Source organism: Luteimonas sp. RC10 (assembly GCF_014192745.1).
GTDB lineage: Bacteria > Pseudomonadota > Gammaproteobacteria > Xanthomonadales > Xanthomonadaceae > Luteimonas.
In genome coordinates, this window is record NZ_JACHYJ010000004.1 from 111294 (window position 1) to 168964 (window position 57671).

Annotated in this window: 37 protein-coding genes (2 of these 37 cut by a window edge); 19 read left to right on the top strand and 18 right to left on the bottom strand. The window is 69.5% G+C overall.

Annotated features, from left to right (window positions below):
• Positions 1-449, top strand: the 3' portion of a protein-coding gene (locus tag FHW73_RS09035; protein WP_183426377.1) for a hypothetical protein. It extends 226 nt beyond the left edge of the window; 449 of the gene's 675 nt are visible here — the last part of the coding sequence; its start codon lies beyond the left edge, outside the window; the stop codon is at positions 447-449.
• 220 nt (positions 450-669) lie between these two features.
• Here FHW73_RS09035 and FHW73_RS09040 read toward each other — a convergent pair whose 3' ends face one another.
• The gene (locus FHW73_RS09040; protein ID WP_183426378.1) at positions 670-2085 is read right to left on the bottom strand and encodes a class II fumarate hydratase; all 1416 of its coding nucleotides are present in this window, start codon (positions 2083-2085) and stop codon (positions 670-672) included.
• Positions 2086-2211: 126 nt separating this feature from the next.
• Here FHW73_RS09040 and purB point away from each other — a divergent pair, with 126 nt between their 5' ends.
• From purB to FHW73_RS09080, 8 genes are all read left to right on the top strand, one after another.
• Positions 2212-3594 carry an adenylosuccinate lyase gene (gene purB / locus FHW73_RS09045; RefSeq protein WP_183426379.1) on the top strand — a complete coding sequence of 461 codons (1383 nt, stop codon included), beginning with the start codon at positions 2212-2214 and terminating at the stop codon, positions 3592-3594.
• 91 nt (positions 3595-3685) lie between these two features.
• Positions 3686-4210, top strand: a complete 525-nt coding sequence (locus tag FHW73_RS09050; protein ID WP_255492882.1) for a DUF3060 domain-containing protein — start codon at positions 3686-3688, stop codon at positions 4208-4210.
• A 115-nt stretch (positions 4211-4325) separates the two neighbouring features.
• Positions 4326-5531, top strand: a complete 1206-nt coding sequence (locus FHW73_RS09055; RefSeq protein ID WP_255492884.1) for a cupin domain-containing protein — start codon at positions 4326-4328, stop codon at positions 5529-5531.
• A 2-nt stretch (positions 5532-5533) separates the two neighbouring features.
• The gene (locus FHW73_RS09060; protein ID WP_345776167.1) at positions 5534-6439 is read left to right on the top strand and encodes a GNAT family N-acetyltransferase; all 906 of its coding nucleotides are present in this window, start codon (positions 5534-5536) and stop codon (positions 6437-6439) included.
• Between the two features lie 207 nt (positions 6440-6646).
• Positions 6647-9487, top strand: coding sequence for a 2-oxoglutarate dehydrogenase E1 component (locus FHW73_RS09065; protein ID WP_345776168.1), 2841 nt, complete (start codon positions 6647-6649; stop codon positions 9485-9487).
• A gap of 45 nt (positions 9488-9532) precedes the next feature.
• Positions 9533-10777, top strand: a complete 1245-nt coding sequence (sucB, locus tag FHW73_RS09070; RefSeq protein WP_183426382.1) for a dihydrolipoyllysine-residue succinyltransferase — start codon at positions 9533-9535, stop codon at positions 10775-10777.
• 139 nt (positions 10778-10916) lie between these two features.
• Positions 10917-12359: a dihydrolipoyl dehydrogenase gene (lpdA, locus tag FHW73_RS09075; protein WP_183426383.1), complete on the top strand. Its 1443-nt coding sequence runs from the start codon at positions 10917-10919 to the stop codon at positions 12357-12359.
• Positions 12360-12471: 112 nt separating this feature from the next.
• A complete protein-coding gene (locus FHW73_RS09080) occupies positions 12472-13065 on the top strand; it encodes a TIGR00730 family Rossman fold protein (protein WP_183426384.1) in 594 nt (197 codons plus the stop codon).
• A gap of 323 nt (positions 13066-13388) precedes the next feature.
• On the opposite strand, the gene FHW73_RS09085 is transcribed toward FHW73_RS09080, so the two are convergent.
• Positions 13389-14291: a DnaJ C-terminal domain-containing protein gene (locus FHW73_RS09085; RefSeq protein ID WP_183426385.1), complete on the bottom strand. Its 903-nt coding sequence runs from the start codon at positions 14289-14291 to the stop codon at positions 13389-13391.
• Between the two features lie 153 nt (positions 14292-14444).
• Positions 14445-14909: an Hsp20/alpha crystallin family protein gene (locus FHW73_RS09090; protein WP_255492900.1), complete on the bottom strand. Its 465-nt coding sequence runs from the start codon at positions 14907-14909 to the stop codon at positions 14445-14447.
• Positions 14910-15123: 214 nt separating this feature from the next.
• On the opposite strand from FHW73_RS09090, the gene FHW73_RS09095 reads away from it, so the two are divergent.
• Complete coding sequence (locus tag FHW73_RS09095; RefSeq protein WP_183426387.1) at positions 15124-15603, top strand: peroxiredoxin; 480 nt, start codon at positions 15124-15126, stop codon at positions 15601-15603.
• Positions 15604-15641: 38 nt separating this feature from the next.
• On the opposite strand, the gene pbpC is transcribed toward FHW73_RS09095, so the two are convergent.
• Positions 15642-18026, bottom strand: a complete 2385-nt coding sequence (gene pbpC / locus FHW73_RS09100; RefSeq protein WP_183426388.1) for a penicillin-binding protein 1C — start codon at positions 18024-18026, stop codon at positions 15642-15644.
• Between the two features lie 170 nt (positions 18027-18196).
• A complete protein-coding gene (locus FHW73_RS09105; RefSeq protein ID WP_183426389.1) occupies positions 18197-19144 on the bottom strand; it encodes a LysR family transcriptional regulator in 948 nt (315 codons plus the stop codon).
• Between the two features lie 101 nt (positions 19145-19245).
• Between FHW73_RS09105 and FHW73_RS09110 the strand changes: the two genes are divergently transcribed.
• The 3 genes from FHW73_RS09110 to FHW73_RS09120 are packed head-to-tail and all read left to right on the top strand — an operon-like array spanning position 19246 to position 20414.
• Entirely contained in the window at positions 19246-19800 is a 555-nt protein-coding gene (locus FHW73_RS09110) for a flavodoxin family protein (RefSeq protein WP_183426390.1), read from the top strand.
• A 12-nt stretch (positions 19801-19812) separates the two neighbouring features.
• Positions 19813-20019, top strand: coding sequence for a 4-oxalocrotonate tautomerase family protein (locus FHW73_RS09115; RefSeq protein WP_183426391.1), 207 nt, complete (start codon positions 19813-19815; stop codon positions 20017-20019).
• Positions 20016-20414, top strand: coding sequence for a nuclear transport factor 2 family protein (locus FHW73_RS09120; protein WP_183426392.1), 399 nt, complete (start codon positions 20016-20018; stop codon positions 20412-20414). The genes FHW73_RS09115 and FHW73_RS09120 overlap by 4 nt, the downstream gene beginning before the upstream one ends.
• Before the next feature lie 42 nt (positions 20415-20456).
• Here the strand turns inward: FHW73_RS09120 and FHW73_RS09125 are convergent, their stop codons facing one another.
• From FHW73_RS09125 to ugpC, 8 genes are all read right to left on the bottom strand, one after another.
• Positions 20457-25316: an alpha-2-macroglobulin gene (locus FHW73_RS09125; RefSeq protein ID WP_255492901.1), complete on the bottom strand. Its 4860-nt coding sequence runs from the start codon at positions 25314-25316 to the stop codon at positions 20457-20459.
• 314 nt (positions 25317-25630) lie between these two features.
• On the bottom strand, positions 25631-28357 hold the full coding sequence (gene gyrA / locus FHW73_RS09130) for a DNA gyrase subunit A (protein ID WP_183426393.1): 2727 nt from the start codon (positions 28355-28357) through the stop codon (positions 25631-25633).
• Positions 28358-28619: 262 nt separating this feature from the next.
• The gene (gene mtnA, locus FHW73_RS09135; protein ID WP_183426394.1) at positions 28620-29678 is read right to left on the bottom strand and encodes an S-methyl-5-thioribose-1-phosphate isomerase; all 1059 of its coding nucleotides are present in this window, start codon (positions 29676-29678) and stop codon (positions 28620-28622) included.
• Between the two features lie 765 nt (positions 29679-30443).
• Positions 30444-31421, bottom strand: coding sequence for an EF-P lysine aminoacylase EpmA (epmA, locus tag FHW73_RS09140; protein ID WP_345776169.1), 978 nt, complete (start codon positions 31419-31421; stop codon positions 30444-30446).
• Positions 31418-33922, bottom strand: coding sequence for an NAD-dependent DNA ligase LigA (ligA, locus tag FHW73_RS09145; RefSeq protein WP_183426395.1), 2505 nt, complete (start codon positions 33920-33922; stop codon positions 31418-31420). Before ligA ends, epmA begins: the two co-directional genes overlap by 4 nt.
• 257 nt (positions 33923-34179) lie before the next feature.
• On the bottom strand, positions 34180-34926 hold the full coding sequence (gene zipA, locus FHW73_RS09150; RefSeq protein ID WP_183426396.1) for a cell division protein ZipA: 747 nt from the start codon (positions 34924-34926) through the stop codon (positions 34180-34182).
• 13 nt (positions 34927-34939) lie between these two features.
• Positions 34940-38452 (bottom strand): chromosome segregation protein SMC, encoded by a 3513-nt coding sequence (gene smc / locus FHW73_RS09155; protein WP_183426548.1) that lies wholly within the window; start codon positions 38450-38452, stop codon positions 34940-34942.
• A 206-nt stretch (positions 38453-38658) separates the two neighbouring features.
• A complete protein-coding gene (ugpC, locus tag FHW73_RS09160) occupies positions 38659-39747 on the bottom strand; it encodes a sn-glycerol-3-phosphate ABC transporter ATP-binding protein UgpC (protein WP_183426397.1) in 1089 nt (362 codons plus the stop codon).
• A 267-nt stretch (positions 39748-40014) separates the two neighbouring features.
• Here ugpC and zwf point away from each other — a divergent pair, with 267 nt between their 5' ends.
• The 6 genes from zwf (at position 40015) to FHW73_RS09190 (ending at position 47239) form a co-directional block, all read left to right on the top strand.
• The gene (gene zwf, locus FHW73_RS09165) at positions 40015-41430 is read left to right on the top strand and encodes a glucose-6-phosphate dehydrogenase (protein ID WP_183426398.1); all 1416 of its coding nucleotides are present in this window, start codon (positions 40015-40017) and stop codon (positions 41428-41430) included.
• Entirely contained in the window at positions 41427-42428 is a 1002-nt protein-coding gene (gene glk / locus FHW73_RS09170) for a glucokinase (RefSeq protein WP_183426399.1), read from the top strand. Before zwf ends, glk begins: the two co-directional genes overlap by 4 nt.
• Positions 42425-43177 (top strand): 6-phosphogluconolactonase, encoded by a 753-nt coding sequence (pgl, locus tag FHW73_RS09175; protein ID WP_183426400.1) that lies wholly within the window; start codon positions 42425-42427, stop codon positions 43175-43177. The genes glk and pgl overlap by 4 nt, the downstream gene beginning before the upstream one ends.
• 73 nt (positions 43178-43250) lie before the next feature.
• The gene (gene edd, locus FHW73_RS09180; RefSeq protein WP_183426401.1) at positions 43251-45167 is read left to right on the top strand and encodes a phosphogluconate dehydratase; all 1917 of its coding nucleotides are present in this window, start codon (positions 43251-43253) and stop codon (positions 45165-45167) included.
• A 22-nt stretch (positions 45168-45189) separates the two neighbouring features.
• The gene (gene eda / locus FHW73_RS09185; protein WP_183426549.1) at positions 45190-45843 is read left to right on the top strand and encodes a bifunctional 4-hydroxy-2-oxoglutarate aldolase/2-dehydro-3-deoxy-phosphogluconate aldolase; all 654 of its coding nucleotides are present in this window, start codon (positions 45190-45192) and stop codon (positions 45841-45843) included.
• A 163-nt stretch (positions 45844-46006) separates the two neighbouring features.
• The gene (locus FHW73_RS09190) at positions 46007-47239 is read left to right on the top strand and encodes an alginate export family protein (RefSeq protein ID WP_183426402.1); all 1233 of its coding nucleotides are present in this window, start codon (positions 46007-46009) and stop codon (positions 47237-47239) included.
• Positions 47240-47287: 48 nt separating this feature from the next.
• On the opposite strand, the gene FHW73_RS09195 is transcribed toward FHW73_RS09190, so the two are convergent.
• The 5 genes from FHW73_RS09195 to FHW73_RS09215 all read right to left on the bottom strand — a co-directional run.
• On the bottom strand, positions 47288-49891 hold the full coding sequence (locus tag FHW73_RS09195; protein WP_183426403.1) for a hypothetical protein: 2604 nt from the start codon (positions 49889-49891) through the stop codon (positions 47288-47290).
• A 245-nt stretch (positions 49892-50136) separates the two neighbouring features.
• Positions 50137-52266 (bottom strand): glycoside hydrolase family 3 C-terminal domain-containing protein, encoded by a 2130-nt coding sequence (locus tag FHW73_RS09200; protein ID WP_255492903.1) that lies wholly within the window; start codon positions 52264-52266, stop codon positions 50137-50139.
• A gap of 177 nt (positions 52267-52443) precedes the next feature.
• Complete coding sequence (locus FHW73_RS09205) at positions 52444-55599, bottom strand: discoidin domain-containing protein (protein ID WP_183426550.1); 3156 nt, start codon at positions 55597-55599, stop codon at positions 52444-52446.
• Positions 55600-56008: 409 nt separating this feature from the next.
• Positions 56009-56845, bottom strand: a complete 837-nt coding sequence (locus FHW73_RS09210) for a carbohydrate ABC transporter permease (RefSeq protein ID WP_183426551.1) — start codon at positions 56843-56845, stop codon at positions 56009-56011.
• 5 nt (positions 56846-56850) lie between these two features.
• Positions 56851-57671: the 3' portion of a sugar ABC transporter permease gene (locus FHW73_RS09215; RefSeq protein ID WP_183426405.1), read on the bottom strand. The gene runs 58 nt beyond the window's last position; the window shows 821 of its 879 coding nt (coding positions 59-879); its start codon lies off the right edge, out of view; its stop codon occupies positions 56851-56853.

Below are 57671 nucleotides of genomic sequence, written 5' to 3' on the forward strand. Positions count from 1 at the left end.
TGATCGACGGCAAGCGCGTCGATCGCGGTAGCGCCGCGGCCGGCGTCATGCTCTACGACCGCAGCGGCCAGGAACGGGGTGGATATGTGACCTGGGACGAAGGCGACAACGTCGGCCTGACGCTCGACGGCCGCCAAGGCCAGAGCGCACTGTTCGTTGCGGGGCCCGACGGCGCCGCCGCGCTGCAGATCTGGCATGGCGGCCGGATGCTGGACCTGCGCGCGGATGCCGACGGCGCGCGCCTGAGCCAGTCGGTCGCTGGCCGCATGCAGGTGCAACTGCCGGAGGTCGCTGCATTGTCGGCATCGACCTGCACGCTGTTTCGCGGCGGCCTGGCCGAGGAAGTGCCCGGCGGCCTGCCGCCGGCGCAGGTGCGCGGCATCTGCGAGGGTCGTTTCAGCGAGACGGCCTGCACTGCGTGCCTGGGGCGCGACGACACCCCCAGGTAGCGCGAACGCCCCATTGGAAGGCGTTTCGCCGCGACGAGTCCGTGCCCCCACCCGACGCGCTGCACGCGTCGACCTCCCCCGCGCTGCGGGGGAGGTGACCACCTCCTGCGGGGAGGTGACCGCCTCCTGCGGGGAGGTGACGGCCTCCTGCGGGGAGTGATCGCGTCCGGCGAAGGAGCTGATCGTCTCCTGCGGAGGAGTGATTGCCGCCTATGCCGGACTATCCGCCGCCGCCCGCCCCCTCGTGGATGCCGCCTCGGGTCAGCGCGGCCGGATCGAGCAAGGCGCGCAGGTCGGCGGCCGACAGCCCGCTGTCCTCCAGCGCGACATCGAGCACCGGCCGCTCTTCCTTGTAGGCGCGCTTGGCGATCGCCGCCGCTTTCTCGTAGCCGATGATCGGATTGAGCGCGGTCACCAGGATCGGGTTGCGCGCCAGCGCGGCATCGACGTTGTCGCGGCGGACCTTGAGGCCGGCGATCGCCTGGTCGGCCAGCAGCCGCGACACGTTGGCCAACAACTGAATGGACTCGAGCAGGTTGGCCGCGATCAGCGGCAGCGCAACGTTGAGCTGGAAGTTGCCGGTCTGCCCGGCCACCGTGATCGCGGTGTGGTGGCCCATGACCTGGGCGGCGGCCATGACCGTCGCCTCGGGGATCACCGGATTCACCTTGCCCGGCATGATCGAACTGCCCGGCTGCAGCGCCGGCAGCTCGATCTCGCCCAGGCCGCCGAGCGGGCCGGAATTCATCCAGCGCAGGTCGTTGGCGATCTTGATCAGGGCGACGGCCAGCGCATTGAGCTGACCCGACAGTTCCACCGCATCGTCCTGGGCGGCGATGCCCTCGAACTTGTCGTCGGCCGATTCGAACCGGGTCCGGGTCAGGGTCGACAGCGCGCGTGCGACTTTGCGACCGAACTGCGGATGGGCATTGATGCCGGTGCCGATCGCGGTGCCGCCGATCGGCAGCCGACGCAACCGCTTGAGGGTGTCGTCCAGCCGCGCCTGGGCGGAGGCCAGCTGCGAGGCCCAGGCCCCGAACTCCTGGCCGAAGGTCAGCGGCATCGCGTCCATCAGGTGCGTGCGCCCGGTCTTGACCACCGGCCGCAGCGACTTGGCACGGCGCTCGATCGTGCGCCGCAGGTGCTTGAGCGCCGGTTGCAGATCCTCGACCACCGCCAGTTGCGCCGAGACCCGGATCGCGGTCGGCACCACATCATTGGAACTCTGGCCGAGATTGACGTGGTCGTTGGGATGCACCGGACGACCGGCCCGCGAGGCCAGCGTCGCGATGACCTCATTGGCATTCATGTTCGACGAAGTGCCCGACCCGGTCTGGTAGACATCGATCGGGAAGTGCGCGTCGTGCGCCCCGTCGGCGACCTCGAGCGCGGCGGCGCGGATCGCCTTGCCCAGACGGCCCGGCAGCAGGTCCAGGCCGGTGTTGACGTCGGCGGCGGCGGCCTTGATCAAGCCCAGCGCGCGAATGAAGCCGCGCGGCATCGGCCGGCCCGAGACCGGGAAGTTCTGCACCGCGCGCTGGGTCTGGGCGCCCCACAGGGCGTCGGCGGGGACCTGCAGGTCGCCCATGCTGTCGTGTTCGATCCGGAACGCCGGGGCGTTCGCTGACGTGCTCATTCGTTCGGCTCCTTGGAGGGGAAGGGTCCGGCTGGCGTGGTCGCTGGCGGATGGGACGGTCCTGCGCAGGATACGCGAGCGCCATGCAGGCTAAAATGACGGCTTGTCCCGCCGCGCCCCCGCCCAATGACCGACTCCCGCACCGCCGACGCCGCCCTGCTTGCCCTGTCCCCGCTCGATGGCCGCTATGCCGGCAAGGTCGATGCGTTGCGGCCGATCTTCTCCGAGTACGGCCTGATCCGGGCGCGTGTGCGGGTCGAGATCGAGTGGCTGATCGCGCTGGGCGACGAGCCGGGCATCGCCGAGCTGCCGGCGTTCGACGCCGGCGCACGCGCGACGCTGCACGCGCTGGCCGAAGACTTCTCGGTCGCCGATGCCGCGCGCGTGAAGGAGATCGAGCGCACCACCAACCACGACGTCAAGGCGGTCGAGTACTTCATCAAGGAGCGGCTCAAGGACGATGCAGCGCTGGCGCCGGCGCTGGAGTTCGTGCATTTCGCCTGCACCAGCGAGGACATCAACAACCTCGCCTACGCGCTGATGCTCAGCAAGGCGCGCCAGCACGTACTGCTGCCCACACTCGACCGGCTGATCGCCACGCTGCGCGACATGGCGCATGCGCACGCGGCGCTACCGCTGCTCTCGCGCACCCACGGCCAGACCGCCTCGCCAAGCACCGTCGGCAAGGAACTGGCGAACGTCGTCGCCCGGCTGCAGCGCCAGGGCGAGCAGCTCGCGGCGGTGCCGCTGACCGGCAAGATCAACGGCGCGGTCGGCAACTACAACGCGCACGTCGCCGCCTATCCGGACATCGACTGGCCGGCGTTCTCGCGCCGCTTCGTCGAGTCCCTGGGGCTCGAGTTCAACCCCTACACCACCCAGATCGAGCCGCACGACTGCATCGCCGAGATCGCCGACGCGAGCCGCCGCATGAGCACGATCGGCATCGACCTGTGCCGCGACGTGTGGGGTTACATCTCGCTGGGCTATTTCAAGCAGGCGCTCAAGGACGGCGAGATCGGCAGCTCGACGATGCCGCACAAGGTCAACCCGATCGACTTCGAGAACGCCGAAGGCAATTTCGGCATCGCCAATGCGCTGTTTGAGCATTTCGCCGCCAAGCTGCCGATCAGCCGCTGGCAGCGCGACCTCACCGACTCGACCGTGCTGCGCGCCCTGGGCACCGCATTCGGCCACACCCAGATTGCGCTCGACGCCCTGCTGCGCGGATTGGGCAAGCTCAGCGCCAATCCCGAGCGCCTGGCGCAGGACCTGGACGCGGCGTGGGAAGTGTTGGCCGAGGCCGTGCAGACGGTCATGCGCCGTCACGGCCTGCCCAATCCCTACGAACAGCTCAAGGCGCTGACCCGCGGCCAGGGCATCACCGCCGCGTCGATGCGCGCCTTCGTCGACGGCCTCGACCTGCCCGAAGCCGACAAGGCCCGGTTGCGCGCGCTGACGCCCGGCGCCTACACCGGTCTGGCCGAGCACCTCGCCCGCGCGATCTGACCTTGCGCACGGCGCGCGCCCGACGGCGCGACGCCACCTGCACGCACCGCAGCGCAGGCTGCGGTCATCCAGCCCCTGCCCAGGCTTTCCTATGCGCCGCTCCGTGCCCCGTCCGGCCGCCATCCTCGTCCTCCCGTTCGTCGCCGCGGCCCTGGTCGCCTGTGGCGGTCCTGCCGACGAGGCACCTTCGGGAACAGTCGAGGACGCGCCGACGGCCGCGTCGGGAACCCTGCGCAATCCGGCCAGCGGTGCCATGTGCGGCGGGCAGGACGTGCAGGTGAGCCGCGACGACTTCGAGATCGTGCTCGACGGGGCCTGCGGCGACGTCGTGGTGACCGCCTCCCGGGGCGCGATCAATGTCGACCATGCGACCTCGATCCGGGTCGAGGGCAACCATGTCACCGTACTCAATCGCCGCGTCGGCGATGTCGTGGTGACCGGCAGCGACAACACGCTCAACCTCACCGAGGCCGGCAACGTGCAGATCGGCGGCGACCGCAACACCGTACTCGCACGCAATGTCGCCTCGGTCGAATTCGAGGGCGCCGGCAATACCGTCAACCCGAGCAACACGCCGGACGTGCACGACGACGGCCAGGACAACCGCGTGCTGTAGCCGCTGCGCCCCGCGCGGGCCCAGCATCTGCACGCCGCCGTCTGCCCGAAAGTGCCCGCCGCGTCCATGCGCGCACGCAATGCGCGGCCCCGGCCGATCACGTACGCTTGCGCGCATGAAAGCCCTCCCCTTCGAGATCGATGCCGGCCGCCACGGCCCGCTCGGCATGCCCCCTGCCCGCTTCCTGCGCGACTACTGGCACAAGCGCCCGTTGCTGATCCGCAACGCCTTCCCCGGATTCGAATCCCCGCTGCAGCCCGAGGACCTGGCCGGGCTGGCCTGCGAGGAACTGGCGCTGTCGCGCCTGATCCGCCACGACCGCGCCAACGATGGTTGGCAGGTCGAGACCGGCCCGTTCGACGAGGCGATCTTCCCGGGCCTGGGTGACCGCGACTGGACGCTGCTGGTCCAGGACGTGGACAAGTGGGACGCCGATGTCGCCGCACTGCTGCCGCACTTCTCGTTTCTGCCGCGCTGGCGCATCGACGACATCATGGTCAGCTTCGCCGCGACCGGCGGCTCGGTCGGCGCGCACGTCGACCACTACGACGTGTTCCTGCTGCAGGGCCTGGGCCATCGCCGCTGGATGATCGACGCCTCGTACGCGCTTGGCCGCGGGCTGCCGTCGCAGGACTTCCGCGACGATGTCGAACTGAAGCTGCTGCGCGAGTTCACACCGACCCACGACTGGGTGCTCGGCCCCGGCGACATGCTCTACCTGCCGCCGATGGTGCCGCATCACGGCGTGGCCGAGGACGCCTGCCTGACGCTGTCGGTGGGCATGCGGGCACCGTCGGCCGCCGAACTGATGGGCGACTACATCGACACGCTGGCCGCCGAGGCCGACGACGCGGTGCGCTACCACGACGAGACACTCACGCAGCCCAAGGATCCCAACGAGATCGACGCGGCGACGATGGTCCGCGTGGTCGAGGCGCTCAACGCCATCCGTATGCGCGATCCCGACCAGTTGGGCGACTGGTTCGGCCGCTTCATGACCGGCTACCGCAACGCCCACCAGGTGGTCGCTGGGCAAGCGCCGCCGCCGTCCGACGAGGTCGACGCGCTGCTCGCCGGTGGCCGGGCCGTGCTGCTGCGCAATCCGTTCTCGCGCGCCGCCTGGCGCCGTGCCGCGCGCGGTGCGCGGCTGTTCGTCTCGGGCAGCGAGTTCGCGTTGTCGGTCCGTGACGCGCAGCGTCTGGCCGCTGCGACCCGCCTCGATGCCGCCGGTCACGCGGCCTTGTCGCCGGCGGGACGCGCCGCGGTCTACGCCCTGCTCGAGCAGGGCCACTACACGCTGGCCCGTCCCGAGGACGTGTGAGCGTGCCGGCGTCGCTCCGGGTCTTCCCGATCGCGAACGACGCCGACATGGCCGCCGCGCAGGCACTGCGCGAGCAGGTCTTCGTGCTGGAACAGGGCGTGCCGGCCGCGCTGGAGCGCGATGCGCTCGATGCGCAGTGCCGGCACGTGCTGGCGGTCGAGGCCGATGGCACAGCGGTGGGCACCGGGCGGCTGACCCCGGACGGCCGGATCGGCCGCCTGGCGGTGCGCGCCGACCGACGCGGCCGCGGCATCGGCGATGCCCTGCTGCGGACGCTGCTGGAGATGGCGCAGGCCGAGGGGCTGACCCGCACCCATCTGCATGCCCAGTTGCACGCGATGGACCTGTACGCGCGTCATGGGTTTGTCACCGATGGGCCGCCGGTGTTCGAGGCGGGCATCGAACATCGGGCGATGCATCGGCACGCGCAGGCCGCCTTCGCGGTCGAGGACCTGGCGGCCGCGGTCGCCGCCAGCGTGACGGTGATCCTGTCCGCACGTCGCGGCCTGTGGCTGCGCAGCCACGATCTCGACCCCGGCCTCTATGACCACCCCGAGGTGCTGCGCGCGCTGCAGCAGTTTGCGACCGCTGGCCGTGGGGGCATCGCGCGCATCCTGCTGCAGGATGCAGCCGCGCTGCGGACCGGTCCTCCGCCTCTGGTCGCGCTGGCGCAGCGACTGCCCAGCGCGTTCGCGATCCGCGAGGTCGACACCGCGCCGGACCGCAGCTTCGCCGGTGCCTGGCTGGTCAACGACGCCGGCGGCTTCGTCGTCCGTCCACTCGCGCACCGGATCCAGGGGGAAGCGGCGACCACGCTGCCTGGCCGCGCGCGTCGAGTGGTCCAGGCGTTCGAGACGGTGTGGGAGCGTTCACGTCCGGCGACCGAGTTGCGCGCGCTCGGCCTCTGATCCCGGACCCACCGCGCAGGTACGCAGCGCACGATGCCCACGCAAGGCGCGATCGCACGTTGGCGCCCGGCCCTCGCGGCCGCGCGGGGTGCATCGCACCGGAGGACACGCGTATACTGTCGTGACCTCCCTGGCCGCCAGATTCCGGCTTTTTCCGGCATTCCGGCACGCCGCACCCCCCTCCCCAAAGAGTCCGAATCGCCAGACGTGGACAGTCTCCTGAAGCAGTTTGCGCAGTCGTCGCAGTTCGGCGCCAATGCCGCCTATATCGAAGACCTGTACGAGCAGTATCTCGTGGACCCCGACAGCGTCGGGACGGACTGGAAACGGTGGTTCGACACGTTCAAGGGCCGCGAGGCCGGCGACGTGCCGCACTCGGCGGTGCTGTCGGCAGTCGCCGACGCTGGCCGACAGGCTGCGCGCGGCGTGGTCCAGACCCAGGCCTCGGGCGCGGGCGATGAGCGCGAACGCCACGTCGGCCGCCTGATCACCGCCTACCGCTCGCGCGGCCACCTGGGCGCCCGGCTCGACCCGCTGGACATGACCCCGCCGGTCAATCCGCCGGACCTGGGGCTGCCGTTCCACCAGCTCACCGAAGCCGATCTCGACGATGAGTTCAGCACCGGCGGCGTGGGCGGCCAGCCGCGCATGAAACTGCGCGACCTGCTGGCGCTGCTCAAGGCGACCTATGCCGGTCCGATCGGCGCCGAGTTCATGCACATCCCGGACTTCGAGCAGCGCAACTGGCTCTACACCCGGCTCGAGAACGCCGGCGGCCGGTTCGCGCGCAGCCCCGAAGAGAAGAAGCGCATCCTCGAGCGGCTGACCGCGGCCGAGGGCCTGGAACGCTATCTGCACACCAAGTACGTCGGCCAGAAGCGCTTCTCGCTCGAAGGCGGCGACGCCCTGATCCCGCTGCTCGACAACGTGATCCAGCGCGCGGGCAAGGACGGCGTCAAGGACATCGTGATCGGCATGGCCCACCGCGGCCGCCTCAACGTGCTGGTCAACACGCTCGGCAAGAACCCGCGCCGGCTGTTCGACGAATTCGAGGGCAAGTTCGAGCACCACGACGACGATCGCGCCCACACCGGCGACGTGAAGTACCACATGGGCTTCTCGGCCGACCTGGCCACGCCCGGCGGCGCCGTCCACCTGGCGCTCGCGTTCAACCCCTCGCACCTGGAAATCGTCAACCCGGTGGTCGCCGGCAGCGTGCGTTCGCGCCAGCACCGCCGCCGCGACACCGAGCGCAAGGTCGTGCTGCCGGTGCTGCTGCACGGCGATGCGGCGTTCGCCGGCCAGGGCGTGAACATGGAACTGTTCCAGATGTCGCAGGCCCGCGGTTTCGCGGTCGGCGGCACGGTGCACGTGGTCATCAACAACCAGGTCGGCTTCACCACCAGCGACCGCCAGGACGCGCGCTCCACGCTGTACTGCACCGATGTCGCCAAGATGGTCGGCGCGCCGGTGCTGCACGTGAACGCGGACGATCCCGAGGCCGTGGTGTTCTGCGCCGAGCTGGCCTACGACTTCCGCCAGACCTTCGGCAAGGACGTGGTCATCGACCTGGTGTGCTACCGCCGCCACGGCCACAACGAGGCCGACGAGCCGGCGGCGACCCAGCCGCTGATGTACCAGGTGATCCGCAAGCACAAGACGCCGCGCGAGCTCTACGCCGCGCGGCTGGCCGCCGAGGGCGTGCTCGCCGAGGCCGACGCCAAGGCGATCGTCGACCGCTATCGCGACAAGCTCGATGCCGGTGAGGTCACCGTGGAACTGGCCGACGCCAAGCCGTCGGACTATGAGCTGACGATCGATTGGGATCCCTATCTCGCCGGCCGGCTCAGCGACACGCTCGACACCCGGGTGTCGGTCGACAAGCTCAAGGCGCTGGCCAAGACGATCACCACCCTGCCCGACTCGGTGCACCTGCACCCCCGCGTGGCCAAGATCTACGAGGACCGTCGCAAGATGGCCGCCGGTGAGCTCCCAGGCGACTGGGGCTTTGCCGAGAACCTCGCCTACGCGACCCTGCTCGATGCCGGCAACCGGCTGCGGCTGGTCGGCCAGGACAGCGGCCGCGGCACGTTCTTCCACCGCCATGCGGTGCTCCACGACCAGCAGGACGGCGAGGACTACATCCCGCTGCGCCAGCTGGTGAAGAACCCCGAGGACGCCACGATCATCGACTCGCTGCTCAGCGAGGAGGCGGTCATGGCGTTCGAGTACGGCTACGCCTCGTCCGAGCCCGGCACGCTGTGCATCTGGGAAGGCCAGTTCGGCGACTTCGCCAACGGCGCCCAGGTCGTCATCGACCAGTTCCTGTCCTCGGGTGAGGCCAAATGGCAGCGCCTGTGCGGCCTGGCGCTGTTCCTGCCGCACGGCTACGAAGGCCAGGGTCCCGAGCACAGCTCGGCCCGCCTGGAACGCTTCCTGCAGCTGTGCGCGCTCGACAACATGATGGTCTGCGTGCCGACCACACCGGCGCAGGCGTTCCACATGATCCGCCGCCAGCTGTGCATGACCACCCGCAAGCCGCTGGTGGTGATGACGCCCAAGTCGCTGCTGCGCCACAAGCTGGCGGTGTCGACCCTCGACGAGCTCGCCAACGGCGAGTTCCAGCACCTGATCCCGGACCACGACGCCGATCCGGCCAAGGTCACGCGCGTGGTCGTGTGCTCGGGCAAGGTCTATTACGACCTGCTCGAGGAAGCCCGCAAGCAGTCGCTGGACAACGTCGCACTGGTCCGGGTCGAGCAGCTCTATCCGTTCCCGCGCAAGTTGCTCACCGCCGAGCTCGAACGCTTCTCCAAGGCCACCGAGGTGGTCTGGTGCCAGGAAGAGCCGCAGAACCAGGGCGCGTGGTACCAGATCAAGCACCATCTCGAGTTCTGCTCGAGGCCCAAGCAGTCGCTGCACTACGCCGGCCGCGCACGCTCGCCCTCCCCGGCCGTCGGTCATTTCAACGACCATGTCGCCGAGCAGCAGCAGCTCATCGCCGACGCGCTGGTCAACGACCTCGCCGGCAAGGTCCTGTCCGAATAATCTCCGCTCGCATTCCCACATTCCACGCTTTTCCCAGGAAGCCACATGGCCACTGAAATCAAAGTCCCGGTCCTGCCCGAATCCGTGTCCGACGCCACCATCGCCACCTGGCACAAGAAGGCCGGCGATGCGGTCAGCCGCGACGAGAACATCGTCGACCTGGAGACCGACAAGGTCGTGCTCGAAGTGCCCTCGACCGTCGATGGCGTGATCAAGGAGATCAAGTTCGAGGAAGGCGCGACGGTCAATAGTCAGCAGGTCATCGCGATCATCGAGGAAGGTGCCGCCGCGGCCGCGCCGCCGGCTGCCGAGTCGGGCAACCAGGACAAGGAAGCGCCGGCCGCCGGTGCCGAGGAAGTGCAGTCCAAGTCGCAGGCCAAGCAGGCCGACGACAAGGCGCCCTCCTCGACCAAGCCGCAGTCGGTGGCCGGTGGCAAGACCGCCGACCTGCCGCCTGGCGCGCGCTTCACCGCCGAGTCCAAGGGCATCGACCCCTCGCAGGTCGAAGGCACCGGCCGTCGTGGCGCGGTGACCAAGGAAGACTTGCTCAACTACGCCGCCGGCAAGACCCCCGGCGTGTCGGGCGGCGCCCGCCCCGAAGAGCGCGTGCCGATGACCCGCATCCGCAAGCGCATCGCCGAGCGCCTGATGCAGTCCAAGGAATCGATCGCGATGCTGACCTCGTTCAACGAGGTCAACCTGGGCAAGGTGATGGCGCTGCGCAAGGAACTGGGCGAGCAGTTCCAGAAGGAACACGGCATCAAGCTCGGCTTCATGAGCTTCTTCGCCAAGGCCGTAGCCAATGCGCTGCAGCGTTACCCGATCATCAACGCCTCGGTCGATGGCGACGACATCATCTACCACGGCTACGCCGACATCTCGATTGCGGTCTCGACCGACAAGGGCCTGGTCACGCCGGTGCTGCGCAATGTCGAGCGCATGGGCTTTGCGGAGATCGAACAGGGCATCGCCGACTACGCCAAGAAGGCGCGCGACGGCAAGCTCGGCCTGGACGATCTGCAGGGCGGCACGTTCACGATCACCAACGGCGGCACCTTCGGTTCGCTGATGTCCACGCCGATCGTCAACCCGCCGCAGTCGGCGATCCTGGGCATGCACGCGATCAAGGAACGCGCGATCGTCGAGAACGGCCAGGTCGTCGCCGCCCCGATGATGTACATCGCGATCTCCTACGACCACCGCATCATCGACGGCAAGGACGCGGTGCTGTTCCTGGTCGACATCAAGAACCAGCTGGAAAATCCGCATCGCATGCTGCTCGGGCTCTAAGCCCGCGCATGCGATGCCGCGATTGGGATGCGTGCGGGGTGATGCCGGCCGGCAGTCGTTCAAAGCCGGGCCAGGATCACCGCACGCATCGGGCCTGCGCCCGTCCCATCGCGAATCCCCCATCACGTGAGCGAATGAAATGAGCGAACAGCAGAAATTCGATGTGGTCGTCATCGGCGCCGGACCGGCCGGCTACCATGCCGCCATCCGCGCCGCGCAGCTGGGCATGAAGGTCGCGTGCATCGACGCCGCGCTCGGCAAGGACGGCAAGCCGGCACTCGGCGGCACGTGCCTGCGCGTGGGCTGCATTCCGTCGAAGGCGCTGCTCGATTCCTCGCGCCAGTTCTGGAACATGGGCCACATCTTTGGCGACCACGGCATCAGCTTCAAGGATGCCAAGATCGACGTCGGCGCGATGGTTGGTCGCAAGGACAAGATCGTCAAGCAGTTCACCGGCGGCATCGCGATGCTGTTCAAGGCCAACAAGGTCACGCCGTTCTACGGCTTCGCGACGCTGCACCCCGAGCGCGTGGTCAAGGTCAAGCAGCACGATGGCGCGGAAATCGAGCTGACCGGCACGAACGTCATCATTGCAGCAGGCTCGGATTCGATCGAACTGCCGTTCGCGAAGTTCGACGGCGACACCATCGTCGACAACGTCGGCGCACTCGACTTCACCGAAGTGCCCAAGCGCCTGGCGGTGATCGGGGCCGGCGTCATCGGCCTGGAGCTGGGCAGTGTGTGGAAGCGCCTGGGCAGCGAGGTCACGATCCTCGAAGCACTGCCCGACTTCCTCGCCGCCGCCGATGCCGAAGTCGGCAAGGCCGCGCTCAAGGAATTCAAGAAGCAGGGCCTGGACATCAAGCTCGGTGCGAAGGTCTCCAAGACCGAAGTGACCGGCAAGGGCAAGAAGAAGGAAGTCGTCGTCAGCTACGCCGACAAGGACGGCGAGCAGTCGATCACCGTCGACAAGCTGCTGGTCGCCGTCGGCCGCAAGGCCGCCAGCCAGGGCCTGCTGGCCGAAGGCACCGGCGTGAAGCTGACCGATCGCGGCCAGATCGAAGTCGACGACCATTGCCATACCGGCGTCGATGGCATCTGGGCGATCGGCGACTGCGTGCGCGGCCCGATGCTGGCGCACAAGGGCTTCGAGGAAGGCATCGCCGTGGCCGAGCTGATCGCCGGCCTGCCCGGCCACGTCAACTTCGACACGATCCCGTGGGTCATCTACACCGAGCCCGAGCTGGCCTGGGTCGGCAAGACCGAACAGCAGCTCAAGGCCGAGGGCATCCCGTACAAGGCCGGCAGCTTCCCGTTCGCCGCCAATGGCCGTGCGGTCGCGATGGTCGAGCCGGCCGGCTTCGTCAAGGTGCTCGCGCACGCCGAGACCGATCGCGTGCTGGGCATGCACCTGGTCGGTGCCAATGTCTCCGAACTCGTGCACGAAGGCGTGCTGACGATGGAGTTCAAGGGCTCGGCCGACGACCTGGCGCGGATCTGCCATGCGCATCCGTCGCTGTCGGAGGTCGTCCACGACGCCGCGATGGCCGTCGACAAGCGGGCGATCCACAAGGCGAACTGAGCGTCCTCGCCTTGACCTCAAGAAGGCTCCGCTTCGGCGGAGCCTTCTGCTTTCCGGCCCGGCCATTCGCATCCGCAGCCCGGGCGATCATCTGCAAGAGGACACCCCCCACATGAAATCGATCTGCGTCTATTGCGGCTCCAATGCCGGCAGCAAGCCCATCTACGCCGAACGCGCAATGGCGCTGGGCGACCGCATCGCCCGCGACGGGCTGCAACTGGTCTACGGCGGCGGCAATGTCGGCCTGATGGGTACTGTGGCCAATGCGGTGCTCGAGGCCGGCGGCTCGGTCACCGGCGTCATCCCCAAGCAGCTTGCCGATTGGGAAGTCGCGCACCGCGGCCTCACGCAACTGGAGATCGTCGACTCGATGCACGCGCGCAAGATGCGCATGTTCGAGCTGTCGGACGCCTTCGTCGCCCTGCCCGGCGGCTTCGGCACGATGGAGGAGATCTTCGAGATGCTGACCTGGCGGCAGTTGGGCATCGGCAACAAGCCCTGCGCGTTCCTCGATATCGACGGCTTCTACGCACCGCTGATCGGCATGATCGACCGGATGGTCGAAGAGCGGTTCCTGCATCCCGATCAGCGCGCCGACCTGTGGTACGGCGATGACATCGACGCGATGCTGGCGTGGATGCGGGGGTATACGCCGGCGCGGGCGGAGAAGTGGATCGATGAGAAGCGGCGGAGCGTTTTGAAGTAAGAGCATCGCTTGACGCGGCATTGTCATGGCGCGTGGCGACGCGCCGAACTGATAGGCGCCCTGAGGTTCGCCTGGCGCGGATCGATGAGAAGCGTCGACGCGTTTTGAAGTAAGAGCATCGCTTGACGCGGTATTGTCATGACGCGTGGCGACGCGCCGAACTGATAGGCGCCCTGAGGTTCGCCTGGCGCGGATCGATGAGAAGCGGCGGAGTGCGTTGAAGTAGAAGTAGAAGCATCGCCCGATGCGGCAGCGTCATGACGCGTGGCGACGCGTTCGACACACTGGCGCCCAAGGGTTCGCCTGGCGCGGCGCCCTCGGCGTCAGCCTGTCGCGAACGCGTCGCGCAGTGCTTCGTAGGCGGCGGTCTGCGCCGCGGTGCGCGGCGGCGGTGCCTGGATCTCGAGCTCGACGAGTTGATCGCCCGCAGGCGCGCCGCCGACGCCCGGCAGGCCGCGGCCGCGCAGCCGCAGCTTGCGGCCGGCTTCCGACCCCGGCGGGATCTTCAGCTCGACCCGCCCGCCCAGAGTCGCCACGCTCAGTGTGGCGCCGAGTGCGGCGTCCCACGGGGCGATCGGCAGCGAATGGATGATGTTGCGGCCATCGACCTCGAAGTCGGGATGGGCCGCGTACTCGATCTCCAGCAGCAGATCTCCGCCCTGCTGGCCTTGCCTGGGCAGGCGCACGACCTGCCCGGGGCGGATGCCTTTGGGGATGCGCACATCGAAGGTCTTGCCCAGCACCGGCACGCGGATGCTGTCGCCGCGATAGACCGTCTCAAGCGGCACCGCCAGGCGCGCGCGCGTATCGCCGCGCGGCGCATGCCCGCGGGCACCGGGGCCACCATGACCGCCGACGCCGCCGGCACGCCGGCCGAACAGTTCTTCGAAGAAGTCGCTGAAGCCGCCGCCCGCGCCGCCACCGGCGAAGATCTCGTCGAAATCGACGCCGCCCGCGCCTGCACCACCGAAGCCGCCGGGGGGTGGCCGGACTTCGTCGCCGGGGCGATAGCCGCGCGCGCGCAACTGATCGTAGGCCTTGCGCTTCTCCGGGTCGCGCAGCGCCTCATAGGCCTCGTTGATCGCCTTGAACGTCTCTTCGGCGCCGGCCTCTTTGCTGACGTCGGGATGGTACTTGCGCGCCTTGCGGCGATAGGCGGTCTTGATCTCCGCATCGCCGGCATTGGGCTCGACGCCGAGAATCTCGTAGTAATCCTTGAACTGCATGTGGGGAGTTCCGATGCGGCGCGCCACGCGCCGCGACAATGGAAATCATCGAATCCAAGGGGTGGATGCGACAGCGGCCCGCAGAATACCTGCAGGCCGCCGTCTCCGTCTTCATCGCACCACGTCTGCGCGCGGTGCGATCCCAGCGCCCGCTCAGGCCTGCGTCGTCACGGCCTGGGTCCCGGTGTCCTGGGCCGCGCCGACCTGGATCCGTCGCGGCGTGGTCTCGGGACGCTTGGGAATGCTGATCTCCAGCACGCCGTTCTGTCCGCTTGCGGTGATCGCATTGGCATCGGCGCTGTCGGGCAGCGAGAAGCGGCGGTGGAACTGTCCGGTCGCCCGCTCGATGCGCGAGAACCGCAGCTCGTTCCTACCGCCTTCGCCATCCTCGGTCGGCTCGCTGCTGGCATGGGTCCGGCGCTCGCCCTTCAGGCTCAGAATGCCCTTGTCCATCCAGATCTCGACATCCTGCGGATCAATGCCCGGCAGGTCGGCCAGAATCACGAACCGGTCGCGCTCTTCGTGGATGTCCACGCGCGGGACCCATTGGCTGGTGACTACCGATGATTCGTCCTGGGCGTCGCCGCCCTGCACGAACTGGTCGAAGAACCGCCGCATTTCATCCTGGAACGTCGCACGCCCGGCGAGGGCCGGCTGGCGGGCGACAGCACGATAGGCTTCATGTCGCATGGAGTGGCTCCGTGTTGAAAAGCGGCCCCGTCGGCCGCGATGCCGGGAATTTGGGAACGGGCGCGTGGGTTTCAAGAGCGCTCGCATCGACGCCACACGCGAACGGATAGACTGCGTTCACCCTGTTGCGAGCGACTCCCCCATGACCATCCAGATCGGCGACGCCATCCCCGAAGTCACCCTCAAGCACATCCAAGACGGCGTTCGCGTCATCGACACGCCGACCGTGTTCTCCGGCAAGCGCGTGGTGCTGTTCGCCGTCCCTGGCGCGTTCACACCGACCTGCTCCGAACGCCATCTGCCCGGCTTCGTCGAGCACTTCGAGACGTTCCGCAGCCGCGGCATCGACGTGGTCTGTATCGCCGTCAACGACCCGTTCGTGATGCAGGCCTGGGGCGACAGCGTCGGGGTGCCGGCCGGGCTGCAGATGCTGTCGGACGGCAATGCCGACTTCGTGCGCGCGCTCGGCCTGGAGATGGACGCCACCGCCTACGGCATGGGCACGCGCGCCAAGCGGTTCGCGTTGTACGCCGACGACGGCGTGGTGCGGCATCTGTTCGTCGAGGCCCCGGGCGAGTTCAAGGTGTCCTCGGCCGAGCACGTGCTCGCGCAGCTGGACTGACGCACCCCACGCCGTAGCGCGCGAGTTCCGACCGGCGCTTACGGCGCCACATGGAAGGCGACGCTGCGCCAGGCACCATCGTCGGCGAGTGCGGTCAGCTCGCGGCGGCCGGGCGTCTCGAATTCGGTGCGCAACCAGCGCGCGCCCTGGGTCTCGCCGATCCAGCGCCCGTCGAGCAGCCACTGCACGCGCGACTCGGTGCCCAGCGCGCGCACCTGCAGCCGCACGCCGTGTGTGCTGCCCGGCGGCCGGACCAGAGTCACGCCCGGCTCCAAGCCCTCGATATGCAGGGCGGCGGCCGTCTCGCGGCCGTCAGGCCGGCAGTCCGGCGCCAGCGCAGGCAATTGCGCCGCGCGCCGCGTGGCCGCGGGCAACCACGGCGAGACCAGCGCCGGCCAGCGCGCGATTTCGCGCGATGCGCGCGGATGCGGAGCGTCACAATCGGCCGATAGCCGCTGCCCGCTGCGCGGGTCGATCTCGAAGCGCACACGCCCCGCGCTCCAACGCCCCGCATCGCGCTCGGCAAAGGTCGGCGGCACATTGCCATCGAGGGTCCAGGCGGTCAGCCGGCGCTGGCACAGCGGCGCGGCCTGCGCATCGGCCGCGATGCCCAGCGGCCAGCAGATATCGACCTCCCGCACATTGCGCGGCGGCGGCGCGCGCAGCGCATCGCCCCGCCCGCGCGGCAGGCTGTCGACCGTCTCGAGCAGCAGCGGCAGCGCGGTAATTGCGCCGTACTGCCCCGGCAGCGGCGTGCCATCGGGACGGCCGACCCACACCCCGACCGTGTAGCGGTGGGTGCCGCCGATCGCCCAGGCATCGCGATAGCCATAGCTGGTCCCAGTCTTCCACGACACCCGCGGCCGGTCGCCGGTGTCGAAGGTGTCGGCGCGCTCGCCCGGCCGGTCGGCCGCTTCGAGGATCTCGCGCACGATCCAGGCCGCCCCCGGCGACAGCAGGCGGCGGTCGCGCGACGCCGCGCCCGGGGTGTAGCGCACGCGCCCGGCGATCCCGCCCCGATGCAACGCGGCATGGGTGCCGACCAGTTGCTCGAGCGTCGCGCCGGTGCCGCCCAGGATCAGCGACAGGTTCGGCACCGCGCCGCGCGGGAAGCGCAGCGTGACCCCAGCATTATCGAGCCGCGCGGCAAAGCGCGCCGGACCCACCCGGTCGAGCAGGTCCACCGCCGGCACGTTCAACGACAGGCGCAGCGCATCGGCAGCCGCGACCGGTCCGTTGAATGCCGCATCGAAGTTGCCTGGACGATAGCCGCCGAACGACTGCGGGGCGTCGACCAGCAGGCTGGCCGAATGGATCAGCCCATCGTCGAGCGCCATGCCGTAGAGGAACGGCTTGAGCGTCGAGCCGGGCGAGCGCCAGGCGCGCACCATGTCGACATGGCCCAGCCGCGCACGATCGCCGAAAGCGACCGAGCCGACATAGGCCAACGCCTCCAGGTTGCGGTTGTCGACCACCAGCAGCGCCGCCGAGGTGCGCTCGGGCAACTGCGAGAAGTAGCTGGCGACCCGCTGCTCGAGCATGGGCTGCAGGCCGATGTCGATCGTCGAGACGATCCGCGCCTGCCCAGGGTTCGCAGCGCGCAGGCGCTGGGCGAGCAGCGCGGCATGCAACGGCGGCCGCAGACTGAGCGCCACGACCGGCTCGATCTTCGCATCGTCGACCGCCTCGCGCGTCCACACGTCGAGCGCGACCATGCGCTCGAGCACTTTGTCGCGCGCCGCACGCGCCGCCTCGGGCGCGCGATCGGGGCGCAACCGGCTCGGCGCCTGCGGCAACACCGCCAGCAGCGCCGCCTCCGCCCGCGACAGCCGGGCCGCCGGCTTGCCCAGATACGCCCAGCTCGCCGCCTCGACGCCCTCGATGGTGCCGCCGAACGGCGCGCGTGTGAGGTACAGGGCCAGGATCTCGTCCTTGGACAGATGCGCCTCGAGTTGCAGCGCCCGCAGCAGTTGCACCAGCTTGCCGCCCAGCGTGCGCCCGCGCGCCGGCTGCGGGTCGAGGATGCGTGCGACCTGCATCGTCAGCGTCGAGCCACCCGACACGATCCGCCCGCCCCGCGCCCACTGCCAGGCCGCACGCGCCATCGCCAGCGGATTGACGCCCGGATGGCGCCGGAACCAGCGATCCTCGTAGCCAAGCAGCGCCTGCAGGTAGTATGGCGACACGCTCGCCGGCGTGGCCGGGTGGCGCCAGACACCATCGGCATCGGCGAACGCGCGCAACGGCGTGCCGTCGCGCGCGACCACCAGCACGCTGGTGTCATCGCGCGTGGGTAACTGAGGCGGAAACGCAAGATCGAGCGCGAGCAGCGACAGCAGCAGTGCAACCGTCCCCCAGCGCAGGGCGGGCAACAGCCGACGCAACCGACGCAGCCGACATCGTCGATGCTCAGACACAGACATCACGGCGGGACACCCGGACAATCCCGCTTCCGCGTCGAATCGCTGCCCAGGTGCTCGACGCCAACCCGCCCGCCCCGGCCCCCGGCGCATGCGCCGCACACGCCCTGGCCATCCGGGATCGAGCCGGCAGGAAGCAGGAGGCGAGATCTGCGATGGGCATGGCGCATAGTCTAGTCGGGCGCGTGCGGCCGCGACCCGTCGCGCGCCCGATCCCGCAGCCATGCAGCGAGGAAGTCCGCCAGCACCCGCACCCGCAACGGCATGTGGCGATTGCTCGGGTGGATCAGCGAGAACGGCCGCGAGGCCCCGCCGTAGGCCTGCATCACTTCGACCAGTCCGCCGCGTGCGAGCGCCTGCTCCACGGTGAAACGATAGACCTGCGCCAGTCCCGCGCCCGCTTGGGCCAGCGTGACCACGCCCAGGATGTCGTCGGTACAGGTGCATCCCCCGGTGGTGGCCACGTCCCGCTCGACACCGCCGACGCGCAGTCGCCATGGCACGCGCTGCCCGGAGCTGGGCAGGATGAACTGGATACAGTCGTGGTGCTGCAGATCGTCCACCGTCTCCGGTTCGCCATGCCGGCGGAGGTAGTCGGGCGTGGCGACGACCACCAGTTCCGCGTCCAGCAACCGCCGGGCGATGAGACCCGAATCCGCCTGCTCGCGGCCACGCACGGCCAGATCGAAGCCATCGGCGGTGAAGTCGATATTGCGATTGCTCAACTGCACATCCACGCGGACCTGCGGATAGCGCGCGCGGAACGCCGGCAGCGCGGGCAACAGGCAATGGTGGCCGAACGTGGTGGGTGCGCTGATGCGCACCAGACCCGCGGGCTCGACCTGATGGCCGGAGAGTTGCCGTTCCGCTTCGGCCAGTTGGCCCAGCGCCTGCTGGCACTGCACGTGATACGCACGACCTGCCTCGGTGAGTCGGACGCGCCGGGTGGTGCGCACGAACAAGCGCACCTGCAGCCGGTCTTCAAGACGGCCGATCGCGCGACTGACGGCCGCCGGCGTGAGCGCCGCCTGGTGCGCGGCTGCGGTGAAGCTCTCCAACTCGGCCGCCAGACAGAACAGTTCGAGGCTCGCCAGGGACACATCCTGGAAATCGCGCGGCATTGATGACTCGAGCTCACTGGTGATGTTCCAGATTATCCGTTTATCAACCCATTGGCGCCTCATAGCATTCCGGCACCCCGTCCCCTACCCCGAGGCACCGCATGTCCCCCCGTACGAGCATCGTCTTCCACACCAGCCACGGTCACACCCGCCGCCTGGCACTGGCCATTGCGGCCGCATCGGACACCGCCCTCGTCGAGATCGACGCGCAAGGCCAACTCTCGGCCGAGGACTGGGCGCGCCTGGATGCGTCCGACGTCCTGATCTTCGGGTCACCGACCTGCATGGGCAATGTGAGTTGGCAGTTCAAGCGCTTCCAGGACGCCACCGCCACGCTGTGGACGGCGCAGCGCTGGCGCGACAAGCTGGCCGCGGGATTCACCCACTCAGCGGGCATCAACGGCGACAAGCTCGCGACCCTGGGGGCGCTGTTCACCTTCTCCCAGCAGCACGGCATGGTCTGGACCGGCACCGGCCTGATGCCGGCAAACGTCCGCAGCTCCGGACGCGACGATGTGAACTATCTCGCAGCGTTCAGCGGCCTGATGGCGGCCACGCCTGCGGACGTGTCGCACGAGGGCATGGCGGCAGGCGATCTGGAGACCGCACGGCTGTTCGGCGAGCGCGTGCGTGCGGTCGCGCGACGTCGGCACTGACAGGAGTCCACCATGCCCTACGTCCACATCCGGATCACCCGCGAAGGCACCACTGCCCTCCAGAAGGCGGCATTGATCGCAGGCGTGACCGAACTGCTGCAGCGCGTGCTGGCCAAGGACCCGGCCCTCACCCACGTGATCATCGAGGAGGTCGAACTCGACAATTGGGGCGTGCATGGCCGGCCGGTCACGGCCCTTCGTGCGGAGCGCCGGACATGAGCGCCAGCATCGCGTTCGCACGTGAAGCGGAGGCCATTGCCGACGCCCTGGCGCGCTACTTCGATGGTCTGCACCACAGCGACGTGTCGCTGCTCGCGCAGGTGTTCCACCCCCAGGCGCACTACTTCAGCGCCAGCGACGGCCACCTGCTGCACCTGGACATGACGCAGTACTTTCCCATCGTCGCCGCGCGCCCCTCGCCTGCCAGCCAGGGCCATGCACGCACCGACCGCATCGTCTCGCTGGAACTGGCCGGTCCGGTGACGGCATTGGCCAAGGTGACGTGCTCGATACCGCCCAAGGCCTTCATCGATCTCCTCACCCTGGTGAAACTCGACGGGCAGTGGCGGATCGTGAGCAAGGTGTTCCACCATCACCCGATGGGCGCGACATGACGCTGGCACCGCGCCGCGAGGCCATCGCGGCGCGGGCAAGGATCACGGCTCGACCACCGTGATCTGCTCGGGGACCGATCGACCGACACCGCGCAGCTGCGGCCGGTACATGTCCTCGACCAGCGGCGGCGGCACGGTGTAGGTGCCGGGACTGACCGCGCGGACCAGGTAGAACACCCGCGCGGTGCGGCCGCTGTCGAGCTTGAGCGCGGCGACGAAGCGGTCGTCGCGGTACTCCTCGTGCTGCACGGTCGCCTGGCTGCCGCGTTCGGTGATCCGGATGCCGTCGACCACGACATCGGCCCACTGCTTGCCGTCGCCGAGATTGAAGTTCTCCACCTCCAGGCCCGCCGGCAACAGGTCGGTCAGCAGCGCGTCGGGCATGTCGCGGTCGGCCACCACCGACACTGCGACGATGAGTGCATCGCCCTCGGCCAGCGGCCCAGGTGTCCACGGCTGACCGTCGGTGCCGTAGAGCCGGCGCTCGACCTTCAGCGCACTGGCATCGGCGGCCGGCGCCTGCAGCGGCACACCGGCGACATCGATGCTGGCGTACATCGGCGGTTCGCCCTTGGGCACGAAGCGCACCCCGCGGCGCAGCCCGGCCTCGTCGAAGGCACGTCCGACGATCGCCGCCGGGGCGATCGCCTCCTCGACCTCGCCCTCTTGCAGCGTGCCCGACACCCGGCGGTTCTGATCGGCCGTCAGGGCCCGACCCAGCCGCGCGATCGCGATCTGCTCCTGGGTGCTCAGGTACATCCAGCTGCGCTGCCGACGGGCGTCGATCTCGCGGCCGATGTCGACCGCGCGGGCGTCGTAGGTGGGCTTGGCCATGTCGCGCTCGTGGGTCAGCGCGATCATCAGCGAGGCATCACGCAACGGCGAGCCGTAGTCCCACAGATAGCCCGGGCGGTCGCCCTTGAACGCGAACCCGGCCTCGATCGCCCGCTCGCCGCGGGCCTTGTCGCCCTGCAGCGACAGCGCCAAGCCCAGATGCACCAGCGGCAGGCCGGTCCGTGCCTTCGCGCGCTCGTTGTCGTAGAGCCCGCGCAGCGTGCCCAGTGGCGCACGGTTGACCCGCGCGAGCACGTAGCCGGCGTAGGCCTGATAGGCGAAACGCAGGTGGTCACGCTCGTTCTGGCCGTAGAAGCCGTCGCCGCCCGACAACAAGTCCTCGGACAAGCGCTCGAGCGCCTTCTGCAGCACGCCTTCCGGCACCGCGAAACCGGCGTCACGCGCATCGAGCAGGAACTCGACGATGTACGGCGTGAGCATCGGATTGACGTCGCCGTCGCCGCCCCACATCGAGAAGTGCCCGGTGCCGACCTGCATCGCCGCCAGCCGGCCGAACGCGGCCTCGACCACCCGGCGCCGCTTGCCGGCGTCGATGTCGCGGATGCCCAGCATCGAGACGGTCGCATCGTCGAGTTGCAGCGCCGCGTAACCGCGACTGGTGGTCTGCTCGGCGCAGCCATAGGGATAGTGCAACGCACCGTCGATCGCGGCGGCGAATGGAATCGGCGGCAGCGCGCTGACCGAGACCCGCGCCGTGACCGAGCCGGGCATCAGCCCGGACATGGCGCCGGTGTCGAGGGTCAGTGGCGTGGTGCCGTCGAGCACCCGCGTGCTCGAGCGCAACACCGCCGGCCACGCCGGCCGCACCGGCAGGTCGTAGCTGCGATCGACGCGGTGGCCGTTGCCGTCGACGCGCACGCGGACCTTGGCGACGGTATAGCCGGACTGCGCGGTCAGCGGGAAGCGCAGCGTGGTCTTGTCGCCAGCGGCCAGCGACACCCGGCGACTGCCCTCGCCAATCGCCAGCGGCCCGACGCCGTCGACGCGGACGTCGAACTCGCCTGCCCGCCCACTGAAATTGGTCAAGTCCAGGGTCACCGTGCTGCGGTCGCCAGGCGCGAGCACCCGCGGCATGCTGGCCTCGGCAACGACCGGCGCGCGCACCAGGGTCTCGACATCGCGACTGCCGTAGCGGTCGGCCGAGAACACCAGCGCCGAGACCCGCAGCGTGCCGTTGAAGTCGGGCAGTTGCAGCGGCACGCGCGCATTGCCGCGGGCGTCGAGCTTCACCGGGCCTGCGAACAGATCGACGGTCTGCACGCGTGCGGTGGGGCGACGCGCCTGCGGCAGCGAGGCCAGTGGCGCGTCGCCGCCGAAGCGCAGCTTCGCCGTGCCGCCCTCGTAGCTTTCGATGATCCGCCCATAGAGATCGTAGGCATCGACGCCGAACCGGCGCTGCGCGAAGAAATGCCGCCAGGCATCGGGCACCGGGAAGCGGGTGATGTTGAGGATGCCCACATCGACCGCCGAGACCGTGACCCAGGCCGACTGGCCGGCCAGTTGCGGTGCGCTCACGGTGACCTGCATCGGGCCTTCGGGGCGGACCTGCTCCGGCGCCCGCAGCCCGACCGCGACCCGGCGATCGCGCCGCTGCATCGGCACATGCGCGATGCCGACCGCACGCGCCGGCGTGACCGCACTCGCGGCACTGCCACCGCGAAACACCAGCGCGGTGACGTAGACGTCGTGACGTTCCCACTCCTCGGTGACCGGGATCTCGAACGTGCTGCCCGGCTTGGCATCGATCTCGTGCAGATAGAGCATGCGGTCGCTTTCGACCATCAGCAGGCCCTTGCCCGGATGCGGCGGCGTGACCGTGACGCGCATCGTGTCGCCGGCGCGATACCCGGTCTTGTCCAGCGCGACCTTGACCTTGTCGGGCCGCGCGTCGAGCCCGCGGTTGTCGTCGTCCCAGCCCCAGCCGGCACGGAAGGGATAGCGCGAGACCAGCTTGGTCTGCGGGTCCTCGACATCGATGCGGTACTCGCCCCACTCCACCGGTACATCGAAGCGTGCGGCGGCAGTGCCGGCATCGACACTGCGCGTGTCCACCGTCTCGAAGCGCTGCGTGTACTCGTAGCGCCAGCCATCGTCGTCGTTGCGCCAGTGGTAGTCGCGATGCTCGCGCACCAGCGACACCTTCAGGCCCTGCAGCGGCCGCGGCTTGCCGTCCTGACCCACACGCACCAGCTCGAAGCGTGCCGTGCCATTGGCATCGGCGCCGTCGTCGGGGTCGAACAGCGGGCGCACCCCGACCAGCGCGTCGGCCGGCCACAGCACCCGCTTGAGTGTGCGGTTGACGCTGCGCCCGCCGGTTTCGAACAGGCTGCCGGAGACGATCGCCGCGATCGGCGTGACCGGTCTGGCCTCGTCGGGCAGCGCGATATCGGCCTGCAGGCGACCCTGCGCATCGAGCGCCTCATCGACGACATCCTTGGCCTCGCGCGGCAGATCCACAGTCGGGTCACCGAAGACGAAGCCCGGCAGGCCCTCGACCGGCGTGCGCTCGACGGCCACCGCGAGGCGCGCGGTGAAGCGATTGCCCGCCGCCGGCGCACCGTAGAGATAGGCGCCGGTCGCCTGCAGCCGCAGCGGCTGCCCCGGGCGCAGCGTCGCCTGCGCGGCGTCGAGGTCGAGCTTCATGCGCTCGGGCAGGAACTCCTCGATCCGCAAGGTCATGCCCTGCACCGCCTCGCGGCTCGCCGGATCGGTGCGGAACTCCACGCGCCAGCTGCCGGTCGGCGCATCCACCGGGATCTCCTGCTCGAACCGGACGTAGCCGCCCTCGCCCGGCTCGATGCGACGCTCGAGGAAGGTCTTGCCGTCGGGCTGGCGCAGGCGGGCGAACAACGTCTGCGCACGGCCGTCCTTCGCCTGCACCGGGCGTCCGTCCTGGTCGCGCAGCAGCGCCGAGACGCGGACTGTCTCCCCGGGGCGGTAGAGATCGCGCCCCGACCAGGCGAACACATCGAACCAGGCCTGCTCCCGGCCACCGACCGCGAACTCCGACAGGTCCAGCGCCGGCTGGTTGAACGGCAGCATCGACACATCGCCGCCCCGAGTGGCGACCAGCACGTGCGCCGCATCGAGCGTGTAGTCGAGCATCGCATTGCCGCGCGCGTCGGTCTTGGCGCGGAAGACCGTCTCGCCCTTGCCGTCGAGCACCTTGAGCTCGGCATTGCCGATCGGCGCGCCGTCCTGCAGCGACGCTGTATGCACGAACATCCGCTCGCGGTAGGCGCGCGCGTGCAGGCCGATGTCGCTGACGGTGAAGAACGCGGTCTCGAACTGGTCGGTGAACGCGCCGGTGCGCTTCATCACCGCAAAGTACAGCCCGGGCTGCTGCAGTTCCTTGATGCCCTGCAACGGCAGATAGGTCAGCACGCGCTCGTTGCGCGCGCCGTCGATCGAAAACCGGTTGACGTACACCGGCTTGGCCAACTGCGACAGCGGCGTGCGGCCGCTGTAGCCGTAGTGGTCGTCGAGATCCCAGCTGCCGCGCCGGCCGCCGCGCTGGTACTGAGTGAAGAACGCAGGCAACGAGGCGTCGTCGACGCGCAGGAACTCAACATCGACCTCGTCGACATTGATCGAGACGATCGGCAGGCCGCGCGATTCCTTCGCCGGCAGCACGCTGCCCTGCGAGGCGAAGCCGACGACCGGATCGAGCTCGCCGGTGAACACCTTGCGCTCGAGATCCTGGCCCAGCGTGCTGCCGTCGGCTGCGGTCAGCTTGCCGGAAATGCGCACCGTGTAGTCGCGGTTGGCCTCGACATGCGGGAAACGCAGCACCTTGCCGTCGTCGTCGAGCGTCCAGCTGCCCTCACGACCGGCATTGTCGGCCAGGGTCACCAGCGCATCGAAATCCTGCGTGCCGACCAGTGGCTGCGAGAACTCGAGGGCCAGCGACAGCGCACCATCATGCTGGTCGGGAAATGCCCGTACCAGGCCGAACCCCTCGACCTGCGCGCGCTCGGTGCGAATCGCCTCGCCGCCCGCCGTGGGCACCTGACCCCCGACATCACGCCGGCAGCCGGCCACGAACATGACCGCCAGTACGAGCACCAGCACCGCGCTGCAACGGGCGCCAACGCGCCCCCACATTCCGATCGACATCCCGATTCCCCGCCTGGCAACCGGCGCAGTATAGGAACGCCAAGCCCTCAACGCGCACTTTTCAAAACCGGGGTCAGAGTGCATTTCCCCAATGCGGCAGGCATGCGAAAGGCCAGAATCAACGTGACGGCGCCCAAAAGCGACGGGGCCAACAGGCAAGGCGCCCAAAAAGCGAAGGGGTCAGAATGTCTTTTCCTTGGAAAAGGCACTCTGACCCCAGTTTGGACGCCGGATTCTAAGCGGCGTCAGGCGTCGGGGCTTGGGACGTCCACGGCGCTGGCCGGGGCGTCGCCCGCCGGCGGCGGTGCGATCGGGTCGACGGTCTCGTCTTCGATCGCGCCGTCGACGCGCTCGATGCCCTGCAGGCGCTCGTCCTTGGACAGGCGCATCAGGGTCACGCCCTGGGTGTTGCGGCCGACCCGGGCGATCTCCGAGGCGCGGGTCCGCACCAGGGTGCCGCCGTTGGAGATCAGCAGCACCTCGTCGGCATTGCGCAGCAGCACCGCGCCGACCAGGCGACCATTGCGCTCGGTGGTCTGGATGCCGATCACGCCGCGCGTGCCGCGGCCCTTGCACGGGTACTCCGACAGCGGCGTGCGCTTGCCATAGCCGTTCTCGGTCGCAGTGAGGATGTAGCCGATGTCCTCGCCCGCGCCGGTTTCGACCACCACGGCCTCGCCGTTGCTCTCAGCGCTCGCCTCGGGCGCCGCGTCCTCGACCGTCTCCTCGAAGGTCTCGTCCTCGATCCCACCCGCGCTCTCGGCGACGATCAGACTCACGACGTGCTCGCCGGCATCGAGTCGAATACCGCGCACGCCGCCGGCGGTGCGGCCCATCGAACGCACACGGTTCTCGCTGAAGCGGACCGTCTTGCCATTGGAGGCGAACAGCAGCACATCGCGATCGCCGTCGGTCAGCGCGACGCCGACCAGCGCATCGCCGTCGTCGAGGCGGATCGCGATCTTGCCGCGCGCCAGCCGATAGGCGAACTCGGTCAGCGGGGTCTTCTTGACGGTGCCGCTGCGGGTGGCGAAGAACACGTACTGGCCCTCGACGTACTCGCGCACCGGCACCACGGCCTGCACCTTTTCGTCGGCCTCGAGCGGAATCCAGTTGATGATCGGACGGCCGCGCGCATTCGGGCCGGCGTCGGGCAGCTGGTGCACCGGCAGCCAGAACACGCGGCCGGCACTGGTGAAGGTCAGCAGTGTGTCGTGGGTGTTGACCAGCCACAGCTGTTCGATGAAATCCTCGTCCTTGGTCGACGCCGCATTGCGGCCGCGGCCGCCGCGCTTCTGCGCGCGATAGGCGCTGACCGGCTGGCGCTTGGCGTAGCCGGCATGCGACAGCGTGACCACCACGTCCTCGGGTGCGATCAGGTCGAGGATGTCCAGATCCTCTTCGCTGGCGCGGATCTCGCTGCGGCGCTCGTCGCCGAACTCGGCCTTGACGTTGCGCAGTTCGGTGCGGATCACTTCCAGCAGCACGTCGGGATCTTCGAGGATCTCGATCAGGCCGCGGATGGTCTCCAGCAGCTGCTTGTACTCGTCGGTCAGGCGGTCCTGCTCCAGCCCGGTCAGGCGGTGCAGGCGCATCTCCAGGATCTGCTGCGCCTGGGCCTCGGTCAGCTGGTAGCTGCCGTCGATCAGGCCCACGCCATCGGGCAGATCCTCGGGGCGCGAGGCCTCGGCACCACTGGCGGCCAGCAGTGCGCCGACCAGCCCGGCGTCCCAGCGCCTGCCGAGCATCCGCTCGCGGGCGACGTTGGGATTCTCCGAGGTCTTGATCAGCTCGATCATCTCGTCGATGTTGGCCAGCGCGACCGTCAGGCCTTCGAGGATGTGCGCGCGGTTGCGGGCGCGGCGCAGCTCGAAGATCGTCCGGCGGGTGACCACCTCGCGGCGGTGGCGGACGAACGCCTCGAGGATCTGGCGCAGGTTCAGCAGCTGCGGGCGGCCGTCGACCAGCGCCACCATGTTGATGCCGAACACCGACTCCATCTGCGTCTGCGAATAGAGGTTGTTGAGCACGACCTCGGCCGACTCGCCGCGCTTGACCTCGATGTAGATGCGCATGCCGTCCTTGTCGGACTCGTCGCGCAGTTCGCTGATGCCCTCGAGCTTCTTTTCCTTGACCAGCTCGGCGATCTTCTCGATCAGCCGCGCCTTGTTCACCTGGTAGGGAATCTCGGTGACGATGATCGACTCGCGGCCGTTGTCGGCCACTTCGACCTCGGCCTTGGCGCGCATGCGTACGCGACCGCGACCGGTGCGGTAGGCCAGATGGATGCCGCCCACGCCGTTGATGATGCCCGCGGTCGGGAAATCGGGACCGGGGATGTATTCCATCAACCCGTCGATGTCGATCTCGGGGTTGTCGATCAGCGCGATCAGCGCATCGACGACCTCACCCAGGTTGTGCGGCGGGATATTGGTCGCCATGCCGACCGCGATACCGGCCGAGCCGTTGACCAGCAGGTTCGGAAAGCGCGTCGGCATCACCGACGGCTCGAGTTCCTTCTCGTCGTAGTTGGGCTGGAAATCGACCGTTTCCTTGTCGATGTCGGCCATCAGCTCATGCGTCAGGCGCGACATGCGCGCCTCGGTGTAACGCATCGCCGCCGCCGAGTCGCCGTCGACCGAACCGAAGTTGCCCTGCCCGTCGACCAGCAGGTAGCGCAGCGAGAACGGCTGGGCCATGCGCACCAGCGTGTCGTAGACCGACTGGTCGCCGTGCGGGTGGTACTTACCGATGACGTCACCGACGATACGCGCCGACTTGTAATACGGCTTGTTGCTGTGCGCGCCAAGCTCGTTCATCGCAAACAGCACGCGGCGGTGAACCGGCTTGAGGCCGTCGCGGACGTCGGGGAGCGCGCGGCCCACGATCACGCTCATCGCGTAATCGAGGTAACTGCGGCGCATCTCGTCTTCGAGATTGACGGGAATGATTTCTTTCGCGGAATCGACCATCTAGAGGGCTTGCATCCTGTCTGCGCGGCCCGGTTTTTTCGGCATCGGCGCAAGGCGCCGACACTGCGCGTACCGGCCGCCGGCGACGCGATCAAAACGACAGGAAATCATAGCACAAACGCCATGCCCGCCCCAGGGTTTCCGACGTAAAAACAAGCACTTGGCGCAATACGATGCGGCATTTCCGGGCCCTGCCCCGCTTTCCGGCCAGCCGGCCGCACGATCGGGCGCCATCGCCTCCGATCGCGCAGGCGGGCCGACCTCAGCCAAACAGGGCGCGCATCGCCTCGGTCGTGGGGCGTTCGACCACGCCGCGCTCGGTCACGATCGCGTCGATCAGCGCGCCTGGGGTCACATCGAACACCGGATTCCAGGCCTGGATGCCGTCGGCGACCGTGCGACTGCCACCCACACCGAACAGTTCACCCGGGTCGCGCTGCTCGATCTCGATCATCTCGCCCGACGGCGTGTCCATGTCGACGGTCGAGGACGGCGCGACGACCATGAACTTCACGCCGTGGTGGCGGGCGGCGATCGCCAGCTGGTAGGTGCCGATCTTGTTGGCGGTGTCGCCGTTGGCGCAGATGCGGTCGGCACCGACGACCACCCACTGCACGAAGCCGCCCTTCATCAGGTGCGAGGCGGCCGAGTCGGCGATCAGGGTCGCGTCGATGCCATCCTGCTGCAGTTCCCACACCGTCAACCGGGCGCCCTGCAACCAGGGCCGGGTTTCGCCGGCGAAGACCTTGGCGATGCGGCCCTGCGCCATGCCCGCGCGGATCACGCCCAGCGCGGTGCCGAAGCCGGCGGTCGCCAGTGAACCGGTGTTGCAGTGGGTCAGCACCCCGCTGCCCGGTGCGATCAGCGCCGCGCCGAGCGCGCCCATGTGCCGGTTCGCGGCGAGGTCCTCGTCGGCGATCGCCTGCGCCTCGCGCGCCAGCACCTCGCGCCAGTCGCGGCCCGCGGCCGCCAGCACCCGGCGCATGCGCGCCAAGGCCCAGGCCAGGTTCACCGCGGTCGGACGCGCGGCGTTCAACCGCTGCAGCGCTGGCTCGAGCTTGGCCAGCGCGGCCGCACCGTCGTCGGCCTCGATCTCACGCGCGCCCAGCACCGCGCCCCAGGCGGCCGCGATGCCGATCGCCGGCGCGCCGCGCACGGTCAGCGCATGGATCGCCTGGGCGACCTCGTCGCTGGTCGTGCAGGTCGCATGCTCGACCACGAACGGCAGCTTGCGCTGGTCGAGCAGTTCGAGCGTGTCGCCGGTCCACAGGATCGGGCGGATGTGGTCGTAACGGTCGAAGTCGAGGGGGGATGCGTTCATGGCGCCATTGTAGTTCGAGGGTGTTGGATTGCTGTTGGGCAGGCTCGGGGAGCCGTTCGCGCTTGGCTCTGCCCCCGCCTCGCCAGACGTCAGCGCTCTGGTTCGGCTTTGGTTCGGCTCTGACTCTGACTCTGACTCTGACTCTGGCTCTGACTCTGACTCTGGCTCTGACTCTGACTCTGACTCTGGCTCTGGCTCTGGCTTTGGCTTTGGCTCCGCGCTTTTGACGTATCGAGCCGTAAAGCGAGCCGAGCATCGCAGGACGACGGGGTCGAAGAGCAGCCCTTGTCTGAGCGTAGCGAGTTTGGGCTGCGTGCCCCGTCGTCCGAGAAGCACAGGGGGCCGCCGCGGCTGTATCGCGGCGGATCGCGTCCGGCGAAAGGACCTTTTGGTTTCTTTTGGGTCCCTCCAAAAGAAACTCGCCCGCGCAGCGGGCGAAAGCCGTGCACCGGCCTTGGCATTGGCTGTTTGCTTGGGCTGTTCTGAGAACGCGGAAAACAGGATCAAGTCCACAGCTTCCGCGCGCGACGCGCGCGGCTTACTTTTGTCTTGGCAAAAGTAAGCAAAACCGCCGTCGCCGGACGCGATCCGCCGCATGAAGCCGCGGCGGTGCCCTCCGCGCCTCGCCTGGCGCGGCACACAGCCCAAACTCGCTGCGCTCAGACAAGGGCTGCTCTTCGGCCGCGCCAGGCTCCGGTGCTCGGCTCGCTTTACGGCTCGATGGAAAAGCCACAGCAAAGGCAACAGCAACAGCAAAGCGAAGGGCTACGCCCTCGCAAAATCGAACGCGATCACATCCGCGATCCGCGGCGTGTCCAGCATTGCCATCATCAACCGGTCCACGCCCAGCGCGACCCCGGCGCAGTCGGGAAAGCCGGCATCGAGCGCGTCGAGCAACGCCTCGTCGATCGCCGGCAGTGCCGCGCCACGCGCGGTGCGCACCGCGTGGTCGCGTTCGAAGCGGGCCCGCTGCTCGGCGCCGTCAGCCAGTTCGTGGTAGCCATTGGCCAGCTCCAGCGCGCCCAGATACAGCTCGAAGCGCTCGGCGACCGGTACGCCGCCCTGCGCGGTGATCCGCGCCAGCATGCACTGCGAGGCCGGGTAGTCGTGCACGACGAGGATGCGGTCGGCGGGGTTGGCCGGCTGCAGACGATGGGTCATCAGCAGGTCGAGCCAGTCGTCGCGACCCAGGCCGTCCGGATCGATCCGCACATCGCCCAGCGCCGCCCGCAGCGCCGCCTCCGATGCGGTCATCGGGTCGATGCCCAGCTGCGTGCGGTAGAGCGTGCGGTAGTCGGTCTCCACGACCTCGGCCCGGCGCCCGACCAATGCCAGCGCGGCCTGCACCAGCGCGACGGTCTCGGCAGCGAGGCGGCGATGGTCCCAGCCGACGCGGTACCACTCGAGCATCGTGAACTCGGGGTTGTGACGCCCCCCCGCCTCGCCGTCGCGGAACACCCGGCCCAGTTCGTAACAGTCACCGAAGCCCGCTGCGAGCAGTCGCTTGAGCGGAAACTCGGGCGAGGTGCGCAGCCAGCGCAGCGGTGGCCCGGCATCGACATGGCCGCCAAAGCGCGTGGCGAAGCTGGCGACGTTGGGATCGGTGTTGCCCGCACGCGAGAGCACCGGCGTCTCGACCTCGACCACGTCGCGCTCGGCGAAGAAGCCACGCAACATGGCGTTGAGCCGCGCGCGCAGGCGCAACGCCTCGAAGGACGCGCTCGGCCCGCTCGGCACCTTCACGCCTGCGCCTCGAGAAATGCCAGCAGTGCGGCTTCGTCCCAGATCTCGACGCCCAGCGCCTGGGCCTTGTCGAGCTTGGAGCCGGCCGCCTCACCGGCGACCACCAGCGATGTCTTCTTCGATACGCTGCCGACGATCTTCGCGCCCAACGCCTCGAGCTTTTCGCCGGCCTCGTCGCGGGTCATCGAGGCCAGCGTGCCGGTCAGCACCACGCTCTTGCCGTCGAGCGGACCACTGCTGCGCTCCGCCCGCGCCGGGGCGGCGGCGAGCAGGCGTTGCATCGCCGCGTCGGCGGCGATCAGCGCTTGGCGCGCCCGCTCGTCGGCCAGATACGCCGCGAGATTCGCGGCACCCGCGCTGGATGCGCCCGCACCCGCCCAGCCGCTTTCGTTCGCACGCAGCAGCGCCGCGAGCGTGCCGTAGGTCTGCGCCAGGCGCTCGGCACTCTTGCCGCCGAGTTTGTCGACCGGCAACGTCGCCAGCAGATGCGCTAGGTCCAGCCGATCGCGCAGTTCGGCAGACGGCGCTGTCTCGTCGGAGAACTGCACACCGGCGGCGATCAGCGCATCGACCACCGCGACATTGCCCGGCTGCTCGAAGAACGTCGCGATCGAGCGTGCAACCTCGCCGCCGATGTCGGGCAGCGCCTGCAGCAACACCGCCGGCGTGCTGCGGATGAAGTCGAGCGTGCCCAGCCACTGCGCCAGCGACTTCGCTGTCGTTTCGCCCAGGTGCGGGATGCCGAGCGCGAACAGGAAGCGCGCCAGCGTGGTGTGGCGGCTGGCGTCGATGCCGGCGACGAGGTTCTCGGCCCACTTGGTGGCGAGTTTGCCGCCGGTCTCGACGGTCAGGTGCGCGCGCAGGAACACGGCGTCCTTCCAGACCGGCGCCTCCTCGGCCAGAACCGCCGCGCCTTCAGCATCGAGCACCAGCCCCCCCTTGCTGTCGGCGATCGCCTGCTGGAAGTCGGCGGCGGTCGCGGCGTCGAGCGCAGTCTTCATCCGCACCAAGTCGGCGACGGTCAGTGCGTAGAGATCGGCCGGCGAATGCACGAACCCGAACTCGACCAGGGCTTCGGCCTGCTTGTCGCCCAGACCCTCGATGTCGAGCGCGCGACGCGAGGCGAAGTGCCGCACGGCCTCCTTGCGCTGCGCCGGGCATGTCAGCCCGCCGCTGCAGCGCCAGGCAATCGCGCCCTCCTCGCGCACCAGTTCGGAACCGCAGACCGGACACGCGGCCGGCATCGACCAGGGCACCGCATCGGCGGGGCGTCGGTCCTCGATCACGCGCACGATCTCGGGGATCACGTCGCCGGCGCGGCGCACGATCACCGTGTCGCCCTCGCGCACGTCCAGCCGCGCGATCTGGTCGGCGTTGTGCAGCGTCGCATTGGTCACCGTGACCCCGGCGACCTGCACCGGCTCGAGCCGCGCGACCGGGGTGACCGCACCGGTCCGGCCGACCTGGACCTCGATCGCGCGCAGCACCGTCGACTGCTCCTGCGCCGGGAACTTGTGCGCCAGCGCCCAGCGCGGCGAGCGCGACACGAACCCCATCGCGCGTTGTTGGTCGTAGTCGTCGAGCTTGTAGACCACGCCGTCGATGTCGTACGGCAGCGCGTCGCGCTGTGCACCGATGCGACGGAAGTAGGCGATCAGGCCTTCGAAGCCGGTCGCGGTCTCGACCTCAGGGGCGACCGGGAATCCGAATCCGCGCAGCAACGCCAAGGTCTGCGAATGGGTCTCGGGCAGTTCCAGGCCACGGACCTCGCCGACCGAATAGGCGAAGAACGCCAGCGGCCGGCGACGTGTGACCGCCGGATCGAGCTGGCGCAGCGAGCCGGCCGCGCCGTTGCGGGGATTGGCCAGCAGCTTCTCGTTGTTGTCCAGCGCCTTCGCATTCCAGTCGGCGAACGCCTTGCGCGGCATGTAGATCTCGCCGCGCACCTCCAGCACCGCCGGCGCAGGCGCCCCGTCGAGGCGGAGCCGGAGCGGCACCGCGCGCACCTGGCGCAGGTTCGCGGTGACGTTCTCGCCCGTGGCGCCATCGCCGCGCGTCGCGCCCTGCACGAACATCCCGTCCTCGTAGCGCAGACTGATCGCGAGGCCGTCGAGTTTGGGTTCGACCGAGAACACCGGTGCGGCGATGTCGAGCTTCTGCTCGATCCGACGCTCGAAGTCGGCGACCTCGGAGAACCGCGTGCGATCATCGGCGTCGTCGGGCACACCCGCGGTCTCGAACGCATTCGCCAGCGACAGCATCGGAATCGCGTGCTGGACTTCGGGAAAGCCGCCGTCGGGACGTGCGCCGACCGTGCGCGTCGGCGAATCCTCGCTGGCGAGCTCGGGGTGCGCCGTCTCCAGCGCCTCGAGCTCGCGCATCAACGCGTCGTAATCGGCGTCCGGGATCGACGGATCGTCGAGCACGTAGTAGCGGTGGTTGGCATCTTCGATGCGTGCACGCAGCTCGGCAACGCGCTCGGCGGGAGAGGACTTGGGCATGCCCCGAATTGTAGGACGACCGGGTTGGCGCGCGCGTCGCGATCGATCCCGCTGAACGGAAAAGCCTTCCCCGTGAACGGGGGAAGGCGCTGGTCTGCGCGCCGTCGAATCGATGGATCACCGCCCCGTCAGGGCGTCGGCTCGGACGCCAGCCGATACGCGCTTAGCCGCGCATCCAGTGTCCCCTGTGTGCAACTCGACGAGATGATGGTCGACGTCGTAGACGTACCGCGCCGAAGCTCGCCATCCGCGCGCGGTTACCAGCGCGGGCTGCGGGTCACCGGCGGTGCGTCGCGTTCGCGGTCCCAGGCGCGCAGTTCGTCGCGCAGGCCGGCGATGCGCTGGCGGCCCAGCGCATTGCGCTGCTCGTCGAGCAACACGCCGTCGAGCAGTTCGGCCATCCGCTCGGCGGTCGGCAGCATCGTGTCCCAGGCGTCGAGCGCACGGACCGGCGCCGGCAGGGTCAGGAAGAAGGCGATCGCCGGCGTTTCCAGGGTCTGGATCTCGGCCATCTCGAAACTGCCGGGGCTGCGGATGTTGGCGACGCTGAAGATCGGGCCGCGCTCGGGGTGGCCGTCGACGAGGCGGTGGAACACGTTCATGTGGCCGTAGGTCAGGCCGGTCTTCTCGGCCGCGACCACGATGTCCGGCCCGCGCAGCACATTGCCCGCACGCGCGGCGATGTACAGCGTGACGATCTTGTCGAAGTCGTCGGTGTTGCGCTTGCCCAGCTCGCTGTTGGGCGAGACCGTGCCGACGGTGCGATCGAGCAGATCCATCTCCGCCTGCACCGCATCGCCGTCGCCCGGCGCCTGCGCCGGTTCGCTCTCGCCCAGTTCGCGTTCGAGCTGCGCGCCGAGCGTCGGCTCGCGGCGTGCGTCCTCGGCAGGCGCGATGCGCCGCCCCTGTCCGCCGCGCGGGCGCGTCCCGAAGTACCAGATCGCCGCCATCAGCAGCGCGCCGGCGACGATGATTCCGATACGCAGCATCCACTCATCGGTCATTGGCGGTGTTCTCCTAGGCGGCGCCGGCCAGTCGCGTGGCTTCGGCAAGATCGACAGACACCAGACGGCTGACGCCTGGCTCGCGCATGGTAACGCCACTGAGTTGGGATGCGGCTTCCATCGTCGCCTTGTTGTGGCTGACGAACAGGAACTGCACCTGCTCGCTCATCTCGCGCACCATCGCGGTGAAGCGGCCGACATTGGCCTCGTCGAGCGGCGCGTCGACCTCGTCGAGCAGGCAGAACGGCGCCGGGTTGAGCTGGAAGATCGAGAACACCAGGGCCACCGCGGTCATCGCCTTCTCGCCGCCCGACAGCAGCGAGATGTTGGACACGCGCTTGCCGGGCGGTCGGGCCATGATCGCCACGCCGGTGTCGAGCAGGTCGTCGCCGGTCAGCTCCAGGTAAGCGTGACCACCGCCGAACAGACGCGGATACAGCGCCTGCACGCCCGCGTTGACCCGATCGAAGGTGTCCTTGAACCGGCCGCGGGTCTCGCGGTCGATCTTGCGGATCGCCTCTTCCAGTGTGTCCAGTGCGGCGGTGAGGTCGGCGTCCTGGGCGTCGAGGTATTCCTTGCGCTGCGCGGCCTCGGCATGCTCGGCGATCGCCGCTAGATTTACCGGCTCCAGGCGCCGCAGGCGGGCATCGAAGTCGGCGACCATCTTCTCCCAGTCCTTGGCGTTGGCGGCATCGTCCAAGCCGTTGAGCACGTCGTCGACGACGAAACCCGCCTCCACGACCTGGGCGGCAAGCTGGTCGGCGGCGATGACCAGCGCCTGCTGGTCGAGCCGGCGCTGGCTGATTGCCTCGCGCTGGGTCAGCGCCTGCGCATCGCGCTGCTGGCGGACCTGCTCGTAGGTGCGCAGTTCGTTATCGATGCCCTCGACCGCCGAGCGCGCCTGCGCCAGCGCCTGCTCGGTGCGCACGCGTTCTTCCAGCGCGACCTGGCGCTGGTCCTCGAGCGCTTCGACCGGCGAGTCGCCGCCGGCCAGCTGCGCCGACAGTTCGCCCAGACGGTTGTCGAGCTGGCCGCGCTGGCCGCCCATGCGCGCCAGCGCCTGGGTCAGCGAGGCGACCTGCGCGCGCTGCGACTCGAGCGTCAGCGCGAGCGCATGCGCGGTATCGCGGGATTCGCGCGCGGCCGCACGGGCGGCGTCGCGGGCATCGGTCAGGCTGCGGCGCTCGGCTTCGAGCGCAGCGCGCGCGGTCTCCAGGTCGCCCATGCTGCCGACCGCGTCCTCGAGCCGGGCGCGCGCCTCGCGTGCCTGCTGCGCGGCCTGGGCCAGGGTCTCGTCGAGCTGCGCGAGCTCGGCATCGATGCGCGCGATGCGGGTGCGCGCGGCCTCGACCCGGCCCTGCTGGCTCTGCACCTGGCCGGCGAGTTCGGACACGCCGCGATGCGCCAGGTACAGCGCGCGCTGCGCCTCTTCGCGCTGCTGCTCGGCGGCCAGCAGGCGGTCGCGGCCACTGGCGAGGCCGCGCTCCAGTTCGTGTTCCTGGTCCTGCAGCGCGGCGATTTCCTCGCGCAGCGCCTGGATCTCGCGCTCACGCAGCAGTGCGCCTTGCTTGGCCGCGCCCGAGCGCGACACCCGCACCCAGCCCGCGCCCAGGCGCTCACCGCTGCGGGTGATGACCGAATCGTGTTCGCCCAGCCCGGCCTGCAGCGCGCGCGCCTGGTCCAGCGTGTCGGCGACATGCAGACGCGCGAGCAGCCGCCGGATCGCCAGCGGCCCCTGCACCCGGGCCGCGAGCGAGGTCGGCGCGAACTGTGCCGACGCCTCGTCGGCGGCGACCAGCGCCAGGCGGCTCTCGCCCAGTTCGCCGAGTGCGTCGACCAGCTCGGCAGGCACGCCGTCGCCGTCGACCAGCACGCCCTCGATCAGCTGGCCCAGCGCGCTCTCGACCGCGAACTCCCAGCCGGCCTCCACGCGCAGCCGCTCGCCCACGCGCGCGGCCGAATCGAGCCCGCGCTGGCGCAGCCACTCGACCGCCGCGCCCTGCTCCTGGCCGAGCGCCGCGTGCTGCAGCGTCTCCAGCGACGCCAACCGGCCGCGGGCCTCCTGCGCGCGCTTGCGCACGCCCGACAGTTCCTCCTGCGCGACGCGCTGGGCGTCCTGCAGTTCGACCGCCGCCTCCTTGCGCGCCTCCAGCGACTCGCCCAGCGCGTCGAGGGCGGCCTTCTGGTCTTCGTGCCGGAGCTGGATGTCCTCGAAGGCCTCGTTCAGCGCATCGAGGTCGAGGCCGTCGCGCTCGGCCTGCAACTGCTCGCGCCGGCGCCCGGCTTCCAGCGCCTGGCGGTCGAGATAGTCGACGCGCGTGCGCTCCACATCACCGGCACGTGCGGCCTCGCCCTGCTCGCGGTTGTGCGCCTCCCAACGGGCCTGCCAGTCGGCGAGCGCAGTCTCGGCGTCGCGCAGCGCGTCCTGGCGGATCGCGTCCTCGTCCTGCAGTTGCGCCAGCTGCGGCTCGGCCTCGGCGATGTGCTCGTGCAGGGTGTCGAGCCGCAACTGGTCCTGGTCGATATGCGCGCCGATCTCGGCCAGTTGCGCCTGGGCCTCGTCGCGCGCCTTGAGCAGGCGCGCCGACAGTTCGCGCTGGTGCTGGATCTGCTGCTCGATCCGCGCCAGCGCGCCGCTGACTTCGTAGCTCTCGGCCTGGGCGCGGTTGAGCGCCTCGGCGGCCTCATGGCGGCGCTCGCGTCCGGTCTCGAGCTCGCGCTCGGCTTCGCGCTGCTCGGCGATCAATTGCTCGAGCCGGGTCTCTTCCTGCGCCAGACCCTCGCGCAGCGCACGCAGGCGCGAATCGAGCGTGCGCCACTCCAGCGCCTTCCACTCGGCGTCGCGGATCCTGCGTTCGGCCTGGATCGCGGTGTACTGCTCGGCCTGGCGGGCCTGGCGGGCCAGGTGCTGCAACTGCTTGCCGACCTCCTCGCGCAGGTCGCCCAGCCGCTCGAGGTTCTCGCGGGTATGCCGGATCCGGGTCTCGGTCTCCTTGCGGCGCTCCTTGTACTTGGAGATGCCGGCCGCTTCCTCAAGATAGATGCGCAGGTCCTCGGGCTTGGCATCGATGACCTGGCTGATCATGCCCTGCTCGATGATCGAGTAGCTGCGCGGGCCCAGACCCGTGCCCAGGAACAGATCGGTGATGTCGCGGCGGCGGCACTTGGTGCCGTTGAGGTAGTAGCCGCTCTGGCCGTCGCGGCTGACGGTGCGCTTGACCGAGATCTCGTTGAACGCGGCGAACTCGCCGCTGATCGTGTGGTCGCTGTTGTCGAAGATCAGCTCGACCATCGCCTGGGACACCGGCTTGCGCGCGGTCGAGCCGGCGAAGATCACGTCGGTCAGCGAATCGCCGCGCAGGCGGCTGGCCGAGGACTCGCCCATGACCCAGCGCACCGCGTCGATGATGTTGGACTTGCCGCACCCGTTCGGCCCGACCACGCCGGTCATGTTCGTCGGCAGGTGCAACGTGGTCGGGTCGACGAAGGACTTGAAACCGGCGAGCTTGATCGTGGACAGGCGCATGCGGGCGTCGGGGGCCTCATGGCGCCGGCGGGCCGGCGCCGGGTCGTGGAACGGCGGGGACGCACGCGACATCCGGCCCGGCGATGCTGACGCACGGCGGACCGCGCGCCGCGCGCGCGCAAGCGGCCAGTATAGCCAGCGACCCGGGATCGCGCCGCCGGCCCGGCACCGCGCTTGGGGCGCCGTTGGGCCGCGGGACGCCGCGCTCAGGGCACCAGGCGGGTGCCGGTCTCGGTGTCGAAAGCGTGCACGCGGCCGGCCGGAACCGCCAGCGGCAGGGTCTCGCCCGGCACCGGCACCCGGTCGGGCGGCAGCCGGGCGATCAGCGGGCGATCGCCCAGGCGTAGGTTCACGAAGACTTCGCTGCCCACCGCCTCGACCACCTCCACCACCGGCGCCAAGCCGGCGTCGGCAGCCTCGGCCGGCACCAGGTGCTCGGGGCGGATCCCCAGGTCGACCTCGCGGCCGGCCCAGGCCTCCGGCAACCCGGCCGCGCCCAATGCCAGCACCGTGCCGTCGCCCAGCGCCAGCCCCCAGCCGGCCTCACCGTGCTGCAAATGGCCGCGCAGCACATTCATCGCCGGACTGCCGAGGAAGGTCGCCACGAACAGGTTGGCGGGCTTTTCGTAAAGCGCCATCGGGGTGTCGATCTGTTGGATCTGCCCGTCCTTGAGCACCACGATGCGCTGGCCCAGCGTCATCGCCTCGATCTGGTCATGGGTGACGTAGATCATGGTGGTGCCCAGCGCGCGGTGCAGCCGCGCGATCTCCACGCGCATGCCGGCACGCAGCTTGGCGTCGAGGTTGGACAACGGCTCGTCGAGCAGGAATACCTGCGGCTGGCGCACCAGCGCCCGACCCAGCGCGACGCGCTGGCGCTGGCCGCCCGACAGTTGCCCCGGCTTGCGGTCGAGCACCTTATCGAGCTCCAGCACGCGCGCGGCCTCGGCCACGCGCGCGGCGATGTCGGCCTTGTCCTGGCCGCGCAGCTTCAGCCCGAAGGCGAGGTTCTCGGCCACGCTCATATGCGGGTACAGGGCGTAGCTCTGGAACACCATCGCGATGTCGCGATCCTTGGGCGCGACGTCGTTGACCACCCGATCGCCAATGGTCAGCGTGCCGCTGCTGATCGCCTCCAGGCCGGCGACCATCCGCAGCAACGTGGACTTGCCGCAGCCCGACGGGCCGACCAGCACCAGCAGCTCGCCGTCGGCGACCTCGAAACTGGCGCCCGCCACACCCACGTACCCGTTGGGATAGACCTTGCGTACCGCGTCGAACCGCACCTTCGCCATGGCGTCTCCCGCTGTCGGATGGATCGTGATTGGAAGCGTGTGAACGATGCCCCGGCCAGGCCGTGCATCGAGGACGCAATACGCTATTCTGGCATGTAATCGTTTACACGCCAGTCGGCGATCGCCGCAGCAACCGCGATCGCCGCCGCGCGCCCCGGCCGGTCCCTTGCTGCGCGGCGCGCTTGGCGGAGGCATTGCGGTTGCGGGCGATTGCACGACACACTTCACGATTCCCCTTTCCGTGAACACGAGGCGAACCAGGCGTCCATGCACGACACTCTGCTGCTGTTTGGCGCCACCGGCGATCTGGCGCAACGTTACCTGTTCCCGTCCCTGCTGCACCTGCTGCGCGACCGGCTGCTGCCGGCCGACTTCCGGGTCGTGGCGATCGCGCGCAGCGAACACGACGACGAGAGCTTCCGCGGCTGGCTGCGCGATCGTCTGGGTGACGACTACGAGGCCGCCACGCTGGACGAGCTGCTGCGCCGGGTGCGTTACGTGCCGGCCGACCTGTCCGATCCCGAGGCGATGGCGCAGGCGCTCTCGCCGTTCGCCGACCGGCCGGCGGTCAGCTACCTCTCCACGCCGCCCAACCTGTTCGCCTCCGCCTGCCGCGGCCTGAAGGCCGCCGGGCTGCTCGAGCCGCCGTCGCGGCTGGTGCTCGAAAAGCCGATCGGTCACGACCTGGCCAGTGCGCGCGAGATCGACGCCACGCTCAAGGCCGCGCTCGACGAGTCGCGGATCTTCCGCATCGACCATTACCTGGGCAAGGCACCGGTGCAGAATCTGCTGGCGCTGCGGCTGGGCAACACGCTGTTCGAAGCCGTCTGGGAACGGCGCTGGATCGAGTCGGTCGACATCATCGTCGCCGAGACCGCCGGCGTCGATGGCCGCGAGGGCTACTACGCCGACTACGGCGCGCTGCGCGACATGGTGCAGAACCACATGCTGCAGCTGCTCGCACTGATCGCGATGGAGCCGCCGGCGGCGATGGACCCCGACGCGATCCGCGACGAGAAGCGCAAGGTGCTGCGCGCGCTGCGGCCCATGTCACCGTCGGCCGCCAACGCCGACAGCATCCGCGGCCGCTACCGCGACGGCGTGGTCGACGGCCGCGCGGTCAAGGGCTTCAGCCACCGCGACGACGTCGAGACCTTCGTCGGCCTGCGCGCCTGGATCGACAACTGGCGCTGGGCCGGCGTGCCGTTCCGGCTGGTGACCGGCAAGCGCATGCCCTCGCGCACCACCGAGGTCGTGGTCACCTTCAAGCCGGTCACCCACTGGCTGTTCGGCGCCGACGAGCGCAAGCGCGCCCGCGCCAACCAGTTGCGCGTGCGGCTGCAGCCCGAAGAGACCATCGAGCTCGGCCTGATGGGCAGCCTGGCGGCGTCGGAATGGAGCGCCAACGAGCTGCAGCCGATGTCGCTGGACCTGGCGATGCTGCCGCCCAAGCGCCGTATCGCCTACGAGCGGCTGATGATCGACGCGCTCAAGGGCGACCAGACCCTGTTCGTGCGCGACGACGAAGTCGAGGCCCAGTGGCGCTGGATCGACAGCGTCAGCGAGGCCTGGCGCCAGGCCGGCACGCCGGTCCACGACTATCCGGCCGGGTCCTGGGGACCGGCGGAGGCCGTGCCGTTCCTGCCGCGCACCCTCACCACGCACAACGGACGCAAGTCGTGACCGACGCTTCGCTCGCCCTGCTCGCCGACATCGGCGGCACCAATGCGCGCTTCGCGCTGGCCGACACCGCCAGCGCCACGCCGCTGCAACTCGACACCGTGCAGGGCTTTGCGGTCGCCGATTTCCCATCGCTGGCCGACGCCGCCCAGCATTATCTGCAGGCCATCGGCCATGTCGGCGATGCGCGGATCCGCTGCGGCGTGTTCGCCGTGGCTGGCCGCGTGGACGGCGACGAGGCGCGCATCACCAACCACCCCTGGGTGATCTCGCGCCGGCGCACCCGCGAACGCCTGGGGCTGGACGATGTCGAACTGGTCAACGACTTTGCCGCGCAGGCGATGGCGATCCCGCTGCTGCAGCCCGGCGACTACACCGCGATCGGCGGCGTGCAGTGGGCGGTGCCCGAGCGCGCCGACACGCCGTGCACCTACGCGGTGATTGGCCCGGGCACCGGGCTGGGCGTGGGGGCACTGGTGGTACGCGACGGCCGCCACTACCCGCTCGAGACCGAGGGCGGCCACGTCAGCTTCCCGCCGGGCACGCCGGAAGAAACCCGGATCCTCGAGCGGCTCAGCGCGCAGTTCGGGCGGGTGTCCAACGAACGACTGATCTGCGGACCGGGCCTGGTCAACATCCACCATGCGCTGTGCGAGATCGCCGGGGTCGACCCGGGTCCGCTGCAGCCCTCCGACGTGACCACCCGCGCGCAGGCTGGCGACCCGCTGTGCGCACGCGCGGTGGACATTTTCTGCGCCGTATTCGGCGCGATCGCCGGCGACCTGGTGCTGACCCTCGGCGCCTGGGACGGCGTGTTCCTGACCGGCGGACTGGTGCCCAAGATGCTCGAGTCGATCCGCCACTCGGGGTTTCGCCAGCGCTTCGAGCACAAGGGCCGCTTCTCGCCGAACATGGGCCGCGTCCCGAGCCTGGCGGTGCTGCACCCGCACGCCGGCCTGCTCGGCGCGGCGGCGATCGCCGTGCGCAGGGCCGCGCCGTGACCGCCGAGCACGCCGACGGCTTTGGCAACACGGCCCGAATCGGTCACGATGGCCGCATGCACCTGCACGCTTACGACTCGGCCACCCAGTGGACCTGGGGGGCCGCGATCGCGATTTCCTCGGCGATCGCACGCGACCTGCGCGAGCGGCCGCGCGCGCGCCTGCTGCTGTCGGGCGGCAAGACGCCCGGCCCGGTCTACGCCGCGCTGTCGAAGTCGCCGTTGCCTTGGGAGAACGTCGACGTCGCGCTGGTCGACGAACGCTGGCTGCTGCCCGAGGACCCGGACAGCAATGCGCGCCTGGTGCGCGAGACGCTGATCCAGAACAAGGCGCAGCAGGCGCGGCTGGAGACGATCACGCGCGCCGGCCGTCCGTTCGACGAGGCGCTGGCGACCGCCAACCTGCATGCGCGCCAGCCGGCCGGCGTCGTGGTGCTGGGCATGGGCGACGACGGCCACACCGCGTCGCTGTTCCCCGGCATGCAGGATCTCGACGCCGCCCTGGCCGCGCCCACGCCGTACGTCGGCGTCGATGCGACCGGCTGCCCGGGCGCGCAGCGCTGGGCCCGCCGCATCAGCCTGACGCCGGCCGGCCTGGCGCCGGCGCACACGCGGATCTTGCTGATCCGCGGCGAACGCAAGCGCGCGCTGCTCGAGCAACTGTTGCGCAGCGACGACGTCCACGAGTATCCGGCACGCATCGCCTTGACCGTGCCGGGCGCAGACTTGCACGTGCACTGGTGCCCGTGATCGACGGCATCCGTGCGCCGCGTCCGCGCATCCGGACGTCCCTTCCCTCCTTTCCGTCTCATCGCCGCCGCCAATGAGCCTGCATCCCGTTCTGCATTCCGTCACCGAGCGCATCCGCAAGCGCAGCGCCGCGTCGCGTCGCGCGTATCTGGACGGCATCGCGCGCATGCGCGACGAGGGCCCGCTGCGCGGTCGCCTGAGCTGCGCCAACCTCGCCCACGGCTTCGCCGGGTGCGGGCCAACCGACAAGCTGCGCCTGCGCAACGAGCCGACGCCGAACCTGGGCATCATCACCGCCTACAACGACATGCTCTCGGCGCATCAGCCCTACGAGCCGTATCCGGAGTTCATCCGCCAGACCGCGCGCGCGCTCGGCGCGACCGCGCAGGTCGCCGGCGGCGTGCCGGCGATGTGCGACGGCGTGACCCAGGGCCGCGCCGGCATGGAACTGTCACTGTTCTCACGCGACGTCATCGCCCAGGCGACCGCGATCGGCCTGTCGCACGACATGTTCGACGCCAGCCTGTATCTGGGCATCTGCGACAAGATCGTGCCGGGCCTGTTGATCGGCGCCCTCGCCTACGGCCATCTGCCTGCGGTGTTCGTGCCGGGCGGGCCGATGACCCCCGGCGTGCCGAACAAGACCAAGGCCGAGGTGCGCGAGCGCTACGCGGCCGGCGAGGCCACGCGCGCCGAGTTGTTGGAAGTCGAGGCGCAGTCCTATCACTCGCCCGGCACCTGCACCTTCTACGGCACCGCGAACTCCAACCAGACCCTGCTCGAGGCGATGGGCGTGCAGTTGCCCAGCGCGGCGTTCATCAACCCGGGCACGCCACTGCGCGAAGCATTCACCCGCGAAGCGGTCGCACGCGCGCTGGCGATCACCGCGCTGGGCGAGGACTACCGACCGCTGGGCGAACTGATCGACGAGCGCGCCATCGTCAACGCGATCGCGATGCTGATGGCCACCGGCGGCTCGACCAACCACACGATCCACTGGATCGCGGTCGCACGCGCAGCCGGCATCGTGCTGACCTGGGACGACATGGACGCGCTGTCGCAGATCGTGCCGCTGCTGGCGCGGGTCTATCCCAATGGCGAGGCGGACGTGAACCGCTATCACGCTGCCGGCGGCAATGCCTTCGTATTCCGCGAACTGCTCGACGCCGGGCTGATGCACGACGACATCCCGACCGTCGTTGCCGGCGGCATGCGCGCCTATTGCGACGACCCCAAGGTCGACGGCGACCGCGTGGTGTACACGCCGGGCATCGCCACCAGCGCCGACGATGCGGTGCTGCGTCCGGTCTCGGCGCCGTTCGAAGCCCAGGGCGGCCTGCGCCTGCTGCGCGGCAACCTCGGGCGCGCGCTGATCAAGCTCTCGGCGGTCAAGCCGGAGTTCCGCACGATCGAGGCTCCGGCCGTCGTCGTCGATGCCCCGCAGGCACTCAACCGCCTGCATGCGGCCGGCGCGCTGCCGCGCGATTTCGTTGCGGTCGTGCGCTACCAGGGGCCGAAGGCCAACGGCATGCCCGAGCTGCATTCGCTGGCGCCGCTGCTGGGGATGCTGCAGAACCAGGGGCGGCGGGTGGCGCTGGTCACCGACGGCCGCCTGTCAGGCGCGTCGGGCAAGATTCCCGCGGCGATCCACGTCACCCCCGAGGCCGCGCGAGGCGGCCCGTTGGCCTACCTGCGCGAGGGCGACATCGTGCGCCTGGACGGCGAGGCCGGCATTCTCGAGGCGCTGGTCGATGCCGACGAGTGGCAGCGCCGCGAGGCCGCGCCCGACACCGCACCGGCGCCGACCGACTTCGGTCGCAACCTGTTCGCCTTCAACCGCGCCAACGTCTCCCCGGCCGACCAGGGCGCCCTGTCGATCTCCTGCGGACCGCCCACGATCCAGGGCGCGGTGTGGGACTACGACGCCGAGTACGATCTAGGCGCCGACGGTGCCGCCGCCGATGCGCCGCATGCCGAAAAGGACAACTGATCTCATGCCCCAAGCTTCCCCGATGTCCGACCGCCAGCAGCGCGCCGCCGAACTGCTGCGGGCTGCCGGCGTGCTGCCGGTGATCACCGTCGACACGCTCGACCAAGCACGCGCACTCGCCGACGCCCTGCTCGAAGGCGGCCTGACCACATTGGAACTGACCCTGCGCACGCCGATCGCGATCGACGCCCTGGCCATGCTCAAGCGCGAGCGCCCGGAGATCGTCATCGGCGCCGGCACCGTGCTCAATGCCGAGAACATCCGCGCCTCGATCGATGCCGGTGCCGATTTCCTCGTCACCCCGGGCACGACCCCGCGCCTGGCCGAAGCCTTGGCGCAGGCCGCCGTGCCGGCGGTGCCCGGCGCCGCGACGCCGACCGAGTTCCTCGCCCTGCGCGACCTGGGCTTCCGTAACTGCAAACTGTTCCCGGCCAACGCCGTCGGCGGCCTGGCGATGCTCAAGGGCCTCGCAGGCCCGGTGCAGGACATGCGCTTCTGCCCGACCGGCGGCATTTCCGCCGCCAACGCAGCCGAGTTCCTGGCCCAGCCGAACGTGCTGTGCGTGGGCGGCTCGTGGATGCTCGACAAGGCGTGGCTGGCAGCCGGTGATTACGCGCGCGTGCGCGAGGCCTCGGCACAGGCTGCGGCGATCGTGCGCGAGGCACGCGCCGCCTGAGGCGTCACCGTGCACGGCGCGAGCCGCCGCGCATGGAGATGGCCGTCCGAAGGCCACGGATGTCCGCTTGAAACAGCAGGCGCGCGCCTTCGCTTGACCGAGGTCATGGCAGTGTGAATGCGCGGGGTTCAACGTGTGGCCAACCCCACACGAAGACACCGACATGTCACCTTGCACCCTCCGCCGCCGCGCCCTGCCGCTGCTGCTCGCCACCCTGCCCCTGGCCGCCGTCGCTGCAGACGGCCCCGGCCCGTCCCTCGACCTGCGCTATCGCTACGAGCACGTCGAACAGGACGGCCTGGCGCGCGATGCCGATGCGCACACGTTGCGCGCACGCGTGGGCTATCTGACACCGCAATGGCACGGCTGGTCGGCGCTCGGCGAAATCGATGGCGTCGCCCACCTGGGATCGGACCGCTTCAACGACACCCGCAATGGCGAGCGCGCGTATCCGGTGGTCGCCGATCCCGATGGCGCCGCGGTCAACCAGGCCTTCGTGCGCTGGGCCTTCGGCGGCGGCAGTGCCAGCTTCGGCCGGCAGCGCATCAACCTCGGCAATCAGCGCTTTGTCGGCGGTGTCGGCTGGCGGCAGAACGAGCAGACCTACGACGCCGTCCGGCTGCAACTCGCGCCGCTCGACCGGCTCACGTTCGACTACGCGGTCATCGGCCGCATCCACACCGTGTTCGGTCCCGATGACGGCCGCTTTTCCACGCGCGCCAACCCCGCGAAGATCGGCGGCCGCAGCCACCTGCTGCAAGCGGGCCTGCGCATCGCGCCGGCACTGTCGGCGACGGCCTACCACTACCGCCTCGATCTGGACGGCATCGCGGTGTCGGCGACCGCGCCGCTGGGCACGCTGTCCAGCCACACTACCGGCCTGCGCCTGGAAGGCGCGTCCGGCGCCTGGCGCTACGCGGCCGAGATCGCCCGCCAGCGCGACCTGGGCGACAACCCCTGGGACCTCGACAGCCGCTATGCACTCGGCGAGCTGGGCTACCAATGGCGCGGCACGATGTTCAAGGCCGGCTACGAATCGCTCGGCGGCGGCGACGGCAGCGGCAACCGTGCCTTCCAGACCCCGCTGGCGACCAAGCATGCCTTCCAGGGCTGGGCGGATGTGTTCCTGACCACGCCCACCGCCGGCGTGGTCGACCGCTACGTCGGGGCGACCGTCCCGCTGGGCGGCGGCAGCCTGCAGGCCTGGTACCACGACTTCTCACCCGAACGCGGCGGCGGCGACTACGGCAACGAGGTCGATCTGTCCTACGCGCACGCGATTCCCGGCGTGAAGGGCCTCAACGGCCTGCTCAAGCTGGCGCGCTATCGCAGCGACGATGCCACGCGGACTGCCGACACCGACAAGCTGTGGGTGCAGGTGCAGTACACGTACTGAGGCGTTGAGGCCCGTGCGCGGCGGATGGACCGCCGCGCAGCAGCGGCATCAGCCCAGCGTTGTCTTGAGCGAGTCGGCGGTCGCGCGGTCGATCACGCCGGCCGCCACGGCATCGTCGATCGCCGAGGCGGCCGCGTCGGCCCATTTGCCGCCGTACCCGGCAAGGTGCTCGACCCACATCTCCAGACGTCCATCGCGCGCGAGCAGACCGATCATCTCGGCGCGGTAGGCGGGGTCGTCGTTGCGGATGAGGTTGTTGGCCAGCGCCAGTTCGAAACTCGGGCTGGCACCGTCGCGTTCGTAATCGGCCCGTGCGCTTTCGCGCTGTTGCGCAGCGTCGCCGAACAGCTCCGGCGACGCCGCCTTCGCCAGTTCGAAGGCCTGCGGATAGTTGGCCTCGAGATAATCGCGCAGCATCGCCTCGCGGCCGGAGGGCGAGGTGGGCAAAGCCGACTGGATGCCGAACAGGTCCCAGGCGAAGTTGGGATTGCTTCGCGCCAGGGCGTCGGCGAAGTCCTGCACCTGGTCGGAGGGAATCCCCGCCGCGGTCGCGAGGTCTGCGAAGGCGGCAAGATGGCCCGGCGATTCCGCGATCTCGGGATGCGCGGCGATCAACGCCTGGAATTCTTTCGCATCGAGGCCGAGGTCAGCGGCCACTTCGTGCGCCTTCTCGCCGGCGAACAGCATCTGCTCGATCACGTCGGGCGCGACACCGGCGGCCTCCAGGTAGCCGCGCAGTTCCTCGCGCGTCTGGTGCTTGTCGATGGCATCGCCGATGAAGCCGCCGAGCGTCGAGATCACGGTGCCGATCGCGTTGACCAGCACACCGGGCGCTTGCCCGCCCGGAAATGCGGACACCGCACTGCCCATGACGCTGAAGGCATCGCCGATCGCGGCGATGGCGAAGCCGACGTTGTGGTGCTCACCGGCCTTCTGCGCATTGAGCACCATCGAGGTCGCGCTCGCGACCACGCCCAGTGCGGGAGCCAGGCGTGTGGCGAAGGCCGCGAAGCGCGCCGCATCGTCACCATACTGCGCCAGCCGGCCCGCGTCGGCGAAGTGCTTGGTCGCACCGGCCAACAGGTTGAGACCGCTCTCGCCCGCCGACGCGAAGCCCTGCACCGCTTCGAGGTAGTTGCCGTCCGATCCGTTCTCGGCGGCCTTGACCGCGCCGATGACCACACCGGCTGCCGACAGTGCGCGCTGGAACGGCGAGGCGTCTGCGAAGCCATCGGCCAACTTCTTGAGCGCATCGAAATTGCCGTCGCCGGCCTGCTCGAGCAGGCGGAAGCCCTCGACGAAGCTGTCGACGCCCCCCTTGAGGTTCTTGAACAGCGAGTGCGCGTCCTTGAACGGCTCGAACAGCGCCTTGAGTTCGGCAATCGCGGCGTCGAGGTCGCCTTCGTGCTTGCCGACGATCTCGACTGCGGCGGCGCTCGAGATCCGCTCGAACAACTCGCCCTGCAAGGTATCGGCGTGCGCGGCGAACGCCTCTCCCAGCGCCGATGTCGGCGCAGCCCCGATCTCGCTCAGCAGTTCGAGTGCCATCTCGCCATGGCCCGAATCGGCCAGCCGGCCGAGCATGTCAACCACCTGCTGGGCGACCGCGGGATCGCGGATCGCGCTATCGAGCAACGCGTCGCGATGCTGCTCCACGTACTGCGCCAGTGCGTTGCCCGCCTCGATCTCGGCCGCGTAGACCTCGGCATGGCCCTCGGCGCTACGGAACGCCTCGATGAAATCGGCCTGCTGCTCCGGCGTCAGTGGCCCGGCTCGTAGCAGGAACGTGTTGAGTTCCTCATCGAGCTTGTCGACCGCCTTCTTGGCGTCGTCGTAATCCTTGCCCAGCGACTCGAGCGTCGTCGCCGCATCGTTGCTCGCCTGGGTACGCCCGACGTTGTCGATGCCCAGCCTGCCCGCGACATCCGCCCAGCCGGCGTTGTCGGCAGCAGCATGCCGAATGCCGCCCTCACTGAGCACACCACGTTCGACCGCGACGCCGAGCGCATGCGTCATGGCCTCGCGCGCAGCATCGCCATCGGCGCCGCCGAAGGCGTACGCGCCACCGGCATCGCGGCTGTAGAGCCCGTGCAGGGGCGCAACGACCGACGCGAGCAGATCGGCATCGTCCGCCAGCCGGACCAGTTCGGCGAGGTAGGCAGGCTCGGTCGCGTGCGTGCGGGCCAGCTCCGATAGCTGATAGGGCCCGCTGATCGCACCGGTGTCGAGACCGGCCGCCGCGAAATCATCCTGCGCCCGCTGGCGCTGCTGCGCCTCGATCCGCGCGATGTCCATCGGCGGCAACGCGGGGCCCGCGGTGGACGCCGCGGGCGTCGTCCCGCCCGACGTCGCCTGGTACGCCTCGCGAACATCAGCCGGCGCGCGCATGTCGACGGCCGACGCCACCGCGTCCTGTCCGAAGACATCGTGCAGGCGCGTCAGATTGCCGGCATCGAGCCGGGTCACCAGTTCGTTCAGCAGCCCCTGCCGCTCACTGGCCGGCAGCGCCTGTACGTCGCTGCGCAGCGTGTCGATCGCGGCGGCGTCCATGCCGGCGACAGCGGCATTGGCGGCGTCGCGGGACGCCCCCTGCAATGTATCGACAGCCGGCGGCAGATCGAAGGGACGGTGGGCCGAGACCTGGGCATTCATGGCGAACTCCGCGAGACGGACGCCCGGGTCTGGAGCGAATGCCGGGCCTGGAACCCGGACGGTAGCAACCGTAGGCCCGCCGCTCCACTGGGGATGACCCTAGCGCTTGTCTCCCTCCCCGGGTCCAGCGTCGCTGCGCCCTCCCCCGCATCGCGAGGGAGGGCTGGGGTGAGGTCCAGCGTCACTGCCCCCTCCCCCGCATCGCGGGGGAGGGCTGGGGTGGGGGGCGCTGTTCGCCGCGTCGTTCAGTCCAACGTGCGTTCCGGCAGGTCCAGCGTCGCCGTCTCGGCGATCTCTGCCGCCGACTGCCCGAGCGCCACGCGATAGCGGCCTGCGGGAATGCGCCAGCTCCGCGTGGTCGGGTCGTAGTCGGCGAACAGGCGCGGCGCCAGCGCCACCTCGACCTGGCGCGATTCCCCCGGCTGCAGCTCAAGCTTGTCCCAGCCGGCCAGTCGCAGCGGCGTCGGATGGTCTTCGGGCAGGTGCACGTACAACTGCGGCACCGCCGCACCGGCACGCGCGCCGGTGTTGCGGACCTCGAAGCGCGCGGTCAGACGATCGCCGTCGGCATGCACGGTCAGGTCCGACAGCGCGAACTGGGTATACGACAGGCCATAGCCGAACGCATAGCGCGGCGTCAGATCCTTGGCCGCAAACCAGCGGTAGCCGACGTTCGCGCCTTCGATGTCGTAATCGATCGCATCCTCGGGCTTCTGTGGCGGATTGAACCCCAGCCCAGGCACATGCGGCCGCGGCAGTTGCGCGACATCGACCGGCCAGGTGACCGGCAGGCGCCCGGACGGATTGGCTGCGCCGGTGAGCAGGCGTGCGATCGCCTCACCGCCGCGGATACCCGGGTACCACGCCTGCAGGATCGCCGGCACGCGATCGGCCCAAGGCAACGTGACCGGGCCATTGGTCTGCAGCACCACCACCGTCCGCGGATTGGCCGCGACCACGGCCTCGATCAGCGCGTCCTGGCCATCGGGCAGGTGCATGTCCGGCAGATCCACCGACTCGGCCGACCACTGGGTCGCGAACACGATCGCCACGTCGGCCTCGCGCGCCAGTCGCGCCGCAGCGGCGCGATCACTGCCGTCGGCGTAGTCGACGCGCGCCTGTGGGGCCGCCTCGCGCAAGGCCAGCAACGGCGAGGACGGCTGGAACATCACCGGCCCGGGCCAGGTGGTCGGCTTCACGCCCGGGACCGCGTTGGGCCCGCGCGAGGTCCAGCCGACCATCGACGAGCCGCCGCCGGCGATCACGCCGCGGTCGGCATGGCCGCCGATCACCGCGATCCGGCGCACATCGGCGCCGAGCGGCAGCAGCTCGCCGGCATTGCGCAGCAACACGGCGCCCTCTTCGGCGGTGCGCTGCGCGACCGCAAAGCCCGCCGCGTCGAGGTCGGCGTCGGGCGGCTGGCGCTGCGGCGGATGGTCGAACGCCCCGACCGCGATCAGGCTGCGCAGGATGCGATGCGCCATGTCGTCGAGCCGCGCCTGCGGCACGACCCCGGCATCGACGGCCATGCGCAGCGGGCGGTCGAAGTACACCGCCTTATCGAACACCTCGCCCGCCGACTGCTGGTCCAGCCCGGCGAGCGCCGCCTTCGACGCGCTGTGCACCCCACCCCAGTCCGACATCACATAGCCGGGGTACTTCCAGTCGCGCTTGAGCACATTGTTGAGCAGTTCGTCGTGCTCGCAGCCATAGACACCATTGATGCGGTTGTAGCTGCACATCACCGAGCCGGGCTCACCGATCTCCAGCGCGATGCGGAACGCGAGCAGGTCGGATTCGTGCATCGCGCGATCGCCGATCTGCGCACTGTGAAAGTTGCGATGCGTTTCCATGTCGTTGAGCGCGTAGTGCTTCATCGTCGAGAGCACGTGCTGCGACTGCACGCCACGGATCGACTCGCCCACCAGTGTGCCGGCCAGCAGCGGATCCTCGCCCGCGTACTCGAAGTTGCGCCCGTTGCGCGGATCGCGCTGCAGGTTGACGCTGCCGGCCAGCAGCACGTTGAAGCCCTGCCGCCACGCTTCGCGGCCCATCGTCTGGCCGCCCAGGAATGCGACCTCGCGGCTCCAGGTCGAGGCGGTCGCCGGGCCTGACGGCATCGCAGTGGCATGGTCGCCTTCGCGCGCCCCCCCGGGGTTGGTGACGCCCAGGCCCGCATCGACGAGCCCCTGGGACGGGATGCCCAGGCGCGGAATCGGGGCCACATAGCCGGCTGCGGTCAGCGCCTCGGCCGGCTTGTGCTCGCCGATCGCGAAGCGGCTGCGCAGCAACTGGAACTTCTCGTCCTGGGTCATCGCCGCAACCAGCAGCGCGGCGCGCGCATCCGGCGACTTGTCCGGATCCATCCACGGCATCGCGGCCGTCGCGTCTTGCGCGGTCAACGCCGGGCCGGGAACGGCAATGGCCAGCGCGCACAGCAAGGCGCGGCCGAGTCTGGTGGTGGTCATCCCGCCGATGTCTCCTCGTCTGATGTCAGCGATCCCCGCGATGCGTCGCGCAGCGCGGGGAATGATGCAGGGTGCGGTCGTGGCTCAGGGCGATGCGGGGATCTGCACACGCACCCGCGCACCCGCGCGCGCGATGCGCAGTTCGTTGCCCTGCCATTGCGCCGCCTGGCCGTCGATGGTCGTCGCCCCGGGCACATTCGGATACGGCCACTGCAGCACCAGGCCGCCGGGCGGCAGGCCGGCATCGGCATCGACGTCGAGTGCCAGCACGTCGTTCTCGCGCCGCAACCGGTAGCCGAGCTTGCCCTGCGGCGTGCGCATGCCGTGCAGCCGCACCCCAATGCCGTCGAACCAATCAGCCGGCACGCCTGCCGCCAGCACGATACTGTCGTCGACCTCGCGCACGTAGGCGAACATGTCCAACGCCGAGCGCACGAAGTCCGACCCGACCCAGGCGTGCGGCAGGTCGCCGAGGAAGAACGGCGTGCGCGGCGTCGGCGTGACGACCTCGCCCCACTGGTTCCACGCCAGCGGCGCGCGATGGCCGAAGAACCACTCGCGCACTTCGTTGGCGCGCTCGCGCCAGCCCAGCCGCACGAACGCCGCAACGTTGCGCCACTCGTAGGGCGTGTAGTCCTTCCACGGCTTGCGGCCGTCGCGGCGATCGGCGAACAGCGTCCAGTAGCGCTCGAAGGTGTTGACCAGCAGGTCCTCGGGCAACCGCCCCTGCTCGCCGCCGGGCGCCAATGCGATTGTGGTCGAGGTCGGGTCGAAATCGCCGAGCTCGGCCGCGCCGGGGAGATAGTCGATCCCATGCAACCTGGCCGCGGCGCGCAGCGAGGCGTCGAGATCGGCGCGGAACTCGTCGCGCGCGGCGGTCATCCGCGCCACGTCCTCGGTCTTGCCCAGCGCCTGTGCGATCTCGACCGCGTCCTTGTAGCCGCGCAGTGCCCAGAAGTTGTCCCAGTACGAGTGCATCGGCTTGGCCGAGTAGCCCTCGTGGCTGATCGAGACCGGCATCATGCCGTAGAAGGCCTCGTTGACCTTGCGGTTCGCCTCGGTGCGCTCGCTGGCGCGCAGCGTTTCCATGTAGTCGAATGCGCCGAGCACGTGCGGCCACATGCGCGCCAGGAACGCGTCGTCGTGGGTGTAGCGCCAGTATTCGGCGATGTTGAAGATCAGCTCGCCATGGCTGTCGTTCTCGGGCACCGGATCGCTGCCGCGGTCGTCCACACAGCACGGCACCATGCCGTTGTCGAACTGGTACGGGGCGTACCACTCGACGTAGTCCTTGACGACTTCCGGCCGCCCCATCCGCAGCAGACCTTCGGAGATCATCGCGCCGTCGCGGATCCAGCTGCGCGCATACGAGCGCGTGCCCGGCTGCAGGCGCGGACCGATGCGCGAGATCAGCATGTGCGCCAGCGAGGTGCGCAGCGTGTTGGCCAGGTCGCGCCCCGCCTCGGGCACCTCGATGCCGACCTCGCCGAGCTTGCCGTGCCAGGTGCGCGCCATCTCATCCTGCCAGGCCTGCGGCTGCCACTGGCCGGCCGCGAGCGAGGGCGCGGCGCCGGTCATCGGGATCAGCAGGTCGAACTCGCGCGCCTGGCCCGGCTCGAGCCGCACCGTGTAGACCAGCGCGCCGGAGGCCAGCCCCTGCGCGTCCTCGACCTCGGTCGTCGCCGGCAGCGCACCAGCGGCCAGGTGCTCGATCTCCATGCCGCTGTCGAAGGTCGTCGCGAACACCTGCTGCGCCGGTTCGCGCGCGAACACACGCGGCACACCGTCGACGCTGACCCGGTCGGGCGCGACCGCCAGCCTGTGCAGCGGGCTCACACCGCCCTTGATATTGAGAAACTGCGTCGGCGGGTTGACTTGCATCGGCCGCACCGCCAGCGCGAACTGGAAATCACGCGGCTGGCGGCCCGAGTTGGTCAGCCGATAGCGGGCGACCAGCTGCGATGCCTCGGGCGTACCGCGGGCAAAGCCGGTCACGCGCAGCGACACCGCGTCGTGGACCCAGTCCACGCTTGGAATCGGCAGATAGCCGTCCTGCAACGACTGGGTGATCCGGGCATCGGCCCACGTCACCAGACCGTCGCCGGCGCGGATGAAGGGCTCGATCGAGAAGCCACCGGCCGCAACCTCGATCGCACCGTCCTCGCCGATCAGGCCCTGCTCGGTGCCGCCGTCCAGCCCCAGGATCGTCCAGTACGGCTGCTCGCCGCTGAAGCCACGCGGAAACTGGCCCTTCGGCCGCTCGGCAGCGACGGCCTTGAGGAAGTCGTTGGGATGGGTCGAGACCGCGACCGGCTGCAACGCCGCCTCGGCGAGCGCGAAGCCCTGCCCCGGACCGGCCCGCAGGTCGAGGCCGACATAGCGGGCCTCCGATTCGGGCAGCGACAGCCAGTCCACACCGCCATTGCCGCCGGCGACCTCGCGCACCTGCGTCCACTGCTCGCCGTCGGTCGACAACGACACCGTGTAGTCGGCGGCATGGCGCCCGTCGAGCCACTGCAGGCGCAGCGCGCCGAACTCGCGCAGCTTGCCCAGATCCAGCACCAGCTTCTGCGGGGCGGCGCCGGCCTCCCACGCGGTGGCGGCATTGCCGTCGACCGCCTTGCCGGCGCCATCGGGCGTGGTCGTCGACGTCGCGCTGGCGGTCAGCGGCGAGTTGTCTTCGGCCGCAAGCGGCTCGAAGGTCAGCGTATCGAAGCACACGCTGCCCTTGCCGCCGGCGTTGTTGTAGATCGTGAACTCGACCTTGCGGCTCGCGCGCAGGGTCTTGTCCGGATCCGGCCCCCAGGCCTTGTCGATGTGGCGCTTGCGGTACTGGACCTGCGTCCACTCGGTCGGAAAATCGTACTTGGGCCGGTTGACCCACCACACGTTATCGCCGCTGGCATCGATCAGCTTGAACTGCAGGTCGTTGGCCGGCGACTCGCCGCGCAGCCGGAAGCCGAAGCGGTAGTTGTCCGGATACTCGAGCGGCAGCTCACGCTGGATGCCGACATGGCCGGACACGCCGTTGTAGTCGTAGTCCAGACACAGCGCGCCGCCGTCCTCGCCGTCGACCCTGCGCAGCGTGCCGGTGACCTGGTTGGAGGTAACCACCGTCCAGGCGGACGGATCCTCGAAATCGTCCAGCACACGAGCACCCGCGTCGCCCGGTGCGCCGGTCTCACTGCCCGGCGACGGTGCCACGGAACAGGCCGCCAACGCCGCGGCCAGCGTGGCCATGGCGGCAGCTCGGAGCGACAGGACGGCGCGGGACCGGCCATCGACTGCAAGGACGTCGCCGGCGGGCGTCATGTCGGTATCGGCAGGCGCGCGATCGGCGCGGGTGTCGAGGATCTTCATGCGGGACGGTGACTCCGTGGTTCGCGTGTTGCGGTGATCGAATCAGGTGCGCGCGTGCGCATATCGCGGCGGCACCCTGGTTGCAGATGCGCAGGACGCAGCCCTCATGACGGCTTGAGGACGTGCGGATGGAGGCGAGCGCGTGGCCGTGCCGTGCAAGCGCTCGCACACCCCGGATTGTTCCTCTGCCATCCATGGCGCAGCAGGGTCGGCTCCGGAGAGCCCGGCCGCGCCATCCCTGGCGCGGCGTTCGGGCGCATGCGAAGCAGTGCTTCGCAAGCATGCGCCCTCACCCCTTCACGCTTCCGAGCAGCAGGCCCTGGATGTAGTAGCGCTGCAGCGCGATGAACAGTACGAGCACAGGGATCACGGTCACGACCGCGCCGGCCATCATCATTTCGACGTCCTGGATGTGCTCGCGCGACAGCGCCGCGAGTGCCACCGGCAGGGTGTAATTGCTCTGGTCGGTCAGCACGATCAGCGGCCACATGAAATCGTTCCAGGCGGCCATGAAGGTGAAGATCGTCAAGGTCACCAGCACCGGCTTGAGCATCGGCAACACGATCTGGAAGAAGATCCGCAATTCGCCGGCGCCATCGATGCGCGCCGCCTCGAGCAATTCGTCGGGAATCGAACGCGCGTACTGCCTCACCAGGAAGATGCCGAACACCGTCGCCAGGCCCGGGATGATCACCGCACCGAAGCTGTTGACCAACCCCATGCCCTTCATCATCAGAAACAGCGGCAGCATCGCGACCTGCGCCGGGATCACCAGCGCGGCCAGCAGCAACTGGAAAAGCCGCTCACGCCCGGCGAAGCGCAGCTTGGCGAATGCATAGCCGGCCATGGTGTTGATCAGCAGCGCACCGAGCGTGATCGCGCCCGAGACCAGCAGGCTGTTGGTGAAGTAGCCCACCATCCCGCCGCGCAGCAACAACTGCTCGTAGTTCGCCGTGGTCAGCGTCGACGGCAGCAATGGCGGCGGAAAGCTGCTGGCCTCGCCGGTCGGCATAAACGAGACCGACAGCATCCACAGCAGCGGCGCCAGCGCGATGAGCGCCAGCACGACCAGGCCCCCGTTGACCAGCCAGCCCGACCAGCGCGACGCACCGACTTCGCGTTGCACCGCGCTCATACCATCTCCTTGCGCCGGCCAGCGCGCAGCAGCAGCGTGGTCACGCCCAGGATGATCAGGAACAGCATGAAGGCCACCGCCGAGGCGCGGCCCAGGTTCCACCACATGAAACCTTCTTCGTACATGAAATACAGCACGCTGACCGTGCTCTGCAGCGGGTCGCCGCGCGTCATCACATAGGGTTCTGCGAACAGCTGGAAGTAGCCCGAGACCGTGATCACCGCCACCACCAGCAGCACCGGCCCCAGCATCGGCAGCGTCACATGGACGAACTGCTTCCAACGCGATGCGCCATCGATGCGCGCCGCCTCGTAGAGATCCTCAGGGATCGCCGCCAGCCCGGCGACGAAGATCACCATGTTGTAGCCGAAGTTCTTCCACACCGCGAACAGGATGATCGTCGGCATCGCCCAGGTCGGATCGCCCAGCCAGTCGATCGGCGCGATGCCGACATGGCCCAGCGCCCAGTTGACCAGGCCGTAGCTGGTGTGGAACAGATAACGCCATATCACTGCGACCGCGACCAGCGTGGTCACCACCGGTGCGAACAGCGCGGTGCGAAACAGCCCCTTGAACCGCGCCACCTTGGCATTGAGCAGCAACGCCGCCCCCAGCGACACCGCGATCGACAACGGCACACCGATGACGACGAAGTACGCGGTATTGCCCAGCGACTTCCAGAACAGCGGCGTCTGCAGCAGATCCAGATAATTGCCCAGCGCGACGAAGCGCAGGTTCGAAGTATCCGACAACGCATAGAGGTCGAAGTCGGTCAGGCTCAGCAGCAGCGCCGACGCCACCGGGATCCCGAAGAACA

Coding starts and splice junctions, on each gene's coding strand:
- FHW73_RS09040 (WP_183426378.1), bottom strand. CDS start 2,085: ATGAGCACGTCAGCGAACGCCCCGGCGTTCCGGATCGAACACGACAGC.
- gyrA (WP_183426393.1), bottom strand. CDS start 28,357: ATGGTCGATTCCGCGAAAGAAATCATTCCCGTCAATCTCGAAGACGAG.
- FHW73_RS09190 (WP_183426402.1), top strand. CDS start 46,007: ATGTCACCTTGCACCCTCCGCCGCCGCGCCCTGCCGCTGCTGCTCGCC.
- ugpC (WP_183426397.1), bottom strand. CDS start 39,747: ATGGCGAAGGTGCGGTTCGACGCGGTACGCAAGGTCTATCCCAACGGG.
- edd (WP_183426401.1), top strand. CDS start 43,251: ATGAGCCTGCATCCCGTTCTGCATTCCGTCACCGAGCGCATCCGCAAG.
- FHW73_RS09080 (WP_183426384.1), top strand. CDS start 12,472: ATGAAATCGATCTGCGTCTATTGCGGCTCCAATGCCGGCAGCAAGCCC.
- FHW73_RS09120 (WP_183426392.1), top strand. CDS start 20,016: ATGAGCGCCAGCATCGCGTTCGCACGTGAAGCGGAGGCCATTGCCGAC.
- sucB (WP_183426382.1), top strand. CDS start 9,533: ATGGCCACTGAAATCAAAGTCCCGGTCCTGCCCGAATCCGTGTCCGAC.
- zwf (WP_183426398.1), top strand. CDS start 40,015: ATGCACGACACTCTGCTGCTGTTTGGCGCCACCGGCGATCTGGCGCAA.
- zipA (WP_183426396.1), bottom strand. CDS start 34,926: ATGACCGATGAGTGGATGCTGCGTATCGGAATCATCGTCGCCGGCGCG.
- FHW73_RS09195 (WP_183426403.1), bottom strand. CDS start 49,891: ATGAATGCCCAGGTCTCGGCCCACCGTCCCTTCGATCTGCCGCCGGCT.
- FHW73_RS09085 (WP_183426385.1), bottom strand. CDS start 14,291: ATGCAGTTCAAGGATTACTACGAGATTCTCGGCGTCGAGCCCAATGCC.
- FHW73_RS09050 (WP_255492882.1), top strand. CDS start 3,686: ATGCGCCGCTCCGTGCCCCGTCCGGCCGCCATCCTCGTCCTCCCGTTC.
- pbpC (WP_183426388.1), bottom strand. CDS start 18,026: ATGTCTGTGTCTGAGCATCGACGATGTCGGCTGCGTCGGTTGCGTCGG.
- eda (WP_183426549.1), top strand. CDS start 45,190: ATGTCCGACCGCCAGCAGCGCGCCGCCGAACTGCTGCGGGCTGCCGGC.
- FHW73_RS09200 (WP_255492903.1), bottom strand. CDS start 52,266: ATGCCGTGGATGGATCCGGACAAGTCGCCGGATGCGCGCGCCGCGCTG.
- lpdA (WP_183426383.1), top strand. CDS start 10,917: ATGAGCGAACAGCAGAAATTCGATGTGGTCGTCATCGGCGCCGGACCG.
- FHW73_RS09095 (WP_183426387.1), top strand. CDS start 15,124: ATGACCATCCAGATCGGCGACGCCATCCCCGAAGTCACCCTCAAGCAC.
- FHW73_RS09115 (WP_183426391.1), top strand. CDS start 19,813: ATGCCCTACGTCCACATCCGGATCACCCGCGAAGGCACCACTGCCCTC.
- FHW73_RS09055 (WP_255492884.1), top strand. CDS start 4,326: ATGAAAGCCCTCCCCTTCGAGATCGATGCCGGCCGCCACGGCCCGCTC.
- smc (WP_183426548.1), bottom strand. CDS start 38,452: ATGCGCCTGTCCACGATCAAGCTCGCCGGTTTCAAGTCCTTCGTCGAC.
- FHW73_RS09090 (WP_255492900.1), bottom strand. CDS start 14,909: ATGCGGCGGTTCTTCGACCAGTTCGTGCAGGGCGGCGACGCCCAGGAC.
- FHW73_RS09205 (WP_183426550.1), bottom strand. CDS start 55,599: ATGGCCACGCTGGCCGCGGCGTTGGCGGCCTGTTCCGTGGCACCGTCG.
- FHW73_RS09105 (WP_183426389.1), bottom strand. CDS start 19,144: ATGCCGCGCGATTTCCAGGATGTGTCCCTGGCGAGCCTCGAACTGTTC.
- mtnA (WP_183426394.1), bottom strand. CDS start 29,678: ATGAACGCATCCCCCCTCGACTTCGACCGTTACGACCACATCCGCCCG.
- purB (WP_183426379.1), top strand. CDS start 2,212: ATGACCGACTCCCGCACCGCCGACGCCGCCCTGCTTGCCCTGTCCCCG.
- FHW73_RS09125 (WP_255492901.1), bottom strand. CDS start 25,316: ATGTTCGTGGCCGGCTGCCGGCGTGATGTCGGGGGTCAGGTGCCCACG.
- FHW73_RS09110 (WP_183426390.1), top strand. CDS start 19,246: ATGTCCCCCCGTACGAGCATCGTCTTCCACACCAGCCACGGTCACACC.
- ligA (WP_183426395.1), bottom strand. CDS start 33,922: ATGCCCAAGTCCTCTCCCGCCGAGCGCGTTGCCGAGCTGCGTGCACGC.